This is a genomic window from Flavobacterium sp. (assembly GCF_025352015.1).
In the GTDB taxonomy this organism is placed as follows: Bacteria; Bacteroidota; Bacteroidia; order Flavobacteriales; family Flavobacteriaceae; genus Flavobacterium.
This window is the reverse complement of record NZ_JANXUG010000061.1, coordinates 1-40,893: the sequence shown is the minus strand read 5'-3', so window position 1 is coordinate 40,893 and position 40,893 is coordinate 1. Positions and strand designations below refer to the sequence as shown.

Here is a 40,893-nt window from a genome sequence, read left to right as displayed (position 1 = left end):
AAAATAAAATGAAAAAAACAAAACACAGAACAAAAGTAGTTCTCAAAATAGCTGGCGTCATAGCGCTATTGGGAATAGTATTGTTATTAGCTTTGAGAAATACCATTTTAGAAAAAGTTATCCATCGCATTGATACTTCACTTTATAAAGATTATCAATGTCATTTTACCATCAAAAATGCCCAGTTTCAGGGGTTAAATACAATAATATTTCAGCATATATATTTGGTTCCAAATCAAGCTGATACCTTGGTTAGTATTGACGAAATGAAAACGAGTGTCAGTTTATGGAAACTTTTAGTGGGCGATATTCAACTCGGAAAACTAGAGATTAATAAAGGCTATATTCAATTGGTAAAAACCAAATACGGTAGCAATTTTGATGCGTTTCTTCGTTCCAAAAAAGACAATAAGAAAAATCAACAAGTTAATTATGCCCAACTTTTAAATCGCATCAGTTCAAAAATGATGGATTTAGTTCCAACAGACATGAGCGTGAAAGGTTTTGCTTTCAAAATTAACGACCAAGGAAATAAAGTTGATTTCAATTTTAATCAATTGGCTTTAGCCGATAAAAAACTCAACACGCTTATTTTAGTTACGTCTGATAATTTTTCACAACAATGGCGCATCAACGGTTTTGCTGATCCCCGATATAGAAAAGCCGATTTGCAATTTTTTAGCGCTCAAGGTGACGCGATTCGAATTCCGTATTTGAACAGAAAATTCAACCTGAAAACAGGTTTAAAATCCATACACTTCAATTTAGAAAATATTGCGATGAACAGTGGCGTATTGCACATTGATGGGTATTCCTCTATTCAAGATTTAATGGTCAACCATCCCAAAATTGCAGAGAAAGATGTAGTAGTCACAAACGCTCGTTTTGATTATCATTTTATTGTTGGCAAACGTTTTATGGCGCTTGATACTACATCAATGTTATGTTTGAACAGTACAAAATGTCTAATGCGCATTTCTTATACCAACGAGAAAGACAAAGTCTATGCGCTCCAATTGAACATTCCAAAAATGAAAGCTCAAGATTTTATCTCCTCTTTGCCTATGGGATTATTTCGCCATTTTGAGGGTATGCAAGCACAAGGAAATTTCAGTTATGTACTTAACTTCGAATTCAATAATCACAAACCAAAAGCCCTTATTTTTGAAAGCAAACTTAAACCTCAAAATTTAAAAATCACTAAATATGGCGAAGCCAATTTAAACAAAATCAATGGCGAATTTGTTTATCGGGCTAATGACAAGGGTATTTTTCAACGCCCAATTTTAGTAGGTTTCGGGAATAAAAATTATACACCGTTAAACGAAATGTCGCCATTTTTACAAAAATGCGTCTTGACTAGCGAAGATCCCTCATTCATGACACATCGGGGTTTTATCAATGAAGCTTTTAAAGAATCGATAACTAAAAATATCAAAACCAAGAAATTCTCGCGTGGCGCAAGTACCATCAGCATGCAATTGGTAAAAAATGTTTTCCTAACGCGTGAAAAAACATTGTCGAGAAAACTTGAAGAAATCCTCTTGGTTTACATTTTAGAAAACAATCATATCAGCACCAAAACACGCATGCTCGAAGTATATTTTAACATCATCGAATGGGGACCAAACATTTACGGTATCAGCGAAGCATCTCATTTTTACTTTCAAAAGCCGCCGGGTGATTTGAATGTAAATGAATGTTTGTTTTTGGCAACAATCATACCAAATCCGAAAGGTTTTATGTATCGTTTTGATGCAAATAATAGATTGAAACTTGGACCAAAACAACAAGAAAAATTCTTAACAAATCTTATGTTTCGCAGAAATTTATTGACTTCAACCGATACAATTGGCAATTTCCCTTTAGCTATTTCTGGAGCTGCGCAATCTTTTTTAAAACAAAAAGCAAGGACTAAAGTAATTGATAGCCACGATACTAATGATTTTGAATTTTAAAAAAATAAGATTTTAACCGTTTTTAATAGCTTAAAATGTTATTTTAGTACAAATTTTTTAAAACGAATTGTATGAAATACCTTTTTTATTGTCTGGGATTTATTTCCACAATTGCCTCCGCACAAAAACCCATTTTTACCACTGCCAAGGTCAAAGCAGCAACCGTTTATTTTAATGCTGCCGAATTATCGCAAACTACCGCCTTAAATCTTCCGGTGGGAACAAGTGAAATTGTGATTAAAAACGTTGCCGATTATTTGAACGAAAGCACCATGCAGATTGGCGCTCCTAATTCGGTTACCGTTTTATCGGTGCAGTTTACACAAAATTATATTTCAGAATATGAAATTGATGAAACCAATCCGATGATTAAAAAAGTACGCGACAGTATTACTTCGACCGAAAAAGAAATCAAGAAAGTGCAAATTGAAACCTATTCTAACCAACAAACAATAGCACTTTTAGATGCCAATCAGAATGTAGCTGGAACCAATACAGGTATGAACGTAACCGAATTGATGAAATTGGTAGATTTCTATAAAACCAAACGAACTGAACTTGACAATGCCGTTGTTACTCTGAAAGAGAAAGAAACTAAACTAAAATTTAAACTCAAAAACCTAAACAACAAACTCGAAATTAACACCAAAAATGAAGAAAAGAATTCGAAAGGGAAGTTGATTATTCAAGTGATGAATGAAATTGCAGGCGTCGTAAACTTGGATATTAATTACATTACCAACAACGCTTCTTGGAATCCTTTTTATGATTTGCGCGCCGAGAATATCACAACACCAATCAATATGATGTATAAAGCACAAGTCACCCAAAACACAGGAATAGATTGGAAAAAAGTAAAACTTACTTTGTCATCTGGAAACCCAAATCAGAATAATAAGGCGCCGATTTTGAGTTCTTGGTTTTTGAGATATCAAAACAAAGATGAAGTAAATGATTTTAATAATTATCGAGGGAATGTTTATGATGCTAAAGTAAGTAAATTGGAAGAAGTTGTTGTTCAAGGATATAGTCGTAAAGAGAAAAAAGATATAAAAATAAGAGGAGCAAATTCAATTTCAAATCACACTAATATCAATGAAACCCAACTCAACGTTTCTTTTGATATTGATATTCCGTATGATATTTTGTCTAATGGTAAGCCGCACAGTGTGGCACTGAAAGAAATTAAATTGCCAGCGACATATAAATATTATGCTGCTCCTAGAGTAGATAAAGATGCTTTTCTTTTGGCAGAAATCAAGGACTATTCTAAATACAACTTGTTGCCAGGCGATGCCAATATTATCTTTGAAGGATTGTATGTGGGCAAAACGATGATTAATCCCAATCAAACTTCGGATTCTTTGAACTTGAGTATGGGAAGGGATAAAAAAATAACTATCAAACGCGAAAAAGTGGTTGACAAATCGGGAACACGTTTTTTATCTTCCAAAAAAGAACAAACATTTACGTATGATATCACCATCAGAAACAACAAAAAAGAAGTCGCTAACTTGACTTTAAAAGATCAATATCCGGTGAGCACCGACAAAGAAATCGAAATCGAACTCGCGCAAAGCGACAATGCCAAGGAAAACAAAGAAACTGGAATTTTAACCTGGGACTTAAATCTTAATCCAAATGAAACCAAGAAAATTCGTTTTAGTTATCGGGTTAAATATCCGAAAGATAAAATTTTAGACAATTTGTAAAAACTTAAAATGCAATCCGCAACTGTTGCGTTTTTTTATAACCGTATGATTTTAAAGTTTTTATTCCTAACTTTACAAATAAAACATTTTAGTTATGAAAAAATTACTACTTATTATCGCTTTTTTTACCTTAACAGCGAATGCTCAAACAGTAGCATTACAAAGTTTTGCTACCGGATTTACTTCACCAACAGAAATAACGCATCCTGTTAACGATGCTCGACTTTTTTTAGTACAACAAGGCGGAATCATTAAAGTGATTAACGCCAACGGAACGGTAAATGCTACGCCATTTTTAACATTAACCACCGCTACTATTATTACAGGTAGCGAAAGAGGATTGTTAGGTTTAGCTTTTCATCCCAACTATGCTACCAACGGCTATTTTTATGTAAACTATACTCGTGCTGGTGATGGCGCAACAGTTATCGCACGATATACCGTTTCTACTGATCCCAATGTTGCTAATGCAGGAAGCGGAACAGTAATATTCACCGTTTCACAACCTTACAGCAATCACAATGGGGGTAGTATAAAGTTTGGTCCCGATGGTTACTTATACATTGGAATGGGAGATGGTGGTGCAGCTGGTGATCCCGAAAATAGAGCTCAAAACATCAACGAAAATTTGGGTAAAATATTAAGAATTGATGTCGACTCTGCATTTCCTTACGGAATTCCTCCAACCAATCCTTATGTTGGTATTGCAGGGAATGATGAAATTTGGTCAATTGGAATGCGAAATCCTTGGAAATTTTCTTTTAATCGCTTAAACGGTGATTTGTGGATTGCCGATGTGGGTCAAGGTTTAGCCGAAGAAATAGATCACATTACGAGCCCCTTACCAGTAGGATTAAATTTTGGATGGCGTTGTTATGAAGGTAATCTTACTTATGATACCTCATCTGGAACTTGTCCTCTTTATGCTGCGACTGTTGCGCCTGTTACACAATACGGACACACTTCCAGCAGATGTTCTATTACGGGGGGCTATTTTTATACGGGTACAATGTATCCCAATTTTGGAAACAAATATTTTTTCGCCGATTATTGCACCGCTGAAATTGGGTATCTCACGGGAAGCGGAAGTACCATAACATGGGCATTAGATTCTCCTGGTGTTATAACCACTTTTGGAGAAGATAAAAATGGAGAACTTTATGTAACTGGTGGCGGAACAGTTTATAAAATTATTGATTCTTCGCTCGGTACCAATGACTTTAACAAAAACGGATTAAGTTTTTATCCAAATCCAGCAAAAACAGAAATTTTTATTAAAAACAGTACAGAAATAACACTTTCTAATGTGAAGATATACGACCTAACGGGTAAATTACTCTTAACAAAATCACTTGAAAACAATGACATTTCGGCTGTAAATATCAGTTCGTTGTCAAGAGGAATGTATTTGATTACTGTCGAAGATTTTAAAGGAAATCAATATCAGTCTAAATTGATGGCGGAATAACTAAAAATTGAAACCTTAAAAAAAGAGCGCAAAAAAATATTTTCTGCGCTCTTTTTGTTATAATCTTTGATGTTAGATTTTAAGGAGCAGGATTTGGAATTAATTCCTGAATGATGTTTATTTCTGAAATGATTTCAGGACTTAAAACAGTTTCAAAAGCTGTGATATTTTCTTGAAGCTGACCGATAGATGTCGCTCCAACAATAGTTGATGTTACAAAGTCTTGTTGGTTTACAAATGCCAACGCCATTTGGGTTAAAGACAATCCATTAGCAACAGCTAATTCTTGATATAGTTTTGTTGCTTTATGACAATTGTCATTGGAGTATCTCGAAAATTGTGGAAACAAGCCTAAACGTGAATTGGGTTGAGTTCCGTTCAAGTGTTTGCCAGTCAAAATGCTAAAAGCTAAAGGCGAATAAGCTAATAATCCAATATTTTCCCGCATTCCAATTTCTGAAAGTCCTACTTCATACAAACGATTTAATAATGAAAACGGGTTTTGAATAGTTACTATTCTTGGTAAATTATGTTTTTCGCTTTCGGCAATGAATTTCATCACACCATACGGATTTTCATTGGAAACACCAATGTGTTTGATTTTCCCATCTTTAATTAAACCATCAAAAACCGTTAATGTTTCAAAGAAATTTTCTTGCCACTGGTTATCAATTTTGGAAACACCACGTTGTCCAAACATATTCATAATTCTCTCTGGCCAGTGCATTTGATATAAATCGATATAATCTGTTTGGAGATTTTTTAAGCTCAAATTAACAGCTTCGTGAATATTTTTTCTCGAAAAATCTAATGGATTTCTGATGTATTCCATTTTTCTGTTTGGTCCAGAAATTTTTGTAGCAATAACCAACTCACTTCTTTTGCTTGTTTTTTTCAGCCATGTTCCAATATACCTTTCTGTGTTACCAAGTGTTGCTTCTCGTGCCGCAATAGGATACATTTCAGCAGTATCAATAAAATTCACTCCATTTTCTGTCGCATAATCTAATTGAGCATGAGCATCAATTTCAGAATTTTGTTCACCAAAAGTCATTGTGCCAAGACAAATTTTACTAACTCTCAAGTCAGTATTGGTTAAATGAGTATATTTCATTGGATAGTTAAATAAGTTAGAAATCTAGAAGCAGAGGATTTTAATTCAATAAATTGATTACAAATGAAGGATAAACACCCATCAATATATTAAGTAAAATGGCAAGGAAAGCCACCGCGTAATATACCAATGGCACAGTGGTTTTTTCGTTAGTAGCTTCTTTGGTATACATGGCTATAATCAGTTTAAAATAATAGCCTACACTGATGATTGAGTTGATGACTCCTGCAATTACGACAACAAGAAATCCTGCTTTTATAGTTTGACTGAACAGCATAAACTTCGCAAAGAACCCTGCAAAAACAGGAATTCCTGCCATTGATAAAAGCGAAGCAGTTAAAATTGCCGCCATCAAAGGATTACTTTTTCCTAAACCATTAAAATTGTCAATATCTTCGTTGTTTTTGTCTTTAGTAACATAAATAATTACGGCAAAAGACGCAATACCAGACAAGGCATAAGCGGCGGTATAATATAAAAGCATACTTGCCGCTGTTGATAGACTTAAGAGTGCCATAAGCATAAATCCCGCATGCGAAACGCCAGAAAAAGCCAACATTCGTTTTACATTTTTTTGGCGCAACGCCATGATATTCCCAACCGTCATTGATAGTATTGAAATAACCACTATAACCATTTCAAATGTTGGTGATAATGATGATGTCATTCCAATTAATAATTTGTATAACGTTGCCATAGCCACCACTTTTGCTAAAGTACTCATTGTAGCCGTCGTCATTGATGGCGAACCTTCGTAAACATCGGGTGCCCAAAAATGAAACGGTGCAGCTGCGATTTTGAATAACATTCCGATAAGCATCAAGGTAATTCCTATTGGAAACCAAACCGGTAAGCCAGCCCCAGAAGATAAATCTTTGATTTCAGCAAGGTCAAAATAGCCTGTAGCTCCATAAATTAAACATATTCCAAATAAGATTATTCCAGATGCGAAAGAACCTAACAAGAAATATTTCATACCCGCCTCGTTACTTTTTACATCCAATCTTCGACTTGCCGCTAAAATGTAAAGTGAAATAGATAATACTTCAATTCCTAAAAAAAACATTGATAAGTTTCCAAAAGAAACCATGGCAACACTACCGGCTAACAAGAAAATTTTGATAGCTATAAAATCGGAAAGTTTTGTGGGATGATCTTTGTAGAAATCGCCACTTAAGGCAACTAAAAAAATCGTTAAAATGATAAATAAACTAGAAAATGCCACCGAAAATTTATCTACTACAACCATGTTATTATAGTACGCTGAAGGTGCATTGAATTCGGAAATATTGAGTCCAAGAATGACGAATAAACCAAGCAAGGCAAACGGAACTAACAGTTTTCTTAAATTAAAGATTTCTGCGATAAGGCAAAAAACACCTAAACCCGATATGGCGATTAATGTATTCATTTTTGGACTATCTATTAATGTTTGATAAAATTTCTTTTAAACTTGGAGTTACCAAATCCACGATTGGTTTTGGATACAGTCCAAAGAATAATAAGAAAGCAATTATAATGGTGAATGTAATAGCTTCGTTGACTGTAATGTCTGCAAAAATTTTAGGATTGGTTTCGCCAAGCATTGTGTTTTGGAACATTTTCAGCATATAATAAGCACCTAAAATAATGGTCGTACCACCCAAAACGGCAAACCCAATATTAACTTGGCTCAAACTATACAAAACCGTAAATTCTCCGACAAAATTGAATGTTCCTGGCAAAGCTACCGAAGCTAAAACCAAAATCATAAACATAGATGTGAATTTTGGGGTTTGTGTACGAATACCGCCCAAGTCAGCAATTTTATTTGTTTCATATCTTCTAAAGATGATTTCAGCAGCAAAGAATAATCCAACAATAACAAATCCATGTGCAATCATTTGCAAAACCCCGCCACTTAATCCGTCAAGAGTCAAAGTATAACAACCTGCTGCGATTAAACCAACGTGAGCCAATGACGAATACGCCAATAATTTTTTCAAATTCTTTTGGCGTAAAGCCACTATTGAGCCATAAATTACTCCAGCAATACTCAACCCAATTAAAATTGGCATGTAAGTTTTAGCAGCTACTGGAGCAATAGGCAATTGCCAACGAATAACACTGTACAATCCCATTTTTAGCATAACTCCTGATAAAAGCATCGTTCCAACCGTTGGTGCTTTTTGGTAGACTTTTGCCTGCCAAGTATGGAAAGGAATTATCGGAATTTTAATGGCATACGCAAGGAAGAATGCGAAGAATATCCAGCATTGTTCGTTAGCGTTAAGGTTCAATTTGTATAAGTCTTCCAGTAAAAAACTTCCTGATTTTGAGTATAAATAAGCGAAAGCAGTCAGCATGAATAACGAACCTCCTAAAGTATAGATAAAGAATTTCAAAACTGCTTTTTTGCGTGATTCAGCATTGCCATTACCCCAAATCAATGCGATGAAGTAAATAGGAATCAAAGCCAATTCCCAGAAAATATAATACAACAATCCATCAGCGGCTAAAAAGGTTCCCGTCATGGCAAACGTCATGAAAAGTACTAAAGCGTAGAAACTTTTAGCGTTTGTAAAGCTATTCCCAAAGGAGGAAAAAATAATCAACGGAGTCAAGGCTGTGGTCAATAAAACCATTGCAATAGATAAACCATCAGCACTGAATGCTAAAGCAACCTTCGGGTTGTCAATCCAACTTCCCATGAAGCTGATTATGCAGCCTTTATTGTACAAGTTCAACAAATACAAAGACACACCTAATGCACCCAAACTGAAAAAAAGTGCAACTTTAGAAGCTAATTTATCTCCCGCTAAAAACGTGACAATAGAACCAACAAGAAGTAATAATAGTATAGTAGTTACATTCATTATGTGAAATTATTGAGCTATAAATAAATAAGTTATTATGCTGAGAACGCCAATCACAAATACAAATAAGTACAAACCAATACTTCCGGTTTGCAATTTTTTACCTTGTGTTCCAATTCCGTTGACAGCAGTTCCTAGACCAAAAACTACTTTTCCTATCGCGGGTTCAAATGTTGTTCTAAAGAAATTAGCCAAACTGTTTATCGGTCTTATAATAAGGAAAGTATAAAATTCATCCACGTAATATTTGTTATAAATTATTTTAGAAAAACCTGTAATTTTTGAATCTTCTTTTGATACAAAACTTTGTTTGATGTATTTTGAATACGCCCAAATAATTCCTAAAATCGAACCTGTTAATGCAATTCCCATTAACATATATTCCTGATTTCCTAACGCGTGTTCTTCGTGTTTTGCAACTAAAATTGGTTCTATGAAATGGTTTAACCAATTGCTTCCCGGTAAATTAATCGCGCCACCAATGAATGCCAAAATCGCTAATAGTACTAATGGAATAGTAATCAAACTTGGGCTTTCATGTAAATTATTTTTTTGTTCTTCGGTTCCTCTGAAGTCTTTGAAGAAGGTCAGATACATCAATCGGAACATATAAAAGGCAGTCATAATAGAAGCAATCGAAGCAACAATCCATAATACTTTATTGTGCTCAAAAGCTACCATCAGGATTTCATCTTTAGACCAAAAACCTGCAAATGGAAAAATTCCGGCAATGGCTAAAGTTGAAATCATCATAGTCCAAAAAGTGATTGGCATCGCTTTGCGCAAACCACCCATTTTTCGCATATCTTGTTCACCATGCAATCCGTGAATTACAGAACCAGAACCAAGGAACAAACAAGCTTTAAAAAAGGCATGCGTGATTACATGGAATACAGCAACATTATAAGCTCCCAATCCTAGTGCCAAAAACATCAATCCCAATTGTGAAACAGTAGAGTAGGCCAATACTTTTTTGATGTCGTTTTGAAGTAAACCAATGGAAGCAGCAACCAAGGCAGTTGTTGCTCCAACAATGGCAATGATGTTTTGTACTCCTGGCGTTAAATCAAATAAGAAATTCAATCGGGTCACCATAAAAATTCCAGCGGTTACCATCGTCGCTGCGTGGATTAATGCTGAAACGGGTGTCGGTCCAGCCATTGCATCGGGTAACCAAGTGTATAGAGGTAATTGAGCTGATTTTCCGCAAGCTCCAATGAATAAACATAAAGTTCCAACTCCAAGCCACGCTGTATGTACATTTCCAACTGCAAGAGCTTGTTTTATTTCCATATAATTCAGACTTGAAAATAAGGTTCCAATAATGAAAATGCCAATCAAATAACCCAAATCCCCAATCCGATTCATGATGAACGCTTTCTTCGCGGCATCGTTAAACGATTGGTTTTTATACCAAAATCCGATTAATAAATAGGAACACAATCCAACGCCTTCCCAACCGATAAACATTACCAATAAGTTGCTTCCTACAACAAGCGTAATCATAAAGAACACGAACAGATTGAGATACGCAAAAAATTTATGCATATTCTCGTCATCGTGCATATAACTGATAGAATATAAGTGAATTAGTGAACCAATTCCGGTAACGAATAACAACCAAAGTAATGACAGTTGGTCTAATAAAAGTCCGAAATCTAATTTGAAATTATGAACCGAAATCCAATCGAATAATGAAATTTCAAAAGGTTTTCCTGATTGTTGTAATTGCGTAAAAAAGCAAATGCTCATGAAGAAAGAAACCACCACTGTTAATGTTCCGATTACTCCAGAAACAGTTTTGCTCACTTTTTTCCCATAGAAAATATTGAAAATAAATCCAACAAACGGTGATAAGAGTAATAGTAAAGCTAAATTTTTTTCCATTCCAGATTATCCTTTTAAGTTCTTTAATTTTGCTATATCAATAGAGCCAACATTTCGGTAAACCGAAACTAAAATTGCTAAACCAACGGCAACTTCTGCTGCGGCAACCGCCATAGAAAAAAACACAAATACTTGTCCTTCGGCATCTTGATGGTACGTTGAAAAGGCTACAAACAGAAGGTTTACAGCATTCAGCATAATTTCGATAGACATAAATACTATGATAGCATTTCTTCTGTACAAAACCCCAAAAACTCCGATACAAAATAAGAGTACCGAAAGAAATATATAATTTTCAATACCTATTTGATTTAAAATATTATTCATCTTATTTTTCGGGTTTTTCTTTTTTAGACAATAAAACAACGCCAATCATGGCAACTAACAATAGGATTGAAGCAAATTCAAACGGCACCATATAACCGTTTTTATCATCCAACAAAACAACTCCTAATTTTTTGATAGACTGAAAATCTTCACCAGACGAGTCATAATCGCCCATAATAGTTTTGGAATGGATAAAAATAGTTACCAAAACCACACTCGTCAATATAAAAACGGTAATCGCGCCAAGACGCGTAATTCGGGGCTTATGGACTTCGTCTTCTTTATTCAAATTCATTAACATGATGGTAAAAAGAAAGAGTACCATGATTGCACCCGAATAGACAATAATGTGAACGATTGCCAAAAACTGTGCGTTAAATAATAAATAATGTCCAGCAATAGAGAAGAAACAAATCACTAAGTAAATAGCGCTATGAATGGGGTTTTTACTATAAATGGTTAAAAATGCTGAAGCCAAGGTAATGGCCGATAGAAAATAAAATATAATTGTTATGGGCGACATTAGTTGGTGTTTTTAAGTTGAGCGTTCTTAAGAGCCATTTCTAGAGGCATAACCAATTTATCTTTTCCGAAGATAAAGTCTTCACGTTTGTAACTCGCAGGAACTAATTCTTTGGAGAGCGTTAAGTAAATAGCATCTTTTGGACAAGCTTCTTCACACAAACCGCAGAAAATACAACGCAACATATTGATTTCATAGATTTCGGCATACTTTTCTTCGCGATACAATAGTTCTTCTCCTTGTTTACGCTCGGCAGCTTTCATCGTAATGGCTTCCGCAGGGCAAGACAGCGCGCACAAACCACATGCGGTACAGTTTTCACGACCTAGTTCGTCGCGTTTTAACATGTGCTGTCCTCGGTAAACAGGACTAAATTCTCGCACTTGTTCTGGATATTGTATCGTTGCTTTTTTTCTAAAAAAGTGTTTGATAGTGATAAGCAATCCTTTAACGATGGCTATCAGATATAGTCTTTCCCAAAAGGTCATTTCCTTGTTGGAAACTTGCTTTTTATGACCCGAAAGCGATAAGCTTTGTATTGTTGTTGACATAATTGCTGTATCTTATTTAAAAGCTAAAATGCAAATTCCTGTTATAATAATATTGGCAATAGATAGCGGAATTAAAATTTTCCAACCTAGATTCATCAATTGATCGTATCTAAAACGCGGTATCGTCCATCTGATCCACATAAAGAAAAAGATAAAGAAACATAATTTTATAAATAAAGCAAAAATCCCTATCACATTGGCACTATTAGTACCCCAATGTTCGGCAGCCCAACTCATCCCAGGATAATTATAACCTCCAAAAAATAATATCGAAATTATGGTTGCCGAAATAAACATATTAGCATATTCAGCAAATAAATAAAACCCCATTTTCATAGATGAATATTCTGTATGATAACCACCAATTAATTCTGATTCGCACTCTGCTAAATCGAAAGGCGTTCTATTGGTCTCTGCAAAAGCACAAATCAAGAAAATTAAAAATGAAATTGGTTGATAAATAACATTCCAATGCCATCCATGTTGTTGGATAGAAATTTCTTTTAAACTTAAGGTGCCCGTCATCATTACTAATGCAATAATCGACAATCCCATGGCAACTTCATAAGAAACCATTTGCGAAGCAGCACGTACAGCACCCATCAATGAAAATTTATTATTTGATGCCCAGCCACCAATCATAATTCCGTAAACTCCAATAGAAACCACAGCAAAAATGTACAGTAAAGCGCTATCTGTATCCGTAGCTTGCAGTTTGACAGTTCTTCCAAAAATTATTAATTTATCACCCCACGGTATTACGGCACTAGTCATTAGGGCGGCGCTCATCGCAATTGCGGGTCCAACAAAAAATAAAAATTTATTTTTGGTATTAGGTTCAAATTCTTCTTTGGCAAACAATTTCATACCGTCGGCAAGGGGTTGTAATAAACCTCCCCAACCCGCACGATTGGGACCAACTCGGTCTTGAAGAAAAGCCGCCACCTTACGTTCTGCCCAAGTAGAATACATTGCCATAACCATGGTAAATGCAAAAATAATTACAATGAAAATACTTTTTTCTATAATAAACGCACTATTCATTTTTATTCGAATTTATAGGGTTACCATCAATTTTTTCGTTGTAATCTATTTCAGCCATGCTTATTTTTTTGCGATCGATAGCTCTTCCTTCAAGAATTCCTTTTTCGGTATTAATAACAACGGCATCGATTTTACCGTAATATTTGTTTTGGTTGATAACCGAATCTTTTTCGAATTTACGTGGTCCTTCAATTACCCAATCAGCAACGTCTTTTTTGTCAAAACGACAGGTGTTGCAAATGAATTCTTCTACTTCATGAAATTCATCTTTTCGAGCCGTTACTCTCTGTATTTCGTTTCCGAACATCCAAAGCGTAGTTTTTCCGCAGCATTTGTCACAATCTCTGTGAGCATTCATAGGTTTATCAAACCAAACTCTCGATTTGAATCGGAACGTTTTATCGGTCAAAGCACCAACCGGACAAACATCAATCATGTTTCCTGAAAATTCATTATCAATAGCAGCCGAAACACAAGTCGAAATTTGTGAATGATCACCGCGATTCAATACGCCGTGAACTCTTCCGTCTGTTAATTGGTCAGCCACTTCTACACAACGTTGGCAAACAATGCAACGGTTCATGTGCAATTGAATTTTGTCACCAATATTTTCCGGCTCAAAAGTTCTTTTATCTTCAATGAAACGCTGTTGTAATTTTCCGTGTTCGAAGCTTAAATTCTGTAAATCACATTCACCTGCTTGGTCACACACTGGACAGTCTAGAGGGTGATTTATCAAAAGGAATTCAGTTACCGCATTTCGTGCTTCTTTAACTCTGTCCGAAGATTTGCTAGCGATTTCCATTCCGTCTTGACAACCCGTTACACATGATGCCATTAATTTTGGCATTGGTCTTGGGTCGGCTTCGCTTCCTTTAGTGACATCTACTAAACAACAACGGCATTTGCCTCCGGTTCCTTTTAGTTTAGAATAATAACACATGGCTGGCGGAACAACTTCTCCACCAATCATGCGAGCTGCCTGCAGTATTGTTGTTCCTGCTTCAACCTCAATTTCCTGACCATCTATGATTACTTTCATTTATATTAAGTCTTAATGTCTTAATGTCTTAAGTCTTAGTGTCAATGCGTCGGATTACTCGACTTTATGACTTTTGGCTTTACGACTTTTGACTACTTTGCAAATATTTAATAAATCCACTTATTAATTTTGAAATATCCGAACCATCGTTAAATAGTTCTTCAAATTCAGTTTTTTCAATATAATTTAAATTTAATGCTAAATACAATTGCGACCTTACTTCTGCTGCAGATGCTTTAGCTATATACAAAAAATGTATAAATTCTTTATCTGTATTTCTTTCAAATCCTTCTGCTATATTAGAAGAAATTGAGATTGATGCTCTTCTTATTTGTCTGACCAAATCAAAATTTTTTTTAAATTTTGATTATCTGTTATTTCATAAATCTTTTTATTAAACTGTCTGGCTTTCTGCCAAGAATTAATTTCTTCAAAAGATTTAAAATTCCCCATTTTACTTTATGACTTTTAGACTTTCGACATTAAGACTTCTGAAAACGGTTTAGTCACAAAATGATCTCTATTTTTTACTTTTTCTGGGAAACGGATATGGTATTCAAACTCATCCTTGAAATGACGAATGGCAGCAGCAACTGGCCAAGCAGCGGCATCACCTAAAGGACAAATCGTATTTCCTTCAATTTTTGCCTGGATGCTCCACAATAATTCGATATCCTCTTCACGGCCCTGACCGTTTTCGATTCTCCACAATACTTTTTCCATCCAGCCTGTTCCTTCTCTGCAAGGTGTACATTGACCACAACTTTCGTGATGGTAAAATCTTGAGAAATTCCAAGTATTTCTAACTATACAAGCTCTGTCATCATAAACGATAAATCCACCCGAACCTAACATTGAACCTGTGGCAAATCCACCATCTGATAAACTTTCGTATGACATCAAACGGTCTTCACCTGCAGCGGTTTTGTAGATTAAATTCGCTGGTAAAACAGGAACTGAACTTCCTCCGGGAACCAATGCTTTCAATGGTCTTTCGGTTTGCATTCCACCACAATATTCATCAGAATTCATGAATTCGTATACTGATAATCCCAAATCTATTTCGAAAACACCTTGATTTTTGATGTTTCCCGAAGCTGAAATTAATTTGGTTCCAGTTGAACGACCAATTCCGATTCCGGCATAATCAGCACCTGAATTGTTAATAATCCACGGCACAGCAGCAATAGTTTCTACATTATTTACAACCGTTGGATTCGCCCAAAGTCCCGAAACAGCTGGGAATGGTGGTTTAATTCTAGGATTTCCACGTTTCCCTTCCAAGCTTTCAATTAATGCGGTTTCTTCTCCACAGATATAAGCTCCGGCACCAATTTGAACGTATAAATCCAAATCATAACCTGAACCTAATATATTTTTACCCAACCAACCGGCAGCTTTTGCTTCGGCGATGGCTCTTTCCAAAATTTTGTATACCCACATATATTCTCCACGGATGTAGATGTAGGAAAGGTTGACACCCAATGCATAACTCGATGTAATCATCCCTTCAATCAAGAGATGCGGAATATATTCCATCAAAAATCTGTCCTTGAAAGTTCCAGGTTCAGATTCGTCAGCATTACAAACCAAATGACGTGGTTTCCCTGATTTCTTATCGATAAAACTCCATTTCATTCCGGCAGGAAATCCAGCACCACCACGACCACGAAGTCCCGAAGTTTTTACTTCTTCAACTACTTCATCCGGAGTCATTTTTTTTAGGGCTTTTTCTACAGATGCATAACCGCCTTCTTTGCGGTATACTTCGTAAGTTTTGATTCCCGGAACGTTTATTTTGTCTAATAATATTTTTCTTCCCATGATATTATTTATCGTGTAAAGTGATTTTTCCTTCTTTACAATCGGTGATTAACTGATCGATTTTTGTTTCTGTCAAATGTTCCTGAAAAAAATCACCCAACTGCATCATTGGAGCATAACCACAAGCTCCTAAACATTCTACTCCACGCACTTCAAACATCCCGTCTGCTGTTGGTTCGCCAACTTTAATTCCTAGTTTATTACAAGTATAATCCATCAGATTTTCTACACCATTTAAACAACAGGCAGAAGTTTGACAGAATTCGAACATATATTTTCCAATTGGTCTTTGATTGTACATCGTGTAAAATGTAACCACTTCATAGACTTCAATAGGCTGGATTTCTAAAATCTCGGCAACTTTGTTTTGCAATTCTATACTTAACCAATTGTCGTGAGCATCCTGAACCTCGTGTAAAACGGGCAACAAAGCTGATTTTCTTTTGTCTGCAGGATAATGGCTCATTAGTTCATTGATGCGATTCATCAACGGTTCAGTGATATTTATCTCTTGGTGTATATGTGATTTTTCCATAATTATTAAGCGTCTAATTCGCCGGCAATTACATTTAAACTTGATAATATTACGATTGCATCGGATAACATTCCGCCTTTAATCATTTCAGTATACGCTTGATAATAGATATAACAAGGTCTGCGGAATTTTAATCGATATGGCGTGCGGCTACCATCAGTAATTAAATAAAAACCTAATTCTCCGTTTCCACCTTCCACAGCGTGATAAATTTCATCAACAGGAACTGGAACTTCGCCCATCACGATTTTGAAGTGATAAATTAAGCTTTCCATATTGGTGTAAACATCTTCTTTTGGGGGCAAATAATAATCTGGAACATCAGCGTGGATTGGACCTTCCGGTAACTTTGCCAACGCTTGTTTGATAATACTCAAACTTTCCCAAACTTCGGCATTACGAACGCAAAAACGGTCGTAAGTATCACCTGATTTTCCAACAGGAACGTCAAATTCGAAATCTTCATAAGAAGAATATGGAGTTGCTTTCCGAACATCATAATCAATTCCGGCCGCACGTAAATTAGGACCGGTCATGCCATATTGCATGGCGCTTTCCGCAGTAATCGGACCAACGTTAACGGTTCTATCAATAAAAATTCTGTTGCGTTCAAAAAGGTTTTCGAATTCTTTCCAGGCAATCGGGAAATCTTCTAAAAATGTGTTTAACAATTCAAAAGATTTTGGCGACCAATTTCTTTCGAAACCGCCAATTCTTCCCATGTTGGTTGTTAAACGGGCACCACAAATTTCTTCGTAAATCTCATATGCTTTTTCTCTGAATTGGAATACATAAAGGAAACCCGTATAAGCTCCGGTATCAACACCAAGAATGGAATTACAGATTAAATGGTCCGTAATTCTGGCTAATTCCATTACGATTACCCTTAAATATTGCGCACGTTTCGGCACTTCAATATTTAATAATTTTTCTACCGTCATCCACCACGCCATATTGTTGATTGGCGAAGAACAATAGTTCATACGGTCTGTCAATACATTGATTTGGTAAAACGGACGGTTTTCAGAAATTTTTTCAAAGGCTCTGTGAATATAACCAATGGTTGGTTCTGCATCTAAAATCCGCTCACCATCCATCAATAAAATATTCTGAAAAATTCCGTGAGTAGCCGGATGCGTAGGCCCTAAATTCAAGATAGAAAATTCACTTCCGTCTTCATTTCGGCTTTGTTCTATGATTTTAGCATAGCGATGTTCTGGGGGTAATAGTAAATCTGACATTTATAATGTTGAATTATCCATTTGAGTTTTTACAGGCGTTCTTCCGAAGAAGCGGTCGTCTTTATCGGTTCTTCCACTGTCTTCCAATGGGAATTCCTTTCGCATAGGAAAAGAAACCATTTCGTCCATATTTAGAATTCGTTTTAGTTGCGGATGACCTTTGAAATTGATTCCGTAAAAGTCCCATGCTTCTCTTTCCATCCAATTGGCGCACAGAAACAAATCGATTATAGTAGCTACTTCCGCAGGATCTGGCAAATAGGTTTTTACCCGAATTCTAACATTTTCAATCCAATTGTGCAATTGATATGCTATGGAAAACTGATGATTTTCATCATTGTCGGGAAAATGAATTGCGGTCAAATCGGTTAAAAAATGAAAGTTTAAGCTTTCGTCTTCTTTTAAAGTTTGAATTACTTCGTGAATAGTTTCTCGAGTCGCTTCAAAGGAAAAAATATCTCTTTTCATTTCAAAATTCAGCACGTTGTTGCCAAATTTTTTGGATAGATTTTCTTGTATGTATGTAGTTTCTAAAGCCATATTATAGGTTATAAGAAGCTAATAATTCTTTGTATTCTGGCGAACTTCTTCTGCGAACAGATTCATTTCTTACCAACTCCTGTAATTGCATTACGCCATCTACAATTTGTTCTGGTCTAGGAGGACAACCCGGAACATAAACGTCTACCGGAATTACTTTGTCAATTCCCTGTAGCACAGAATACGTATCAAAAACGCCACCTGAACAGGCGCAGGCTCCAACGGCAATTACCCATCTAGGTTCCGACATTTGTTCGTAAACCTGACGTAAAATTGGCGCCATTTTTTTAGAAATGGTTCCCATTACCATTAGCATATCGGCTTGACGAGGAGAAAAACTCACTCTTTCAGAGCCAAATCGTGCTAAATCATAGTGAGAAGCCATGGTTGCCATAAATTCGATCCCGCAACAGGAGGTCGCAAAAGGCAATGGCCAAAGTGAATTGGCTCGCGCCATGCCCACAACATCGTTCAATTTTGTGGCGAAAAAACCTTCACCAACTACTCCTTCTGGCGGAGCAATCATATTTGTTTTAGAATCACTCATTTTTAATTTTTAATTCGCAATTTTTAATTGATGTTATTCCCATTCCAGCGCTTTCTTCTTAATAATGTAGAAGAATCCGACTAGAAGCAATAACATAAAAATCACCATTTTAATCATTCCGTCAACACCGAGAGCTTTAAAATTGATTGCCCATGGGTATAAAAAAATTACTTCGACATCAAACAAAACAAATAAAATCGCTACCAGAAAATATTTAACAGAAAAAGGAATTCTTGCATTTCCAACGGATTCTATTCCGCATTCAAAGTTTTTGTCTTTGTTTTTTGAATGTCTTTTTGGTCCTAAAAAGCTAGAACCAATGATGGTTAAAACGACAAATCCAACCGCCAAACCAGCTTGCATAAGGATTGGTAAATAGTCTAATTGATTAGATTGCATAGAGGTTGTGATTATAGTAATTTAATAAGCTACAAATATACGCCGCATTATTTAATTCGCAAAAACAGAAAGACAAACGTTTCAAAATAGTTAGTATAAACCCAGCTATTTAAAACAATTATAAATAACCATGTAACGCAAAAAAAAACATCCCGAATTATTCGGGATGTCATTTAATCTAGGTAATCAAAAAATAATTTATATTAGTCTTCGATAGCTACTACTTGAGCTGCTACTTTACCTTTTCTACCTTCTTCTTCTTCGTAAGATACTTTGTCTCCTTCTGCTAAATTTTCAGTTTTAACTCCGGTTGCATGTACGAAAATGTCTTTTCCAGTTTCATCATCTGTGATAAAACCATAACCTTTAGACTCGTTGAAAAATTTTACTGTTCCTGTGCGCATTTTGTAATGTAAAAATAATTAATAATGCTCAAAGATATATTTAATTGCGATATAACAAGCATTTCATTACTAAATAATTAAAAATTTTTTAATTTTTTATTTTCTTTATAAGAACTTGATAGATAAATACTTGAGACATTTTAAATAATATCAAAAAAAAAGCAATTGTTTTTAACTATTTAAACAATTGCTTCTTAAAATTCTGTGAATTTGATATAAATTACTTCAAGTCCAATTTAATAAATAATTCTTTTAATTGTGCATTATCAATTGTTGCTGGTGCATCAATCATAACATCTCTTCCTGAATTGTTTTTTGGAAACGCAATAAAATCACGGATGGTTTCCTGTCCACCTAATATCGCTACTAATCTGTCTAATCCAAATGCTAATCCGCCGTGTGGTGGCGCGCCAAACTGAAATGCATCCATTAAAAACCCGAATTGATTCCGAGCTTCTTCTTCGGTAAATCCTAAATATTTAAACATCAGTTGTTGCGTAGTTTTATCGTGAATTCTTATGGAACCGCCTCCAATTTCATTTCCGTTTAATACCATATCATAAGCATTGGCACGAACTTTTCCGGGATTTGTCGCCAATAATTCCATATCTTCAGGTTTTGGCGATGTGAATGGATGGTGCATTGCGTGCCATCTCCCGCTTTCTTCATCCAATTCTAACAATGGAAAATCGACTACCCACAGTGGAGCAAATTCGGCCGGATTTCGTAATTCTAAACGATGTGCCAATTCCATTCTTAAGGCAGATAGTTGCGTTCTAGTTTTATCGGCTGAACCAGAAAGCACAAAAATCATATCTCCGGCTTTTGCGCCAGTGATTGTTGCCCATTTTTTTAAATCTTCCTGATCGTAAAATTTATCTACTGATGATTTGAATGTTCCGTCTTCTTCGCATTTAACATATACCATCCCGGATGCACCAATTTGCGGGCGTTTTACCCAATCAATCAAAGCATCGATTTCTTTTCTTGATAAGGAAGCGCAATTTGCAGCGGCAATACCAACTACTAATTCTGCGGCATTGAAAACTGGAAAATCTTTATGTTGTGCCACCGCATTTAACTCGCCAAACTTCATATTAAAGCGAATATCTGGTTTGTCATTGCCATATGTTTTCATCGCATAATCGTAAGTCATTCTGGGAAATTTTTCTACTTCTACACCTTTAATTTCTTTTAGTAGATGGCGTGTCAATCCTTCAAAAACATTTAAGATATCTTCTTGCTCTACAAATGCCATTTCGCAATCGATTTGAGTAAATTCGGGTTGTCTATCGGCACGTAAATCTTCGTCACGGAAGCATTTTACTATTTGAAAATATTTATCCATTCCGCCAACCATCAATAATTGTTTGAACGTTTGCGGCGATTGTGGTAAAGCATAAAATTGTCCTTGATTCATGCGGCTTGGCACCAAAAAATCTCTTGCGCCTTCGGGAGTTGATTTGATTAAAACAGGAGTTTCGACTTCACAAAAATCTAAATCTGATAAATATTTACGAACTTCCATTGCAACTTTATGACGAAAAAGCAAATTGTTTTTTACAGGATTTCTTCGAATGTCGAGGTAGCGATATTTCATGCGAATGTCTTCGCCGCCATCAGTGTCATCTTCTATAGTGAAAGGTGGTGTTAAGGAAGGGTTTAGAATAGTCATTTCTTTTACAAGAATTTCTATTTCGCCGGTTGGAATATTTTTGTTTTTGGCTTCACGCTCAATAACAATTCCTTTTACTTGAACTACAAATTCACGTCCGAGGGTTTTAGCCAATTCAAAAACCGATTTTTCAGAACGACTTTCGTCAAATAACAATTGCGTAATTCCGTATCGATCGCGCAAATCAACCCAATTCATAAATCCTTTATCTCGTGATTTTTGAACCCATCCGGCGAGCCTAACTTCTTTGTTAATATGAGTAGCGTTCAATTCGCCACAGGTATGACTTCTGTACATTAGAATAAATTTTTACAAAAGTAAAAACAAAAATCAAATTAATGAGGTATTCTTTTTCTAAAATTACTAATGAAAAATAGTGTTAAAATTTTTAATTTTATTAAATAAACAAGTATTTTTGAAATTATTAACCTAATTTCAGCTAATATGAAAAACATATTATTGCTAGTATTTGTACTAGTTTTTACTTCGTTTAGTTTCTCACAGGAGAAAATTTTATTTCATGGCACCATTACGAATAGGAATGGTGATGTTCTTTACGTAAAAGATAATAACACTATTATCAAAGAAATCAAATTAAACAAAGAAGGCGCTTTTAACGATTCGTTTACTGCAAAGGTCGGGATGTATCAAATGTTCGACGGGGTTGAATATGCGAATCTTTATTTAAAACCTGGATATGATTTAGATTTAAAAATGGACGCTACCAAGTTTGATGAATCGATTACTTTTGCCGGAAATGGTGCAAAAGAAAATAATTTTTTAGCCCAAAATACGTTGTTGGAAGGCAAAATTAATTTTGAATCGTTATTAAAATCAAATGAAAAAGATTTTATGAAACAAACAAATGAAATGAAAGCCTCTGATTTAGCTCGTTTAGAAAGTGCAAAATTAGATTCAGATTTTGTTGCATTACAAAAGAAAATGAGTGCGGCAAAAATGGGTGAGTTGCAAAAATATTTTTCAATGTCATTAGCAAACAAGAAATTAAATAACGCCAGTGCTCCAAGTTTTAATTATGAAAATCACGCTGGCGGAAAAACAGCGCTTGAAAGTTTAAAAGGGAAATACGTTTACATAGATGTTTGGGCAACGTGGTGCGGACCATGTAGAGGAGAAATTCCGTCTTTGCAAAAAGTGGAAGAAAAGTTTAAAGGAAAAAATATTGCTTTTGTAAGCATTTCTTTGGATGTGGACAAAGACCATGATAAATGGAAAACATTTGTTTCAGAGAAAAAACTCGGAGGGATTCAATTGTTTGCCGATAAAAATTGGACTTCTGATTTTATCAAATCGTTCAATATAGATTCTATTCCTAGATTTATTTTAATTGATCCTCAAGGAAATGTTGTAGATGCTGATGCATCAAGACCTTCGAACCCTAAATTGAACGAACAATTAGAAGGATTACTCAAATAAGATGAGGTTTGATACATTTAATTATCCAAAAAAGGGAACCATTGCAGTTCCCTTTTTTAGATATTATCTTCAATATGATGTGTTTCTATCTCTAATCCAATATTTGGTTCGTTTGACTAAAAAGAACATTACGGGTACCATGATTAAAGTTAAAATGGTGGCATAAGTCAACCCGAAAATAATGGTCCAAGCCAATGGCGACCAAAAAATAACATTATCACCACCCATATATAAATGCGGATTTAAATCGGTTATTAACCCAAAGAAATCAAAGTTCAAACCAATCGCTAACGGAATTAATCCTAAAACTGCCGTTAATGCAGTCAACAATACTGGGCGTAGACGGTTTTTACCACTTTCAATAATGACTTCTTTAATTTCATCCAGCGATAAATCGTTGTGACTTTCAACTGCTTTGTCAGCGACTTTTTTATCTAATAACAAGACAAAGAAATCCATCAAAACAATTCCGTTTTTCACTACAATTCCTGCCAGCGAAATAATTCCCATCATGGTCATTAGGATAACAAAATCCATATTGGCAATGACATAGCCATAAAAAACACCACTGAAACTCAATAATACGGTAAACAAAATCACTAACGTTTTAGAAACCGAATTAAACTGTAATACAATAATGATAGTAATACCAGCCATTGCCAGAAACAACGCTAACAGTAAGAAACTTTGATTTTTTCCTTGTTCTTCTTGCACTCCTGAAAAAGAATAGGTGATTCCTTTTGGTAATTGATAGGACTTTAATTCGGTTGCAATTTGTTTAGTAATTTCATCGCCGTTATAACCCGTCAATACGTTCGAATAAATGGTCATTATTCGCTTGTAATTCTTTCTCTTGATTTGGTTGTAGGTATTCGTTTTCTCGGTATGAGAAACCGCGGAAATAGGAACCTGCATCATCTGGCCATTCGCCTGATTTCTAAAAGTCAACGATTGATTGAAAAGAATATTTTCGTTCTTGCGCTGGTCTTCTTGCATACGAACCACAATGTTATAATCATCATCTCCTTCTTTAAAAGTAGATATTTCTTGACCATAAACAGAACGACGCAAATTGAACCCTAATTGCCCAGTAGAAACACCAAGACTTCCTGCATTGACTCTGTCTACTTTTACTTCAAGTTCTGGACTTTCTTTATTGACATCAACATTAAGTCGCTCAATACCAGGAATTTTTTTCGAGTCGATGAAGGCAATCATTTTGTCGGCTTCTTTTAGCATGACATCATAATTTGCTCCAACGGAACCCGTAAGTTGCACGCTGATAGGATAACCCGCTGGTGGACCATTGGCATCTTTTTCAACAGTTACTTTTGCTCCAGCTATTCCTTTAACTCGGGCACGAATTTCATCCAATACATCAGAAGTATTTACGCCACGTCTGAATTTGAACTCCGAGAAATTGACAGTTACTTTTCCTTTAAAAGGAGTTTCATTGGCGGAACCGGCATCTACATTTGGGTTTCCTGCACCAACGCCTACTTGGGAAACAATACTTTCTGCTAAATAATTTTCACTGGTTTTAGGATCGACATATTTTTTCATAATATCGATTACTTGTTTTTCTACGAATAACGTAGCTTTGTTTGTTTTACCAATATCAGTTCCTTGAGGATATTCGATATAAGTGATGACTTGTCTTGGAATGTTTTCAGGAAAAAACAACACTTTTCTTGGGAATAGCCCCAATAAAAAGATAGATAAAAACAACATCCCGATGATGCCACCAAGTGCAAACCAGGCATTTCTTCCAGTTAGAATTTTACTTAAAAAACCTTTGTATTTTTCTTCTAATCTTGGGAAGAAACTGTGTTGAAAATCTTGTGTCCATTGGTACAACTTCCATTTATATAACCACATTAATCCTAGTGAAATCAATGCAAAATGACCAATTCCTCGAGCGAATTTCACATGGTTTAGATTTCCAATAATAACAAACAGAATTCCAATAACTCCTAAAATTAACGAATATCTTTTGGCAGTTTTTGTTGTTACATTTTTATCTTCAATAGCCATGGAACCACCAGTCATGGCGGCGTTGACAACCATTGCCACAAATAGAGAAGCGGTTAGGGTAACTGTTAACGTTATTGGGAAATAAATCATAAATTTACCCATAGTTCCAGGCCAAAGCGCAAAAGGTAAAAACGCCATCAAAGTAGTTGCTGTGGATGAAATTACAGGCCATGCAATTTCTCCAATACCAATTTTAGAGGCTTGTACTCTAGGCATTCCTTTTTTCATATTGGCAAAAACATTGTCAACCACCACAATTCCGTCATCAACTAATAAACCTAATCCCATTACCAATCCGAAAAGTACCATCGTGTTTAAGGTTAAACCAAAAGCTGCCAAAATGGTAAACGCAATCATCATCGAAAGCGGAATTGCAGCTCCCACGAATAAAGAGTTTCGCAATCCCATGGTAAACATTAAGACAATCATTACCAATACAATTCCGAAAATGATATGGTTCGACAATTCATCTACTTGATGTTCAACGCGCGATGATTGATCATTGGTTAATTCAACTTTTAAGTCTTTTGGCAAATAATTTTCATGCGCTAATTTAAGTTTTTCTTTCACTTGATCAATCGCCGAAATCATGTTTTGTCCCGAGCGTTTTTTCACATTCAGCATCACAACCTCTTTGCCTTTCTCACGGGCATAAGTGGTTTTTTCTTTTTCTTTGAACGAGATTGCGGCAACATCTTTGAGATAAACGATACCGCCGTTGTGTTTTACAATAATATTTTCTAATTCTTTTGGGTCTTTAATTTCCCCAATGATTCTAATATTATTCCTGGAGCCTTGCGAAATTAAATTTCCGCCCGAAAGCGTCATGTTTTCATACTTCACCGCATTTTGAATATCATCAAATGAAACTTGGGCGGCAGTCATTTTGAAAATGTCAACGGCAATTTCTACTTCTTTGTTGTCAACGCCAAGAATGTCAACTTTCTTTACTTCTGGAATTTCTTCAATATCGTCTTGCAGTTTTTTGCCATAATCTTTCAGCTGTTGTGTGGTATAATTTCCTTTCAGATTGATATTCAAAATGGGTACTTCTTCCGAAATATTGAGCTCGAAAACACTAGGTTCTACTTTACTACCATTGTCCAAGTTGGGCCAATCGGTGTCGGCTTTTACGATGTCAACTTTGTCTTTAATTTTGATTTTGGCTTCTTCAATAGAAATTTTATCCGAAAACTCGGCTACTATCATTCCGTAATCTTGGAAGGAACTTGCCGTTACTTTCCCCACACCGCTGATGTTTTTGATTTGTTTTTCGAGTGGTTTTATAATTAATTTCTCGACATCTTCGGCTGAATTTCCTGGGAAAATCGATGATATATATACTTTGTTTTCAATGATTTCTGGAAAATCTTCCCGAGGCATAGTTACATAGGCAATTAAACCTGTAACGACGATAAGCAAGGTGAAGATATAAACCGTAACGCGGTTATCTATAGCCCAACTTGATATACTGAATTCTTTATTTTGGTGACTCATTTTTTATAGTTATGAGTTATAAGTTATAAGTTATAAGTTAAAGATTGAAAACAACCTTGAACCTAGAACCTAGAACTTACAACGGTTTTAGAAATTAAGTTTCATTCCTTCTGAAATATTATTTACACCCTCGGTTACTATAATGTCATTTGAGGATAAACCCTTTAAAATTTCGGTCACATTATCAGATGATTTTCCTACGGTTACAATAGCTTTTTTAGCCTTTCCTGTTCTGCCATTACTGCCTTCAACTGTATAAACATATTTGTTCCCGGCTCCATCTTCTTGTATAACGTTGGTTGGAACTACGACAGTTTTTTTATTAGTGTAATCAACAATTTTAAGATTGGCAACTTGGTTTGGTCTGAGTAAATTATCAGGATTTGGAACGCCTACTTCCACACCAAAACTTCGGTTGTTTGGGTTGATGAAATTCCCTACTTGACGCACTTTACCTTTATAAGTTTTGCCTAATGAAGTTAAAAAAATGTCTACTTGATCGCCTACTTTTAGTTTTCCAATATAGCTTTCAGGAACTGTCGTAGAAACATACATATTTGCTAAATTCACAATGCGCATCAATCCTTGAACGCTTGGTGCAACTACTTGTCCTTTTTCTACAAAAACGTCGTCAATGGTTCCATTAAATGGCGCACGAATCACAGTTTTGGCTAATTGCGATTTCATTTGAGCTACACTTTTTTGAGCAGTAGTCATTTGCGTTTGTGCTTGTAGATATTGAATTTCTGAACCAATTTTTTTGTCCCAAAGATTTTTTTGTCTTTCAAAAGTAGTTTTAGCCAAATTGTATTGATTTTCGATACTTGCTAATTGCTGACTCATTCCGGCATCGTCAACCTTGCCAAGAATTTGTCCTTTCGTAACTCGATCTCCAGCCTTGACAGGCAATGAAGTTAATGTTCCGCTATACTCGGGTTGAACTATGATGTTTTCTTTGGTATTCACGCTTCCTTGAATGTCAATATAATGAGCGAAAACAGTGTCTTTAACAGTCATTACAGAAACCAAAGCTTCTTCTTTTTTCACATCAATTGTGGCTAAAGCGGTTTCAATTTTGGTAATGTCTGACTGTAAAGAAGTTTTCTTTGCGTTTAGTGCTTTAACGTTTTTAGCCTTGATTAAATCGTCAATGTTTTCTGTTTTTGTTCCTTTAGAACAGGATACAAAAAACATTGATAATGCTGATAAGTATAGTATTTTTTTCATTTGATATAAATTAGTTTTTATTAGTTAGTTTTTCTAAAGCGGCTTTTTTGTTGATTATATTTACCATCGATTGTAAATAGTTTTGTTGTGCAGTATATAATTGTCTTTGTGCTTCACTAAAATCAAAGCTTGATGACAATCCTTCGGTAAATTTGATTTGTTGTTTTTTCTCAATGCGTTCCGCCAAGTTTAGGTTGCTTTTGGATGTAGCATATTCTTCGATGCTAAAGGCATATTCGCTTTTTGCTTTTTCATAACCCAATTTTAATTGTTGTTCGGTTTGCGAAAGTTGCGTTTTGGCTTGTTCAAAAGCTATTTTGGCTTGTTGCGTTTTGGCACTTCTCCCAAAACTACTAAAGATTGGTACACTCAAACTCACACCAAGATTGGAATATTTATTCCATTTCTGTTTGCTATCAAAAAATGAAAAATCATTAGCAAATGAATTATAACCAAAATTAAATGCAGCTGCAAGGGTCGGTAACGCTTTACTTTTTTGTAATCTTAACTCTAACGAACGTTGCTCTTGAAAATTTGAAGCTATCTGGTAACTGATATTATTTTTAACATCAAATTCGTTTTGTATTAATGCCATGTTTAAATTAGAAACTGTTAACGTATCTAATTTATCTGTTAATTTCAGTTCAGAATTAATATCCATGCCTAGAGTGAACTTGAGCATTTTATAGGCAATATCTAAAAGCCTGTTAGTGTTTTTTAAATTACTTTTGATAGTGGCTGATGTAATTTGCAGTTGTTCAACATTTTCTTCTTCTATCAAACCATTTTTAAAAGTTTCCTGCGTATCAGATAAAGTTTTTGCTAAAATCGTTTTGTTTTTTTCGAGAATGGCAATGCTTTCTTCAGCAAGCAACACATTTCCATAAGAATTAATAACCATTTCTCTGATTTCTGAATTAGTTTTTTGCTTGGCATTTTCAAAGAACTTCAAATAGGTTTTTGCTGCCTGAAGTGCTATAATATAGGAGCCGTCAAAAAGTAATTGGCTCAAAGTGAGACTTGAATTCATGGATTGTTTGGTACCAAAAGCAAAAAGACTGATGGTGTTAGGGTCAAGCGCTGGATTAAAAGCATTGCCTTTAACACCCTGTAAGGTAAAATCAATATTATTTAAATATGAAACACCGCCATTTATTTGAGGCAAACCTGCTGCGGTAGTTTCCCATTTTTTTTGTTTGGCAGATTCAATATCTCTGCCGGCATTGATAGCAGAATAATTATGTTGCAACGCATGGTCTATGGCTTGTTGCAAACTAAAAGTATAGTTTTGTTGTTTGTCTTGCGCTTTTGAAATGCTCACAAGCATTAGAAAAATTGATATAAATTTATATTTCATAGTATATTAATTGATAGTTGCCTTTAATTGTTTTTCTAATTCGAGAATTCCATTTGGTGTTGCCATAGCACGTGTATGATATTCCAGAGCTTCCATTTCTAGTGCAAAAGCTTCTTTTTCTGATTTTGTATTTTCGTTTATACTAAAAATCAAAGTGTAATAAAACCTAACAAACGTTTCTATATTGATGTTTTCTCGATAAAACCCTTCATCAATTCCCTTTTTAATATTTTGTTCAAAAACCGATTTGCATTCGTCAATTTCTCGATGCATTACCGATTCGTATATTTGAGGATAGTGTTTTTTTAATTGATAAATGGGTGAAGTTTCAGTAGACTTAAACATTTCTTTAAACATTTTTCTAATCTCAAAATTCTCTTGAATGGCATTGTGTTTTTTGGCAATAATTTGGTTTATGGTTTCATGAATTTCCTTGTGAACCTCTCGTGTTCCTTCTTCAATAAGGAGTTCTTTATTGCTAAAATACTTATAAATTGTTTTTTTTGAAATACACATCTCGCAAGCAATATCATCCATGGTAACACTCTTAAAACCTAGTTTCAAAAACATATCTGTTGCTTTTTTGATGATTTTATCTTTCATGTAAATGATATCTTTTGTGGTGCAAAAATAATAAGGAAACTTTCAACACTAATATAGTTTCCAAAGTATTAACGTAAATTTAACATTGCATAAAAAACGCACTTTTGTAATGTGTAAAGAATAACATAAATTAGCAAAAATTTTCTTTTATGCATTCGATTTCCCACTATCAAGAAATAATATCGGAATATTTTAAGGATTTGCATGTAACCAAAGAGCCAAAAAATCTTTACGAACCCATAGAATATATTCTGCATTTAGGTGGAAAAAGAATGCGTCCTATTTTAACCTTGATGGCAACCGAAGTTTTTGATGTACATTGTACAAAAGCCCTTGCTGCAGCAGCAGCCATTGAAGTTTTTCACAATTTTTCGCTGGTTCACGACGATATTATGGATGATGCTCCGTTGCGAAGAGGCAATGAAACGGTGCACGAAAAATGGAATATTAATACCGGAATTCTATCGGGTGATGCGATGCTTATTTTGGCGTACCAACATTTTGAAGGCTATGAACCGTCAATTTTTAGGGAATTGGCCAAATTATTTAGTAAAACAGCCCTTGAAGTTTGCGAAGGACAACAGTATGACGTAGATTTTGAAATCCGAGATGATGTTACTATTGCTGAATATCTAAAAATGATTGAATACAAAACTGCAGTTTTGGTGGGAGCCGCCTTGAAGATGGGAGCTATTGTGGCTGAAACTTCAGAGGAAAACGCAAATTTTATTTATGATTTCGGGCTAAATTTAGGCATTGCTTTTCAGTTGCAGGACGATTATTTAGACGCTTTTGGCAATCCCGAAACCTTTGGAAAGCAAGTAGGCGGCGACATTATCGAAAACAAAAAAACTTATTTGTATCTCAAAGCAATGGAATTTGCAACTGCAAACCAAAAGGAGCAATTGCTTCATTTATTTTCTATTCAACCAAACGATTATACTGATAAAATCAATTCTGTTTCAGCAATTTTTAATCAATCAGGCGCTACACAAGCTACGCAAAAAGCGATACATACTTACACCTTAAAAGCTCTAGAAACCCTAGAAAAAATGAATATTGAAACCAATAAAAAAGCAGTTCTTCAAGTATTTGCAGAAAAATTAATGAGTAGAAAAGTTTAAATAAATGAGTCGGTTTTTAGCCATACCCTTTTTTAATTTCCATGAAGTTAAAAATAGGAAACTTTTTTTTTACGCCTATTTCTTTCCTTTTTTTACTGTTTTAGCGCTTTTTATTGATTCTGTATTTTTCACTGCTACTTATTTCGACGGAAGAAGTTTAACCAATGTTTTAGCAATTACCTATTTCTGTTTGTTTTTTTTCTCTGCACAAGCGTATTTGAGAAAGCTAATGTTTTGTATGGTTTTTTTATCCTATCTGGGCGAACTTATTTTTTGCAAAGCACTCGGAATGTATGCGTATAGAACTATTGACATTCCTCTTTACGTGCCTTTTGGACATGCTATTGTATATGCATCTGGATTTGTATTTGCAGGAATTCCCATCATAATTAGCAACGAAAAAAAATTAAAAAAAATCTTTTTTGTTGCTTTAGCAATTCTTTTTTTGATGGTTGGTTTTTTTCTAAATGATGTTTTCTCCTTAATTTTTGGGTTGTTGTTTTTTATTTTAATGAAAAGAAAAAAGTGGCAAATGGTATACTTCACTATAGCATTTTGCGTTATCTTTATTGAGTTGGTAGGAACCTATTTCAGATGTTGGACTTGGGTTCCAAAAACTTTTGGGATAATTCCGGCCGTAAATCCGCCTATGGGAGCTGTTTTTTTCTATGCAGGTGGCGATGTAATTTTGGCAAAAATAGTTAGCTATTGGAAAAGCAAAACCGAAATATCAATTTAAAAATGCACCTATGAATTTCCCAGTTCCGGTATCTATAGAAGAATTATTGACAACTGCAGAAAGTGAATTTTTGTACTCCAAATTAATTAAACAAATCAACAAGGATTTCAATTTTGCAAATGAAGCCATTGATTTCCCGCAAAGCACCACTCCGCATGAACTCAAAGTACAATTACACGAAAAAATTTATCGCCTTATTCAGTATAAATATGCGGAATTATTAAACTTGCTTTACATCATCGATGTTCCCGAAGATAATGTCAAACTATTAGATGGTTCGGATACCGTAGAACTTTCGGAGCAAATTGCCTTTTTAGTTTTAAAAAGAGAATGGATGAAAGTTTGGTTTCGGAATCGGTTCTAAAGATTTATTTTTTTAAACTGATTAGGATAAAAATAAACATCAAAACAAAAAAGATTGCCATAAAAATAAACATCTTATTAAAAAATGGACTTGAATTATTTTTCAACTCATTTTTGATTATGTTTTCTAATTTAATAGCTTTTATATCATCTTTTTCAAAATTTTTCAAGTAATCTAAAAGCTTGCCATTATTATAACTGTTAATGAAGTCACTTAAATAAGAATTACCAGTTTCTTCAAATTTTTCAATTAAATATTTGAATTCAGTTCCAATTAATATTTGTCTTATAGCTTTGGTTTTGTTCATGGTTTTAAGATTTGTCTATTTTTTTTATAAAAGCTAATTCCTTTTTAACTTTATTATAAATGAATAAAAGTTTGGTTGGTTCGCCAAGAACATATGTGTTGTAATTTTCTTTTTTAATCCAATCATTTATTTCCGCTTCATATAAATCGTATCCTTTTTTACTAATTTTAGAAGTAAAATTATTATTTGGCGGACCACATTTCGTTTTGGTTTCTATGTATTCTTTATGATTTGAGGACAAAAATATTTTTACTAAAAAACCTCTTTCTCCAAATAGTGTTTTTGAATCATGAGTATTTATGCCAAATCTATATTTGTCATTGCCACATTTTTGGATGGTTAGCTTTATATCAGTTAAGTCGGTTTTCATCTTCTAGATTTTGTCGAAAAGTTTAAAAAAATACTCGTACAAACGGCATAAAAGCACTGCCATAAATGTCTTTATTTGTGTCAAAAAGCACATTAAATCTGCCACCAATAGTGACATTATTTTGCCGATAGCCACCACCGATAAACAAACCAGTATTCCAAAAATTTCTTGCGATATTTCCGCCTAAATCCTGATATTTACTGTTTACATTTATTTCTTCCAACTCCATCGAAAGTTGAATTTCCTGAACAGGACTGTATAAACCCATTAAGCTGCCACCAAAAACATTAGCAGAATAGTAGTTTTTCTGTTTTAAATTGCTGTATTGCAAACCGGTTCCCAAAGCAAAATGCTCATTAAAATTATATATTGCTCCAGGCGCAATAGTCACATCTGTATAGTCGCTACTAATAGATAACCCTAAACCACCACCAAATTGTACATGTTCCCAAAAAGCACCAGTTTTAGCTTTTGGTAAATTAACATCTTGCGCAATACCAATTATTGGAAAAATGACTAACAAAAATGTCCAAATCAAATTAAAAACAAATGAATTATGACTCATTTTCATAAATTTTAATTGTTTAATTTTTAAAAAGATAAAAGTATCTAAAATAATTTATAATTTATTACCATTTATTGTACTTTTGCCAAACTATTATACAAATCAGGACATTCAATTATATTTTATGGATAGGTTTTCTTTTTTAAATGCAGCTCACACCGAATTTTTCGCCGATTTATACGAGCAATACCTTCAAAATCCTGATAGCGTAGAACCAAGTTGGAGGGCTTTTTTTCAAGGTTTCGATTTTGGATTGACTACTTACAATGAAGAAAATTACGCCGATAATCGAGTGCAAGAATTGGCAAATTATGCCACCAATGTTCCTCAAAACGGACAGGTTTCGGATAAACTTCAAAAAGAATTTAATGTACTAAAATTAATTGATGGCTACCGAACTCGTGGACATCTGTTTACCGAGACCAATCCAGTTCGTGACCGAAGAACGTATGATCCCAATTTGGATTTAGTCAATTTTGGACTTTCCTCCACCGATTTGAATACTGTTTTTGATGCCGCCAAAGTTTTAGGACATAAGCCCGAAACACTGCAGCAAATATTAAATCATCTGAAAAATGTGTATTGCCAACATATTGGCATCGAATACATGTACATGAGAAATCCAGAGGTAATTCAATGGATTCAAGACAGAATAAACATAAATGGCAATCTTCCAAATTTCGATAATGATCAAAAGAAACATATTTTAGGTAAACTGAACGAAGCAGTTTCTTTTGAAAACTTTTTGCATACCAAATATGTAGGTCAAAAGCGTTTTTCATTAGAAGGAGGCGAAAGTATCATTCCTGCGTTAGACGCTTTGATAGAAACTGCAGCCGAAAAAGGAGTAGAGCAATTCGTAATGGGAATGGCGCATAGAGGAAGATTAAATATCCTTGCGAATATTTTTGGAAAAGCAACACAAGATATTTTCTCCGAATTTGATGGAAAAGATTACGACCAAGAATATTTTGATGGTGATGTGAAATATCATTTAGGTTTAACCGCTGAAAGACAAACCAAATCGGGCAAAAAAATCAACCTGAATCTAGCACCTAATCCTTCACACTTGGAAACCGTTGGAGCTGTAATTGAAGGAATTACTAGAGCCAAACAAGATAAACATTTTCCCGACAATTTTTCAAAAGTATTGCCTATCGCTGTTCACGGAGATGCCGCAGTTGCTGGACAAGGAATTGTGTACGAAATTGTCCAGATGGCGCAGCTTGACGGATATAAAACCGGAGGAACAATCCACATTGTGATTAATAACCAAGTTGGATTTACAACCAATTATTTAGATGCACGTTCATCAACATATTGTACAGATGTTGCCAAAGTAACTTTGTCGCCAGTACTTCATGTAAATTCAGATGATGTTGAAGCGGTCGTTCATGCTATGCTTTTTGCGTTAGATTTCCGAATGCAGTTTGGTCGCGATGTATTCATCGATTTGTTAGGGTATAGAAAATATGGACATAACGAAGGAGATGAGCCTCGTTTTACACAACCTGTTTTGTACAAACTTATTGCCCGTCACAAAAATCCTAGAGACATTTATGCCGAAAAATTAATCACTTCTGGAATTTTGGATGCCGCTTATCTTAACAAAATTGAAAACGAATACAAGGAAAATTTAGATGAAAATTTAACCGCTTCTCGTAAAAAAGATTTGACGATTATCAAACCATTTATGCAGGACGAATGGGAAGGCTACGTTCAGGTTTCGGATGACGAAATGCTGAAAAAAGTCGACACCACCTTTGAAAAAAAGAAATTAGATGAAATCATCGTTTCGGTTTCAACGTTGCCAACGGATAAAAAATTCATCAGCAAAATTTCGAAAATTGTCACCGATAGAAAAACCATGTATGACAACGATGTCATCGATTGGGGAACTGCAGAAACCTTGACTTACGGTTCTCTTTTGACCGAAGGATATGATGTTCGAGTATCAGGACAGGACGTAGAAAGAGGAACATTTTCACACCGTCACGCGGTGGTAAAAGTGGAAGACAGCGAAGAAGAAGTAATTCTTTTGAACACGGTAAAAGACAAAAAAGGGAAGTTCAATATCTTTAATTCTTTGCTTTCTGAATATGGGGTTTTAGGATTTGACTATGGTTATGCTTTGGCAAATCCAAATGCTTTAACGATTTGGGAAGCACAATTTGGAGATTTCTCCAACGGAGCCCAGATCATGATTGACCAATACATTTCGTGTGGTGAAGACAAGTGGAATAATCAAAACGGTATCGTTCTTTTGTTGCCTCATGGTTATGAAGGTCAGGGAGCAGAGCACTCTTCGGCTCGAATGGAAAGATATTTGCAGCTTTGCGCACGCCACAATATGTATGTGGCGGATTGCACAACACCTGCGAATTTTTTCCACTTGTTGCGTCGCCAAATGAAAACAAAATTTCGTAAACCCTTAATTGTGTTTACACCAAAAAGTTTATTGCGCCATCCTCTTTGCGTTTCTACTCGTGAGGAATTGTATAATGGCAGTTTTCAGGAAACAATCGATGACAAATCGGTTGATAAATCAAAAGTAAAAACCGTGGTTTTCTGCACCGGAAAATTCTATTATGATATACTTGCCGAAAGAGAAAATCTAGGCAGAAATGATGTAGCATTGGTTCGTATCGAGCAATTATTTCCGTTGCCAGTTGACCAATTGAAAACAGTTATCCAAAGTTATCCAAATGCAGATGATTTCGTTTGGGCACAGGAAGAACCCAAGAATATGGGAGCTTACAGCTTTATGTTGATGAATTTCGATTTAGTAAAATGGAGATTGGCATCGCTCAAAGCCTACGCAGCACCGGCAGCAGGAAGTCATACACGAGACAGAAGACGTCATGCTGATGCCATCAGAATGGTATTTGACAAGAATCTATTTCAATAATGCCAACCGTTTTTTACACAGACGGATTTAGATTTTTCTTTTATAGTAACGAGCATTTGCCAAAGCATATTCATATTGAGAAAGCAGAGAAAACAGCCAAATTCACTATTGAAAATATAGAAATAATTAAGTCAATAGGATTTAATGCTAGTGATTAAAACAAATTCGTAATTTAGTTGGAGAAAATCAAGAACTTTTAATACAAAAATGGGATGAGTTTTTTAACAATTAACAAATCAAAGAACGCAATTAAAATTGCTTTTGAAAATGCTAAAATGATAGTATTTTTGGAGGATGGTAGAGAATTGTCAATTCCATTAGAATGGTTTCCAAGATTGAGAAAAGCAACGGATGAACAATTGAATAAATGGCGATTAATTGGTAAAAGCGAAGGCATCCATTGGGAAGAGATAGATGAAGATGTATCAATTCAAAATTTATTAGAATAAGTAAACAAAACATTTTAAGGTATATACAAATGATTTTAGAAATGAAAGTTCCCTCACCGGGAGAATCAATTAAAGAAGTTGAAATTGCTACGTGGTTAGTAAAAAATGGCGATTATGTAGAAAAAGACCAGGCTATAGCCGAAGTTGATTCAGACAAAGCAACGCTGGAATTGCCAGCAGAAGCCAGCGGAATTATCACACTTAAAGCGGCTGAAGGTGACGCAGTAGCAGTTGGTGCTGTAGTTTGTTTAATTGACACTACTGCTGCAAAACCAACATCAGGCGAAAGCCAAAAGACGGAAAGTCCTAAAGTTGAAACTCCAAAAGCAGAAGTTCTGAAGGCAGCTACAGTTGTAACTACAACTTATGCTAGTCAGACACCATCGCCAGCAGCAAGAAAAATATTAGACGAAAAAAACATTGATCCGGCAAAAGTTGTAGGAACAGGAAGAGATGGTAGAATCACCAAAGAAGATGCCGTAAAAGGAGTTCCATCCATGGGAACACCAACTGGCGGAAACCGTGGTTCAGAAAGAACAAAATTATCTATGTTGCGTCGTAAAGTTGCAGAAAGATTAGTGGCTGCAAAAAATGAAACGGCCATGTTGACCACGTTTAACGAAGTGGATATGACGGCGATTTATGCGTTGCGCGAACAATACAAAGAAGAGTTCAAAACGAAACATGGTTTAGGATTGGGCTTCATGTCTTTCTTTACAAAAGCGGTTACCCGTGCCTTACAATTATATCCAGATGTCAATTCGATGATTGACGGTCAGGAGAAAATATCTTATAATTTTTGTGATATTTCGGTAGCAGTTTCAGGTCCAAAAGGCTTGATGGTACCTGTAGTTAGATTTGCAGAAACTTTGACTTTCCGAGGTGTGGAAGCTGAAATCAAACGATTAGCGATACGTGCACGTGATGGACAAATCACAGTAGATGAAATGACTGGCGGAACATTTACCATTTCTAACGGTGGCGTTTTTGGAAGTATGTTATCTACACCTATCATTAATCCGCCGCAATCAGGAATACTTGGTATGCACAATGTAGTGGAACGAGCGGTTGTTAAAAACGGACAAATAGTAATAGCGCCAGTAATGTTCGTGGCACTTTCTTATGATCACAGAATTATTGATGGTAGAGAGTCTGTTGGGTTTTTAGTAGCTGTTAAAGAAGCATTGGAAAACCCCGTTGAAATTTTAATGGATGGTAATGTTACTAAAGCATTAGAACTTTAGAATAAGAATAATAAAACCTAACAGTTTTTTATATCCCGCTTCATAAACCAAGCGGGATTTTTTGTTTATTTGCCAATCAATAATCAATATGAAAAAAAATCAGAAACAAGCTGCGATAGGATTCATTTTTATCACAATGCTTATAGATATTACCGGTTATGGAATTATAATTCCAGTGATTCCAAAATTAATCAAAGAACTCATTCATGGCGATATTAGTGAGGCTGCAAGGTACGGCGGATGGTTAACTTTTGCTTATGCTATAACACAGTTTATTTGTGCACCCTTAATCGGGAATTTGAGTGATAAATTTGGTCGGCGGCCTATTATTTTAATTTCGCTTTTTGCCTTTGCATTAGATTATCTTTTCTTGGCTTTTTCTCCAACGATTGTTTGGTTGTTTATTGGTAGAATTATTGCAGGCTTAACAGGCGCAAGCATTACTACAGCATCTGCTTATATTGCTGATGTGAGCACCCCAGAAAATAGAGCCAAAAACTTTGGAATGATTGGAGCAGCGTTTGGATTAGGATTTATTATCGGCCCTGTTATTGGTGGATTATTGGGTCAATATGGTTCTAGAGTTCCTTTTTATGCGGCAGCTATTTTGTGCATGTTAAATTTTCTTTACGGCTATTTTATTCTACCCGAATCATTAGCTAAAAAGAATCGCAGAGCCTTTGAATGGAACCGCGCCAATCCTATTACAGCTTTTATACGACTCAAAAAATATCCCTCTTTAGTAGGGTTGATTGTAGCTATTTTTTTACTCTATGTAGGTTCGCACGCAATACATAGCAATTGGAGTTTTTTCACGATGTATCGGTTCAATTGGGATGAAAAAATGGTAGGAATTTCGTTGGGAGTAGTCGGACTTTTGGTAGGAATTGTGCAGGGCGGATTAATTCGATGGACGAGTCCAAGACTTGGCAATGAAAAAAGTATTTATGTTGGGTTGTCATTGTATACTATCGGGATGTTGCTTTTTGCTTTTGCGACCCAAAGTTGGATGCTGTTTGTTTTTTTAATTCCCTATTGTCTGGGTGGAATTGCAGGACCAGCATTGCAAGCTACAGTTTCGTCCAAAGTTCCTGCTGACGAGCAAGGTGAAATACAAGGAACATTAGCCAGTTTGATGAGTGCTTCGGCTATTGTTGGACCAGTGATGATGACCAATACCTTTTACTTTTTTACGCACAAAGAAGCGCCATTTCAGTTGCCGGGTGCCCCTTTTATTTTAGGAAGTTTTTTGATGTTGTTAAGTACAATTATAGCTTTTTATGCTTTAAGAAAACGGGCTACCTCAAATACAAACAATGATTAGAATAATCAATAATAGCTTTACCTTCTAGTAAAATATCAGCACCCATAATGCCATGAACGGGTTTGGCTTTATAGTGTTGCAAGGCATCATTTACATGCTTCAAATCAAAAATAATTAGATGAAATTCATCTGTTTTCCAACGACCAATTCCCAACAAATTATTTTTTGCCAATTGTGTAAACATTCCTGTACCACCTGCACCAGCAGCTTTTGTTTTTGATTGTCCTGCCGTTAAGTTAAAATAGGTTATGCCATCAAAATCTACGCAACTATTACTTGCTCCCGTATCTAAAATAAAATTCCCCAAAACACCATTAATTCTTGCTTTTATCAGCAAATGCTTGGTTTTTGAAACTTTGAATTTTATTTTTTTATAATGATGCTTTTTTAAAATAACTAGGAGATCTTCCATTTGTTTTTTTAGAAACAAAAATACGGTTAAAACACATAATCCAGAACAAAATCACCAAACTCCCAAATAAAATGATGCTTCGTTTGACAAAAAGAGTAATAAATGAGAAGAGATTTTTAGACAGTTTGAAGTTTCGCGGCTTGCGCTCGTTGCCGATTGAGTAGTAGAAACTGTCAACCAAGATAAAATATTTTGCGTACATAAAGTTTCATTTTACCACGTCACCGGCAATGGCGCAAGGCGTGAGTTATAGCCAGTGGTTTTTGCGGTGGTCATTGTCTGCCAAGTTTTATTATTTTTCCCTTTTGTTCTGTTACATTATCTTCTTTTTCTTCAAAGTCTTCATAATCATCTGTTGGATAAAAGTCAACCCAAACTTGTACTAAATAGTCGTGAAAACCCCAACCTATTCCGCTCGTGTCGTCAACAACTTTTCCAACTCGGTCTTCAAATTTGTCCAGAAGATTTTCATTTCTCATTAAAGTCAAGCTATCAACAAAAGTTGTCGCCAAGCTTTTATAAAATGTTTCATTGACATCTCCATAGTCATTAGTGAATTTCACTCCTGTCTCAACGTAAAATAACATCAAGTCAGCAAGCAAGTCTGTTGATGCCCCAATTTTTTTGAAGTCGCTAATTGCTTGTTTCCCGTCTTTGAGCTTAAAGTTGTAACCACGTTTAGGATAAAACGCTTCAAAAAGTCTGTCCCGATATTTTTCAAAAAGTTCTCTCTCGTTCGGATTTACATAAAAGTCAAAAAACTCCTTTACTGATTTGTTTTTTTTATACAAGTCGGCAACAAGGTCAATTAGTTTGTCCTTGTCGAGTTTTTTAAGTTCTTTTTTTATGTCTGTTAGTCCCATGTTTTATTAGTTGTTACGGTCGCCTTACCATTTGCTATAACGTTCCTCTTCTTCTAGTCAGTTGCGAACTTCGGAACGAATTATTTTCTGTTAAAATAATATTTCTTGCGAAACGTGAACTTACAACAAAATTCGCAATTGCGAGAAACGGCTGTTACCATCTGGCGTTTTAAGCAAAAAATTTAGGAATTACTATTCATCATCTTCTTTTTCATATCCTTCATAATAGTATGATTGCTCAATTCCTTTAAAAATAACTTCTCTATTGTTTATTTCGTCAGTTAAGTTTTGACTTAATAAAGTTCTTAATTCCAAACCATTAATTGGGCTTCTTTCCATAGCTTGTAAATAAAGTGATTTATCTACAAATTGCCAATTAACTAATTTTTCAAGCCTTGTTTTTAAAATCATATCGAGCCAAAT

At 35.1% G+C, this 40,893-nt stretch carries 39 protein-coding genes and 1 pseudogene; 12 read left to right on the top strand and 28 right to left on the bottom strand.

The window, feature by feature from the left end; genetic code table 11:
* The 3 genes from Q0Q96_RS06270 to Q0Q96_RS06260 form a co-directional block, all read left to right on the top strand.
* A partial coding sequence (locus Q0Q96_RS06270) for a biosynthetic peptidoglycan transglycosylase (protein WP_293872382.1) occupies positions 1-1,958 on the top strand: 1,958 nt, incomplete at its 5' end.
* Positions 1,959-2,029: 71 nt separating this feature from the next.
* A complete protein-coding gene (locus tag Q0Q96_RS06265; protein WP_293872381.1) occupies positions 2,030-3,670 on the top strand; it encodes a DUF4139 domain-containing protein in 1,641 nt (546 codons plus the stop codon).
* Positions 3,671-3,764: 94 nt separating this feature from the next.
* Positions 3,765-5,138, top strand: a complete 1,374-nt coding sequence (locus tag Q0Q96_RS06260; protein WP_293872380.1) for a PQQ-dependent sugar dehydrogenase — start codon at positions 3,765-3,767, stop codon at positions 5,136-5,138.
* 79 nt (positions 5,139-5,217) lie between these two features.
* Here the strand turns inward: Q0Q96_RS06260 and Q0Q96_RS06255 are convergent, their stop codons facing one another.
* From Q0Q96_RS06255 to aspS, 18 genes are all read right to left on the bottom strand, one after another.
* Entirely contained in the window at positions 5,218-6,252 is a 1,035-nt protein-coding gene (locus Q0Q96_RS06255; protein ID WP_293872379.1) for an aldo/keto reductase, read from the bottom strand.
* Positions 6,253-6,292: 40 nt separating this feature from the next.
* The gene (locus Q0Q96_RS06250) at positions 6,293-7,663 is read right to left on the bottom strand and encodes an NADH-quinone oxidoreductase subunit N (protein WP_293872378.1); all 1,371 of its coding nucleotides are present in this window, start codon (positions 7,661-7,663) and stop codon (positions 6,293-6,295) included.
* Positions 7,664-7,670: 7 nt separating this feature from the next.
* Entirely contained in the window at positions 7,671-9,107 is a 1,437-nt protein-coding gene (locus tag Q0Q96_RS06245) for an NADH-quinone oxidoreductase subunit M (RefSeq protein WP_293872377.1), read from the bottom strand.
* 9 nt (positions 9,108-9,116) lie between these two features.
* Positions 9,117-10,994 carry an NADH-quinone oxidoreductase subunit L gene (nuoL, locus tag Q0Q96_RS06240; protein WP_293872376.1) on the bottom strand — a complete coding sequence of 626 codons (1,878 nt, stop codon included), beginning with the start codon at positions 10,992-10,994 and terminating at the stop codon, positions 9,117-9,119.
* 6 nt (positions 10,995-11,000) lie between these two features.
* Entirely contained in the window at positions 11,001-11,321 is a 321-nt protein-coding gene (gene nuoK / locus Q0Q96_RS06235; RefSeq protein WP_293872375.1) for an NADH-quinone oxidoreductase subunit NuoK, read from the bottom strand.
* A gap of 1 nt (position 11,322) precedes the next feature.
* Positions 11,323-11,844: an NADH-quinone oxidoreductase subunit J gene (locus Q0Q96_RS06230; RefSeq protein ID WP_293872374.1), complete on the bottom strand. Its 522-nt coding sequence runs from the start codon at positions 11,842-11,844 to the stop codon at positions 11,323-11,325.
* Positions 11,844-12,395, bottom strand: a complete 552-nt coding sequence (locus tag Q0Q96_RS06225; protein ID WP_293872373.1) for an NADH-quinone oxidoreductase subunit I — start codon at positions 12,393-12,395, stop codon at positions 11,844-11,846. Before Q0Q96_RS06225 ends, Q0Q96_RS06230 begins: the two co-directional genes overlap by 1 nt.
* A 12-nt stretch (positions 12,396-12,407) precedes the next feature.
* Complete coding sequence (gene nuoH, locus Q0Q96_RS06220) at positions 12,408-13,439, bottom strand: NADH-quinone oxidoreductase subunit NuoH (RefSeq protein ID WP_293872372.1); 1,032 nt, start codon at positions 13,437-13,439, stop codon at positions 12,408-12,410.
* The gene (locus Q0Q96_RS06215; protein ID WP_293872371.1) at positions 13,432-14,481 is read right to left on the bottom strand and encodes a 2Fe-2S iron-sulfur cluster-binding protein; all 1,050 of its coding nucleotides are present in this window, start codon (positions 14,479-14,481) and stop codon (positions 13,432-13,434) included. The genes nuoH and Q0Q96_RS06215 overlap by 8 nt, the downstream gene beginning before the upstream one ends.
* Positions 14,482-14,560: 79 nt before the next feature.
* A complete protein-coding gene (locus Q0Q96_RS06210) occupies positions 14,561-14,824 on the bottom strand; it encodes a four helix bundle protein (RefSeq protein WP_293872370.1) in 264 nt (87 codons plus the stop codon).
* 125 nt (positions 14,825-14,949) lie between these two features.
* Positions 14,950-16,305: an NADH-quinone oxidoreductase subunit NuoF gene (nuoF, locus tag Q0Q96_RS06205; RefSeq protein WP_293872369.1), complete on the bottom strand. Its 1,356-nt coding sequence runs from the start codon at positions 16,303-16,305 to the stop codon at positions 14,950-14,952.
* Positions 16,306-16,309: 4 nt separating this feature from the next.
* Positions 16,310-16,840 (bottom strand): NAD(P)H-dependent oxidoreductase subunit E, encoded by a 531-nt coding sequence (locus tag Q0Q96_RS06200; RefSeq protein ID WP_293872368.1) that lies wholly within the window; start codon positions 16,838-16,840, stop codon positions 16,310-16,312.
* 5 nt (positions 16,841-16,845) lie between these two features.
* On the bottom strand, positions 16,846-18,081 hold the full coding sequence (locus Q0Q96_RS06195) for an NADH-quinone oxidoreductase subunit D (protein ID WP_293872367.1): 1,236 nt from the start codon (positions 18,079-18,081) through the stop codon (positions 16,846-16,848).
* The gene (locus Q0Q96_RS06190) at positions 18,082-18,621 is read right to left on the bottom strand and encodes an NADH-quinone oxidoreductase subunit C (protein ID WP_293872366.1); all 540 of its coding nucleotides are present in this window, start codon (positions 18,619-18,621) and stop codon (positions 18,082-18,084) included.
* A 1-nt stretch (position 18,622) separates the two neighbouring features.
* A complete protein-coding gene (locus Q0Q96_RS06185; protein WP_293872365.1) occupies positions 18,623-19,168 on the bottom strand; it encodes an NADH-quinone oxidoreductase subunit B in 546 nt (181 codons plus the stop codon).
* Positions 19,169-19,201: 33 nt separating this feature from the next.
* Positions 19,202-19,567, bottom strand: coding sequence for an NADH-quinone oxidoreductase subunit A (locus Q0Q96_RS06180; RefSeq protein WP_293872364.1), 366 nt, complete (start codon positions 19,565-19,567; stop codon positions 19,202-19,204).
* 203 nt (positions 19,568-19,770) lie between these two features.
* Positions 19,771-19,971, bottom strand: a complete 201-nt coding sequence (locus tag Q0Q96_RS06175) for a cold shock domain-containing protein (RefSeq protein ID WP_293872363.1) — start codon at positions 19,969-19,971, stop codon at positions 19,771-19,773.
* A 220-nt stretch (positions 19,972-20,191) separates the two neighbouring features.
* A complete protein-coding gene (gene aspS, locus Q0Q96_RS06170; protein ID WP_293872362.1) occupies positions 20,192-21,943 on the bottom strand; it encodes an aspartate--tRNA ligase in 1,752 nt (583 codons plus the stop codon).
* Positions 21,944-22,090: 147 nt separating this feature from the next.
* Between aspS and Q0Q96_RS06165 the strand changes: the two genes are divergently transcribed.
* On the top strand, positions 22,091-23,083 hold the full coding sequence (locus Q0Q96_RS06165) for a TlpA disulfide reductase family protein (RefSeq protein WP_293872361.1): 993 nt from the start codon (positions 22,091-22,093) through the stop codon (positions 23,081-23,083).
* Between the two features lie 69 nt (positions 23,084-23,152).
* Here Q0Q96_RS06165 and Q0Q96_RS06160 read toward each other — a convergent pair whose 3' ends face one another.
* The 4 genes from Q0Q96_RS06160 to Q0Q96_RS06145 form a co-directional block, all read right to left on the bottom strand.
* Entirely contained in the window at positions 23,153-26,614 is a 3,462-nt protein-coding gene (locus Q0Q96_RS06160) for an efflux RND transporter permease subunit (RefSeq protein ID WP_293872360.1), read from the bottom strand.
* Positions 26,615-26,701: 87 nt separating this feature from the next.
* Positions 26,702-27,841 carry an efflux RND transporter periplasmic adaptor subunit gene (locus Q0Q96_RS06155; RefSeq protein ID WP_293872359.1) on the bottom strand — a complete coding sequence of 380 codons (1,140 nt, stop codon included), beginning with the start codon at positions 27,839-27,841 and terminating at the stop codon, positions 26,702-26,704.
* A gap of 10 nt (positions 27,842-27,851) precedes the next feature.
* Positions 27,852-29,198 (bottom strand): TolC family protein, encoded by a 1,347-nt coding sequence (locus tag Q0Q96_RS06150; protein WP_293872358.1) that lies wholly within the window; start codon positions 29,196-29,198, stop codon positions 27,852-27,854.
* A 6-nt stretch (positions 29,199-29,204) separates the two neighbouring features.
* Positions 29,205-29,801: a TetR/AcrR family transcriptional regulator gene (locus Q0Q96_RS06145; RefSeq protein WP_293872357.1), complete on the bottom strand. Its 597-nt coding sequence runs from the start codon at positions 29,799-29,801 to the stop codon at positions 29,205-29,207.
* 149 nt (positions 29,802-29,950) lie between these two features.
* Here Q0Q96_RS06145 and Q0Q96_RS06140 point away from each other — a divergent pair, with 149 nt between their 5' ends.
* From Q0Q96_RS06140 to Q0Q96_RS06130, 3 genes are read left to right on the top strand one after another with little or no spacing between them, the layout of a single operon-like run.
* Positions 29,951-30,925: a polyprenyl synthetase family protein gene (locus Q0Q96_RS06140; RefSeq protein ID WP_293872356.1), complete on the top strand. Its 975-nt coding sequence runs from the start codon at positions 29,951-29,953 to the stop codon at positions 30,923-30,925.
* Between the two features lie 4 nt (positions 30,926-30,929).
* Positions 30,930-31,664, top strand: coding sequence for a hypothetical protein (locus Q0Q96_RS06135; RefSeq protein ID WP_293872355.1), 735 nt, complete (start codon positions 30,930-30,932; stop codon positions 31,662-31,664).
* A gap of 10 nt (positions 31,665-31,674) precedes the next feature.
* Positions 31,675-32,028 carry a hypothetical protein gene (locus Q0Q96_RS06130; RefSeq protein WP_293872354.1) on the top strand — a complete coding sequence of 118 codons (354 nt, stop codon included), beginning with the start codon at positions 31,675-31,677 and terminating at the stop codon, positions 32,026-32,028.
* Positions 32,029-32,032: 4 nt separating this feature from the next.
* Here Q0Q96_RS06130 and Q0Q96_RS06125 read toward each other — a convergent pair whose 3' ends face one another.
* Genes Q0Q96_RS06125 through Q0Q96_RS06115 form a run of 3 tightly spaced genes read right to left on the bottom strand, consistent with a single transcriptional unit; the run spans position 32,033 to position 33,270 of the window.
* On the bottom strand, positions 32,033-32,335 hold the full coding sequence (locus Q0Q96_RS06125; RefSeq protein WP_293872353.1) for a hypothetical protein: 303 nt from the start codon (positions 32,333-32,335) through the stop codon (positions 32,033-32,035).
* A 4-nt stretch (positions 32,336-32,339) separates the two neighbouring features.
* A complete protein-coding gene (locus tag Q0Q96_RS06120; protein WP_293872352.1) occupies positions 32,340-32,705 on the bottom strand; it encodes a hypothetical protein in 366 nt (121 codons plus the stop codon).
* 22 nt (positions 32,706-32,727) lie between these two features.
* On the bottom strand, positions 32,728-33,270 hold the full coding sequence (locus Q0Q96_RS06115; protein ID WP_293872351.1) for a hypothetical protein: 543 nt from the start codon (positions 33,268-33,270) through the stop codon (positions 32,728-32,730).
* 124 nt (positions 33,271-33,394) lie between these two features.
* On the opposite strand from Q0Q96_RS06115, the gene Q0Q96_RS06110 reads away from it, so the two are divergent.
* From Q0Q96_RS06110 to Q0Q96_RS06090, 5 genes are all read left to right on the top strand, one after another.
* Positions 33,395-36,178, top strand: coding sequence for a 2-oxoglutarate dehydrogenase E1 component (locus Q0Q96_RS06110; RefSeq protein WP_293872350.1), 2,784 nt, complete (start codon positions 33,395-33,397; stop codon positions 36,176-36,178).
* Positions 36,178-36,336 carry a DUF4160 domain-containing protein gene (locus Q0Q96_RS06105; RefSeq protein ID WP_293872349.1) on the top strand — a complete coding sequence of 53 codons (159 nt, stop codon included), beginning with the start codon at positions 36,178-36,180 and terminating at the stop codon, positions 36,334-36,336. The genes Q0Q96_RS06110 and Q0Q96_RS06105 overlap by 1 nt, the downstream gene beginning before the upstream one ends.
* Positions 36,337-36,390: 54 nt before the next feature.
* Positions 36,391-36,627 (top strand): DUF2442 domain-containing protein, encoded by a 237-nt coding sequence (locus Q0Q96_RS06100; protein ID WP_293872348.1) that lies wholly within the window; start codon positions 36,391-36,393, stop codon positions 36,625-36,627.
* A gap of 29 nt (positions 36,628-36,656) precedes the next feature.
* Positions 36,657-37,871, top strand: a complete 1,215-nt coding sequence (gene odhB / locus Q0Q96_RS06095; protein WP_293872347.1) for a 2-oxoglutarate dehydrogenase complex dihydrolipoyllysine-residue succinyltransferase — start codon at positions 36,657-36,659, stop codon at positions 37,869-37,871.
* Between the two features lie 88 nt (positions 37,872-37,959).
* Positions 37,960-39,195 (top strand): TCR/Tet family MFS transporter, encoded by a 1,236-nt coding sequence (locus Q0Q96_RS06090; RefSeq protein ID WP_293872346.1) that lies wholly within the window; start codon positions 37,960-37,962, stop codon positions 39,193-39,195.
* On the opposite strand, the gene Q0Q96_RS06085 is transcribed toward Q0Q96_RS06090, so the two are convergent.
* The 3 genes and pseudogenes from Q0Q96_RS06085 to Q0Q96_RS06075 all read right to left on the bottom strand — a co-directional run.
* Entirely contained in the window at positions 39,170-39,607 is a 438-nt protein-coding gene (locus Q0Q96_RS06085) for a retropepsin-like aspartic protease (protein WP_293872345.1), read from the bottom strand. The two genes, Q0Q96_RS06090 and Q0Q96_RS06085, sit on opposite strands and share 26 nt — an antisense overlap.
* 272 nt (positions 39,608-39,879) lie before the next feature.
* Positions 39,880-40,470, bottom strand: a complete 591-nt coding sequence (locus Q0Q96_RS06080) for a DUF6155 family protein (RefSeq protein ID WP_293872344.1) — start codon at positions 40,468-40,470, stop codon at positions 39,880-39,882.
* A 192-nt stretch (positions 40,471-40,662) separates the two neighbouring features.
* Positions 40,663-40,893 (bottom strand): annotated as a pseudogene (locus Q0Q96_RS06075) (cell filamentation protein Fic); the annotation flags it as partial.

Bases quoted from the DNA above. Each gene is read 5' to 3' on its own strand.
- Q0Q96_RS06250 (WP_293872378.1), bottom strand. From the start codon at position 7,663: ATGAATACATTAATCGCCATATCGGGTTTAGGTGTTTTTTGCCTTATC.
- Q0Q96_RS06130 (WP_293872354.1), top strand. From the start codon at position 31,675: ATGAATTTCCCAGTTCCGGTATCTATAGAAGAATTATTGACAACTGCA.
- Q0Q96_RS06195 (WP_293872367.1), bottom strand. From the start codon at position 18,081: ATGTCAGATTTACTATTACCCCCAGAACATCGCTATGCTAAAATCATA.
- Q0Q96_RS06150 (WP_293872358.1), bottom strand. From the start codon at position 29,198: ATGAAATATAAATTTATATCAATTTTTCTAATGCTTGTGAGCATTTCA.
- Q0Q96_RS06140 (WP_293872356.1), top strand. From the start codon at position 29,951: ATGCATTCGATTTCCCACTATCAAGAAATAATATCGGAATATTTTAAG.
- Q0Q96_RS06090 (WP_293872346.1), top strand. From the start codon at position 37,960: ATGAAAAAAAATCAGAAACAAGCTGCGATAGGATTCATTTTTATCACA.
- nuoH (WP_293872372.1), bottom strand. From the start codon at position 13,439: ATGAATAGTGCGTTTATTATAGAAAAAAGTATTTTCATTGTAATTATT.
- Q0Q96_RS06120 (WP_293872352.1), bottom strand. From the start codon at position 32,705: ATGAAAACCGACTTAACTGATATAAAGCTAACCATCCAAAAATGTGGC.
- Q0Q96_RS06160 (WP_293872360.1), bottom strand. From the start codon at position 26,614: ATGAGTCACCAAAATAAAGAATTCAGTATATCAAGTTGGGCTATAGAT.
- Q0Q96_RS06200 (WP_293872368.1), bottom strand. From the start codon at position 16,840: ATGGAAAAATCACATATACACCAAGAGATAAATATCACTGAACCGTTG.
- nuoF (WP_293872369.1), bottom strand. From the start codon at position 16,305: ATGGGAAGAAAAATATTATTAGACAAAATAAACGTTCCGGGAATCAAA.
- Q0Q96_RS06255 (WP_293872379.1), bottom strand. From the start codon at position 6,252: ATGAAATATACTCATTTAACCAATACTGACTTGAGAGTTAGTAAAATT.
- Q0Q96_RS06110 (WP_293872350.1), top strand. From the start codon at position 33,395: ATGGATAGGTTTTCTTTTTTAAATGCAGCTCACACCGAATTTTTCGCC.
- Q0Q96_RS06260 (WP_293872380.1), top strand. From the start codon at position 3,765: ATGAAAAAATTACTACTTATTATCGCTTTTTTTACCTTAACAGCGAAT.
- Q0Q96_RS06245 (WP_293872377.1), bottom strand. From the start codon at position 9,107: ATGAATGTAACTACTATACTATTATTACTTCTTGTTGGTTCTATTGTC.
- Q0Q96_RS06265 (WP_293872381.1), top strand. From the start codon at position 2,030: ATGAAATACCTTTTTTATTGTCTGGGATTTATTTCCACAATTGCCTCC.
- Q0Q96_RS06155 (WP_293872359.1), bottom strand. From the start codon at position 27,841: ATGAAAAAAATACTATACTTATCAGCATTATCAATGTTTTTTGTATCC.
- Q0Q96_RS06135 (WP_293872355.1), top strand. From the start codon at position 30,930: ATGAGTCGGTTTTTAGCCATACCCTTTTTTAATTTCCATGAAGTTAAA.
- Q0Q96_RS06215 (WP_293872371.1), bottom strand. From the start codon at position 14,481: ATGAAAGTAATCATAGATGGTCAGGAAATTGAGGTTGAAGCAGGAACA.
- Q0Q96_RS06180 (WP_293872364.1), bottom strand. From the start codon at position 19,567: ATGCAATCTAATCAATTAGACTATTTACCAATCCTTATGCAAGCTGGT.
- Q0Q96_RS06230 (WP_293872374.1), bottom strand. From the start codon at position 11,844: ATGTCGCCCATAACAATTATATTTTATTTTCTATCGGCCATTACCTTG.
- Q0Q96_RS06165 (WP_293872361.1), top strand. From the start codon at position 22,091: ATGAAAAACATATTATTGCTAGTATTTGTACTAGTTTTTACTTCGTTT.
- odhB (WP_293872347.1), top strand. From the start codon at position 36,657: ATGATTTTAGAAATGAAAGTTCCCTCACCGGGAGAATCAATTAAAGAA.
- Q0Q96_RS06190 (WP_293872366.1), bottom strand. From the start codon at position 18,621: ATGGCTTTAGAAACTACATACATACAAGAAAATCTATCCAAAAAATTT.
- Q0Q96_RS06125 (WP_293872353.1), bottom strand. From the start codon at position 32,335: ATGAACAAAACCAAAGCTATAAGACAAATATTAATTGGAACTGAATTC.
- Q0Q96_RS06100 (WP_293872348.1), top strand. From the start codon at position 36,391: ATGAGTTTTTTAACAATTAACAAATCAAAGAACGCAATTAAAATTGCT.
- Q0Q96_RS06080 (WP_293872344.1), bottom strand. From the start codon at position 40,470: ATGGGACTAACAGACATAAAAAAAGAACTTAAAAAACTCGACAAGGAC.
- nuoK (WP_293872375.1), bottom strand. From the start codon at position 11,321: ATGAATAATATTTTAAATCAAATAGGTATTGAAAATTATATATTTCTT.
- nuoL (WP_293872376.1), bottom strand. From the start codon at position 10,994: ATGGAAAAAAATTTAGCTTTACTATTACTCTTATCACCGTTTGTTGGA.
- Q0Q96_RS06145 (WP_293872357.1), bottom strand. From the start codon at position 29,801: ATGAAAGATAAAATCATCAAAAAAGCAACAGATATGTTTTTGAAACTA.
- Q0Q96_RS06185 (WP_293872365.1), bottom strand. From the start codon at position 19,168: ATGAGTGATTCTAAAACAAATATGATTGCTCCGCCAGAAGGAGTAGTT.
- Q0Q96_RS06085 (WP_293872345.1), bottom strand. From the start codon at position 39,607: ATGGAAGATCTCCTAGTTATTTTAAAAAAGCATCATTATAAAAAAATA.
- Q0Q96_RS06105 (WP_293872349.1), top strand. From the start codon at position 36,178: ATGCCAACCGTTTTTTACACAGACGGATTTAGATTTTTCTTTTATAGT.
- Q0Q96_RS06225 (WP_293872373.1), bottom strand. From the start codon at position 12,395: ATGTCAACAACAATACAAAGCTTATCGCTTTCGGGTCATAAAAAGCAA.
- aspS (WP_293872362.1), bottom strand. From the start codon at position 21,943: ATGTACAGAAGTCATACCTGTGGCGAATTGAACGCTACTCATATTAAC.
- Q0Q96_RS06115 (WP_293872351.1), bottom strand. From the start codon at position 33,270: ATGAGTCATAATTCATTTGTTTTTAATTTGATTTGGACATTTTTGTTA.
- Q0Q96_RS06175 (WP_293872363.1), bottom strand. From the start codon at position 19,971: ATGCGCACAGGAACAGTAAAATTTTTCAACGAGTCTAAAGGTTATGGT.